The following is a 57671-nucleotide window of genomic DNA, read 5'->3' as shown; positions in this document are numbered from 1 at the left end:
ACGGGCTGACAGGTGCCACGCTCGTTGCCCGTGAGCTTGGCATCTGGCCCCGGTTGAATGCCGGTCAAAGCAGCGCTGCGGCCCAGCCGTGCCCGGTTGATGGCCTCTTGCGCGGCCCGGGCCGCGCAAAATTCGGCGTACTGGTCGGCGCCGATGTAGGAGGTGCCCGTCACCGGCTTGCAGGCACCGTACTCATCGCCGGTCACCTTGACCGAGCGCCCCACCTGGGTGCCCGACACCGCCTGGCCCCGGAAGGTGCGGGACACACCCACTTTGGCCGGCGGCTGGTAAGGTTCGCTGCGGCAGTAGGAGACGAATTCCTCGGCCGGTAGATAATCGGTACCAGTCACACGCTTGCACGCACCCGCCTCAACGCCGGTAAGGCTCGGTGCGCGACCCACTCGGGTGCCGCTCACCGTCGCGCCAGCTGCGGTGTGACTGGTTTCCACCTTTTTTGGAGCATCGCCCTCCTCGCGAGCCTGGGCCGCGGCATCGGCGTAGGCGGTGCCGGTAATGGCACGCCGGGCGCCTGCTTCCGTACCGGTCACCGGCACCCGGCGGTTGAAATCGGTACCCGTGATGCGCAGCCCCTTGCCAGTCTGCCCGGCTTCCACCTTCGCGGGATGGGGCTCGGGGGCCGTGCCACAGAACTCGCCCACTTGCTCGGCGGCAAGGTATTCGGTCCCCGTCACCCGCTTGCAGGTCCCGTACTCATCGCCCGTGACTTTGGGGCTGCGCCCCACCTCGGTACCGGTAATGCGCCGGCCGCGACTGGTGGTGGTGACTGCCACCTTGCTGGGATTGGGCTCCGGCAGAGCGCCGCAGAAGGCGGAAAACTGCTCGCTACCCACATACTCCGTCCCCGTCACCACCCGGCAGGTGCCCGCCTCGTTGCCCGTGACGCGCGGGCTGCGCTCCACTTGGTTGCCGGTCACCGGCGTGCCAGACAGGGTGGTACCGATCTCCACTTTTTGCGGCTCGGGTCGAATCCGCCCGCAGGGCCGGGCCGGCGGCGCGTCGCCCCGCCCGCGCAAAGATTGCTCGATGCGCCGCTGGCGCGCCGGCGAGGGTGGTTCGGGCACGATCACCTTGGGGCGTGTCTCACTTGCGTCTTCCACCCGTGCGCTGACGGGCTCGTCGTGCCGACAGCCGCAGTCAGCCTCGGACCTGCCCGCCTGCGACCGCTGGGCGCCCGTTGCCGCGCCAGCCCCATTGCCAGCGTTTCCCAGGGCGGCTTTCCCCTGGAGCGACAACGCGCGACGGCGGGCCAGGGCGGCTTCGCGGCCGCTGAGCCTTTCGCTTGCGATGGCGTCACTCATACTTTGCTTCCTTTATGCATACGGCGTTGATCATTAGCGTCTGGCATCCAGATCGCTATCCGTGTTGCGTTTGCCACGACTATAGGGAACAATGTCCATAAGCAAAAATGAATCTTTCTTATCGTTTCCATACAATGGAATGAATCATCTGCCATCCCCAGGAGGGCCTCGTTCATGAACGTCACCCTGCGCCAACTCAAGCTTCTGGAAGCCGTCGCGCGGCATTCGAGCTTCACCCGCGCCTCTGAAGAGTTGCACCTCACCCAGCCTGCGGTGTCCACTCAGATCAAGCAGCTGGAAGAGCAGGTGGGCATGCCCCTGTTCGAGCAGATGGGCAAAAAGATCTTTCTCACCGAAGCCGGGCGCGAGCTCTACGCCTTCGCGCGCAACATCGCCCAGCAGTTTCGCGACATGGAATCGGTGCTCGATGACATGAAGGGCGTCAAGCGCGGCACGCTGCGCCTGGCCGTGACCAGTACTGGCAAATACTTCGCGCCCTACCTGCTGGCCACCTTCATCCAGCGCCATCCCGGCACGCAGGTGCATCTGGAGGTCACCAACCGGGAAGCGCTGGTGCAACAGCTCGCCGACAACCTGCCGGACATGGCCATCATGGGCACGCCGCCGGAACACATCGAGCTTAGGTCCCGCGCCTTTATGCAAAACCCGCTGGTGATCATCGCTCGGCCCGACCACCCCCTGGCTGGCTCCAGCCGGGTGCCGCTGGCGCGGCTGATGGATGAGAACTTCATCCTGCGTGAACGTGGCTCGGGCACGCGTAACGCCGTGGAGCGTTTTTTTCGCGAGCGCAACCTGCGTCTGGCGACCTCCATGGAAATGAGCCGCAACGAAGCCATCAAGCATGCCGTGATGGCCGGTCTCGGCCTGGGCATTGTCTCCTTGCATACGCTGGAATTCGAGCTTTTGCTCAACCGCGTCGCCATCCTCAACGTGGAGGGTTTTCCCATCATGAAGGAGTGGTATCTGGTACACCGCGCCGGCAAGCGCATGTCTCCCATCGCCCAGGCATTTCACGATTTCGTCCTCGAAGAAGCCGAGCGCATCATTCGTCTACCCCAGCCCAAACCCGTCACGCGCTCGCGCAGGCGCATCACGCGCTCCTGAACTTGACCAGGCGGGTGACTTGGATGTCGGAGATGAACACGACACCCGTGTGGCGGTCGAAAAAGGGCGCGAAGCCCTCGAGGATGGGCTCCACCAGTTCCGCAGGCACGGCGACGATGATCATGATCAGCACTGCATCCTCGTTGAACATGAGATGGCCCTCGTGGAAGCCGTGCCGCCCCTTGCCAGAGAGATTGTTGACAATGGTGTAGCCGGTGACGCCGGCCCTATCCAGCAGGTCGGTGGCGAAGGCCTGGTGTTCCCCTTCCAGGATGATCTCCAGTTTCTTCAACGGACTCAGATTGAGTGAAGTCATGTCGTGGGCTCCGTCATGTCATTTATCAACCGGGGTGCGACCTGCCATGTGCCTTCGGAGAACACGTGAGTGTCCCCCGTTTCCGGATCCACCACGGCCAAACGCAACCAGCCCTTGTATAGCAGATTGCGTACGGCGGCCACGGCTTCCAGAGCGCGCCGCGCGTGGTTGAAAGGTGCCTCGATCAGCACCATAAGGCGCAGTGGCTCGTGGTAAGGGCGGCCTTCGCGCAGCACGGTCTGGATGGGCAGCCCGGTACGCAAATCCGAGAGATTGCCCGTCATCACCCCAAACCGGCCTGCCACGTTGTGATAGACCTTGCTGCCGCTCCCGAAGCGCGCGTTGTCCACGGTGGAAAAGTAATGCTCCATGTTGATCCACTGCCCCACCACGAGCGGACCGGCGAGGATGTTTTCCAAAAGTCGCCCTCGGGGATCCAAACGCCAGTCGTAGGAATGAAGAAAGGCCCGGCCCGCGAGGTCACATTCGCGCGTGAGGTCGCGCCGGCCGATGATGAAGGCCGCGTTGCCAGACAAACCCCACTCGGGACGCACCTGGGACCAGTCGGCGGCCTGACGATGGGCGAGCCGCCACGCCCGCTCCAGTTCCACCGAACCCGCCTCGGGCAGCAAGTCCATCAGCCGTTCCTGGGCACATAGGTGGGAGGCGGCCTGCAAGCCTTTCACCAGTCGATCCAGGTACACCAGGTGGGCCGGCGGCAGCAGTTCCAGGTCGTGCAGCGTAAGTTCGTCACGGGTCGTGTCGTGGAATGCCGGCACGAACCAGGCATCGTCTGCAATCGTGATGCCCGCCTCGCGCAGACGCTCACGCACCGCAGGCTTGTTGGCCATCTGGGCCAACACGCGCGCGTTCACCAGACCGTGATTGCCCCCGCATGCGCCGCAATCCAGGGCGCTTTCGTAGGGATTGTTGTCGGAGCTGCTGCCATGCCCGACGAGCAGCACGAAGCGGGAAAAACCTGCGGTAAGCCCCACAGACCGGAGTGCCTGGGCGACGAAGTGCGCCTGCTCATCCAGCGTGAAACCAATCCGCCCCAGGCGCTCCAACTGGATGCGGGCATAGCCCACGTTGATGCGATAGACCTGCCGTAAGCGTTCGATGAATTGCGCCTCCAGCGCCTGGTCGACGCCGAGCATCTGCGACAGCGCGGTGGGGCCACTTAGGCCCGCCAGGGCCGTTTCACGCAATTCACGCACGACATCATCGGTGATGTGCTCCCGCGCGATGCCCAGTTCCTTTTCCAGGGCACGTACGATGAGGCTGCGCTGCAAGGATCTGATGATGGAATCGGCCTGCTCGCGGGACAGCTTGTCCAGGAGCAGGCGGCTGTCTGGAGTCTCGGGAAAGAGGCGTTTGCGCCAGCGCCCGTAGGCGAGCGGCGCCAGGGTTTTGCCAAACAGGTCCAGCCCAAACAGCAGGCCGATCGCCTCCACCGTGACGAAAGGCGATAGCACCGAGGACTTGAGGTCGTGCATCACCTGCTCCAGCACCGACATGAGGGTCTCGTCTTCTGGCTGACGCACGAGGGGCACCTCCAGCACGAGATTCTTCGGCGTCACCACCACTGGACAGAGGTGGGTCTCCGAGCCCTTGGTAAGCCCGATGAAGGCCAAAGGCACACCAAAGAAACCAGCAATGCCAAAGGTCTGATAATCGCCTACCCGTTCCAGATGGCGCCGGATGCGCTCCGAACGCACGTCGATGCAGAACAACAGCTGGGCGAAGGGCCGCTTCTTGCGCGGCGGCGCCGCATCGCGCCGTATCGCGGCAAGTAGCTTAGCCTGGTGCCGGGCTTCATGGGCAGTAAGCCAGAAAAACCCTTCGTGCCGCTCGAAGTCTGCAAGGCGCAGGCACAGGCGCATCACTTCGCCGCCGTCCAACGCCCGCAGCGCGTCGAGCTGGCCAGCGCGCGCGGCAAGCCGCGTAAGCCGCGCCGCCCAATGCTGCGCCTCCTGCCGACGCTTGTCGGCGAGATACGTGGGCATGAGACGGGCAAGCTGGCGGGGGCGCGCGAGTGCTTGCTCCACTCGGTGGGCGTGGCGGGGCAGGACGCGGCCCAGATGAAACTCCCGACTCAACCACGCGCGCTCGGGTTCGCACGCCACGAATTCCATGAGAGCAGGCAGGGTCGCAGGGCGATGCGTCCTTGCTCCGTGCTCCTGTAACAAGGCCGCGGCCAGGGTCAAGCGCACGGCCAGATAGTCCACCAGGTCCGCGGGATGAATCTGCGCCCAGTAGTAATGCCGCGCGCCGGCACGCCAGCGGATGAAGCCAGCCCAGCCCGGTAGTCGCACCAATTCGCCGGTGAAGGCTTCACGCCAATCGTTTTCCGGCACGCCCAATTCGGTCATCACGTGGGCGATGATGCCCTCCGGCGTGTCATCCACCGCCAGCACGCGCTTTATGTGCAAGCCACGCAGGAACAGCCGTAGGTTATGACGGGCAACGTCGCGCCACGCCGCGAACAGGCCTTTTTGCCGGCCCGGCATGCGCCACACGGACTGGCCCTCGTCGAAAAAATCGAGGCAACTCTTGATCACCAGTTCGTCCAGAGTGGGGCCGATGTCGGCACCGAACAACTCATCCACCAGGCTATAAACCGGACGTGCCGGCGTCCAGCCGGCGCGCACCTGAGCGGCAAGTTCCTCTGGCGCGATCGTGCGCGGTGCAAGCGGCGCCTGCGCCAGTGCCGCGGCCAGATCCGCGCCATCGGCAAGCATAGGCGGTGGCCCCAGGGGTGCGGGTTCGCTCACGGTCAACGTCAGCAGCAGTTGCGCCAAATCGAGCCCTGGGAAGCGCTCTGCCCGCGCGGCGTACGCCGCCACTTCTCGCTCCAGCGCCGAGCGCTCCACCCGGCCTTCGGCCAGTGCCTGCTGATACTCGACGCGCGGCAGATAGCCACGGGCGCCAAACAGCTCAGTGCCCTCCCGCACGGCTTCAACGAAGGGCAGGTGCTCCAGCCCATGGAGGGGGTTATGGTGAATGAAGGTGCGCATGGGCCAGAAAAAGGGAATGGGCTCGCCCGCCACGTGCACCGTGGCGCGAATACGCAACCGCCGTCCTAGGGAGAGACTCATCCCAGCCGCCCCAGCCAGTAAAGCCCCGCCCCGGTGACCAGCGCGGCGAAGCCAAGCCCAAGGCCGAGGCTGGCCACGCCGACATCAGCGATCGGGTCCACCTCTTGCCCCCCACCGAGAAAGCCCGCTAGCAGACGCATCGCTGCCCAACTCCAGGCCAGCCATACCAGCAAGACCCCAAGCGCCAGCACCGGCGTGAGATGCATGAGTAACGCAAGCAAGGCGGAAAACCCCGGCGCAGGCGGCGTAGCCACTGCGGCGAGCAGAATCACCGCGAAGAGGAAGGCCAGGCGGGGCGCCGGGGTGAGCGTGGCCGCAAGCCCGGCGTAGGCCGCCCCCAGGCGACGCGCAATGGCGGCGCCCACCAGCGCCAACCCCGACGCGGGGAGCGCGAAAGCCGCAAGGAAAACCACCAGCGGCAACAACGCGCCGTGCAACGGTTCCAACCAGACCAAGGCGTAAGCCGAGGTGGCGAATAGTCCCGTCCACAGGGCGAGGTCGCGCACGGTGAGGAGCCGAAAGGCATAAATGGCGGCCGTCAAGAGGGCCCAAGGCGCGACAATTTCTGGGATGGGGGGCGCAAGCCACGAAAGGAGCGCCACACCCACGCCCGGCCAAAAGAGGAAGGCGACCGCGCGCAAAGCCGGAGGCAGTCGAGTCAGTACGACCACGGCGAGCCCACTCATGGGAAAGAGTGGCAGAAACAAGGCCACGGCCAGCAGCTCGACCATGTCAGCCCCAACGCCACCACAGGTTGAGTCGGCGCGAGCCGGCCAGAATCGCGCGGGCGAGCCAAGCATAGAGATCCGGCACGTAGAGCTCCCGCGATAGCAGGGAATAAAACGCCAAGCGTAGGCGTGACGCTTCCTTGCCCCGGGGCCGGTCGCTAGCCGCGGCATGGTAGGTGAACAACCATCCCAAGACCACCGCCAGGGTCAGCACCGCCACCAGCGCCTCGAAGGTGCCCACTGGAATGCTGGCCGCAGCAAACAAGGCCTCTGCCATGGCTCGGTTGGGATAGAGGAAGAGATCGAATCCATGGCCGATCACCGTATAGCCTGCCACGACGATGACCAGGGAAAGAATGATCATGCCCATCAGGCGCCACGGGTTATCGGCGCGCAGTCGGTAGGTGGCGAAAAGCAACTGCGCCCCGGTGACCCAGCCAAAGAACAGCAGAATGAGCGCCCCTTGCTGGCGCACGAGTTTGCCATCCACCAGCCAATGGGACGCAATGAGTAGCGTGAAGGGCACCACCAGCGTGATGCCCGCGGCCAGCAGCCACGGCAGGCGAAGCGCCTCAGGGCGCCGCTCCACCACGAAGGTGTAGAGCGTATCGGGCGGCACGCCATCGTGGCGGCGCGCGTTGCCGATAATGCTTCCCGCACCGAGAAACAGCGTGCCCTTGAACAAGCCATGGGCGATCAAGTGATAAATCGCCAGGGAGAAGGCGCCCACGCCGCACTCGACGAACATGAAGCCCATCTGCCCCATGGTGGAATAGCCCAGCGCCTTCTTCACATCGTTTTGCATCAGCATCAACACCGAGCCCAGGACAGCGGTGATGAGCCCCACTGCGAACACCACGTGCAACACCGCCCCCGCATGGACGAACACGGGCGCGAAGCGGTTCAGGAGAAACCCACCCGCATTGACGATGCCAGCATGCATCAGCGCCGACACGGGCGTCGGCCCTTCCATCGTGTAGGGAAGCCAGGTATGTAGTGGCACCTGCGCCGAGCGGGCAAAGGCCGAAAGCACCACCAGCAAGCCGGTCACCACGGAAAGCGACACGCCGGCCACCTGATGAGCGTGTGGCGCGGCCGCCATCCGTTGGAAAATTTCCGGCAGGGACACTGTCCCGTGAGCCTGGTAGAGCAGCACCGCCGCCAGCACCAGCGGCACATCTCCAAGCCGATAGGTGAGAAAGGACCACAAGGCATAACGCCCCGCAGCAGGACGTGTCAGATCCTGTGCCAGCAGGAAATAGAGAACCACGCCCACCAGCTGCCAGGCGATAAGCAGGGTGATGAGGTCTTGGGCCAGCACCATCAGCAAGATGACCGCGGTCATCAGGTCGAGCAGGGCGAAAAAGCGCGCGTAACCTGGCTCCTCGGCCATGTAGCGCACGGAATAGACATGCACCACCAGGCTGATGCTGGCCACCGTGAGTGCCATCAGGCGGGCCAGGGGGTCGAGCTGGAGCATCACGCCACCGGCGACCACCACCGGCGGCGCAGACCCGTGCAAAAACGCCGCCAGGGCCAGTGCCCAAGTCAGGCTAGCAAACGCCACACTGAGCTGCGCCACCCGCACCCGCGGTCTGGCCCGGCCAAACCAGACCAGCACGGCCGACAGCAGGGGCGCGGCCAGCAAGAGAAAGGCGAGATAGGGCACCGGCTCGCGATCCAGGAGGTCAAAGAAAGAGCCTGCCGCGGACTGGCCGCAGCATCGATGCCAATGTTAGGAACCGCGACCGGTCAATAACAGTCGGGAATTTTTATGGGAACGATAAACCGGCTGCGCGCAGCGTCGTCCTCGGCCCCTGGGCGTGGAAAGATCAAACGGAGGGGCCGGCTTGGCCATGGAGCCTGCCTCACCGCCACTTGAGCGGCTTCTGCCATGGGCCAACGCCGAGCGCGAAAAGTGCTTCGCGTCGGCTCATGCGAACGCTTCCCATCGCCCCGCGCTCACGCGTCGGGTCACGCGCCCCTCCGCGTCGATGGCGAATAAATGGAGCCACTGATTCTCCACCAGCTGCCGGACCAGGTCGTGGCGAGCGATGATATCGTCCATGGCGGCCTCCGGCGCCTCGATGAATACCGACAGGCGCACCGGCTCGTGCACCCAGCGACGGCCGTCATGCACAGACTGTAGCGGCAGACCCACGCGCAGGTCGCCACCATTGCCTTCCAGCACGCCGATGGCGCCCCCCACCACGTTGTGCAGCACTTTGTTGCCGCTGCCGAAGCGCCGGTTGTCCAGGACCGAGCCGTAATACTGCATGTTGATCCAGTTGGCCACCACCATGGGCGCAGTCATGATCAGCTCGAGAATCTTGAAGCCCTCGTCCTTGTGCCAGACATACTCGTGCAAAAAGGCGCGGCCGCCGAGATCCATGCCCGCGGTGCGCCACCGTGGCGCGGCGATGAATGCGGCATTGTTGGCAAGTGCCCATTCGGGCCGCACCTGGGACCAGTCGCGACTGCGGTCGCGCACGGCCGTCGCCACCCGCTGATCGGGTAAATGGCCGAGGCCCAGCATGCCGGCGCGCTCCATGCGGGCGAGGTCACCCGCCTGCATGAGCCATTGACGCAAGGCCAAAAGATCCGGGCCATGGCTTGCAGGTAAGCAGTCGGTGTCGAACAGGTGCACTTCGTCCGTGGTGGTGTCGTGCAGCGCAGGCACGAACCACGTATCCGCCGGTATGGTGATGCCGCGCGCCTTGAGTCCCTCGCGAACCGCCGGGTCGTTCAACAGGGCCGCCACCACCCGCGCGCTCACCTCGCCGGTCTGCCCGGCGCACGCCCCGCAGTCCAAGGCCGTGGCGTGGGGATTGTTCACTGTGGTGCTGCCATGGCCGGCCAAGAGGACCAGCCGGGCAAAGGTATCGGTGAGTGAGAGCGCCCGCAAAATGCGCTCCGCTTCCGCTACCCGCGCGGCGGGTGGAATGCCTGCAGGCAGTGCGCAAGCGTGCTCCTCACGCACCATCTCGATGGTGGGCGCGATGCGCGCAGCCTCCCGCGGCCTCAGGCCAGCGCGATGAGGGTCGGGAACGGGGCGCGTCCAGCCGAAGCTATCGGTCAACAGCTTTGCTGCGTATTTCAGGCCCACCGCCTCGACGAAGGAAAAGCAGGAGGCAGCAGAAAGCTTGAACCCTTTCCACGCCTTCTCTCGTCCCATGCGCCGGCGCCGACTCGCGATCAGAGGGGTTGAGGCGCCGTCTCTGGCGCGGTCATGGATGCAGTAGCGCGGTGTGAAAATCACCGGCACGTGGCTTCGGGCTTGGGCCGCGCCGAGGGGCAGATGGGCGACGAAGATGCCGAAGAAACCCGCGAAGCCAATGGTCTGCACCTCCGGCGCGACGGTCTCCAAGGCCCGACGGAAGACTTCCGAACGCACGTCGATACAAAAGGCCGCCTGGAGTTTAGGACGCGCGCAAGCCCCCGCGCCCGGTGCGCGCGCAAAGCCGCTCGCTAGCTCCCGTTGGACACCGATTTCCAGTGCGTTGAGTAGAATCCGGTCGATTTCAGCCGCCGCCTGCCGCTTGGCCGAAGGCGGCCGCATGCTTGCCGCCAGCATTTCCCGCCAGTGGGCCACCAAAGTGGGACTGTGCTTTTCCTGGTAGAGCAAGGCGTCCCACGCAAGCCGAATCGCCAGCAAATCGGTCATGCTGTCGTCCCGCTGGCCGGCCAGTTCTGCTTGCCAGCGCAGATAGCGGGTCCACGCGGCCCAGCCGCCGACGCTAAGCAACGCCGCGTGCAGGTAACGCTCCTTCGCCGCCTCTTGTATCTCGAGCTCGGCCAGCGCCCAATCGATGACGCTGCGCGGATCCTCGGGCAACTGGGCCACCCGCCTGCGAAACCCGTGTAAGCCCATCATCGCCGGGCTCAAATCGATGCGCGCCGCCTTGCGCCAGGACGCATAGAGGCTTGCCTTTCGCCACGGCATGGTCACCAGAGCCTGTCCCAGGTCGAAATAGGCTGCGCAATGCAGGCTGATGCGTTCGGTGACGAAAGCCGCCCAGATGCCGTTTTCCATACGGTCCAATATCTCGGCAACCGAGGCCATGCCCAGCTTGGGCCGGGGTGCTTCCCGCGCGAGAGCCTGCGTGACATCGTCCACAGTCGCTGCGCTACCGGCGCGGGCGATGGCCGCCGCGATGTCCTCGTGTGCGATCCGTCCATTGGCCAATTGCTCGCGAAAATAGGCACGCGGCATGTATAGGCCGCGACCCGTGAGGCGCGCCAAAAGGTCCGAAGCCTCCTGGAAGGTGAGATCCCGCAGGCCGAAGAAAGGATTCACCGCCACGAAATGGTTCAACGGCCAGAGGGGCGCGATGCGATCGCAGGCCGCATCGAGGAGGCGGTCGAGCTCGGCCGTGGACTGCTCGGTCAGGGGGGCATCGTTCGGGTTCATTTTCCAACTCCCTGGGCAATGGTGTTGGGGGCAGGCCACACCCGCTGCAGCAGGCGGGTGACGAATACGTCGATGTACAAACCGTTGTAGAGGTGCACCCAGAGCGCTTCGCGCATCCTGGAACCGGTCGCCGTCAGGCCATGCTGGAACAGCATGAGTAGCAGAAAGACGATGACCACCGGGACGATGAGCGCGCTTTGCACAGCGGTTACCGCGGGCACGAGGGGCAGCACGCTGCCGCCCACCATCCGCTCGAACAGGGCATGTAGTAGGAAATACGCCCCCGCGACCACGCCGCTCAAGGCCAGCGCATACCCCATGGACGGCACGCCAAGGGCAGTCATCGTCTGCAACTGGAGCTGGGCGACGGCGATGGCCACGATCGCACCCGCGGCCATGAGGGCGGGCTGCGCCTGCCAGCTCACTGCGAAGAGCGCGGCCATCGCCGCCGTGACGGTGGCCCCCATGACCAAGGCCAGCAGGAGCCAACCGGGTCGCCATTCATGCTGGGGCCAAGCCAACGCTGGCGCGCGAAAACCGTCCACGCCGCTTCCGGAAGCGAGAAAGGCATGGGCTTTGTAAAGGGAGTGGGCGACCAAATGCAACATCGCCAGGCTGTAGAGACCAAGGCCGCACTCCAGCAGCATGAAGCCCATCTGGGCCGTGGTGGACCAGGCAAGGGACACCTTGATGCTGGTTTGCGTCAGCATCACCAGCGAGGCCAGGCTGAGGGTGATGAGGCCAACGATGGCGAGCACCGCCAAGGCAGTGCCGGAATGGGACACGATTGGGCTCATGCGGATGACGAGAAACGCGCCGGCATTGACGATACCCGCGTGGAGCAAGGCGGACACGGGCGTGGGCGCTTCCATCACCTGGATCAGCCAGCCGTGCAAGGGGAATTGCGCCGACTTGAGCCCCGCGCTGAACACGATGAGCAGCGCAGCCGCTTCCAGCGTCGCGGGCAAGGGCCCCTGCCAGGCAGCCATGCGCGCGTAAAGCTCGCCAAACTCCAGCGTATGCAGAGTGGAACCAATCAAAACGATGGCGATGAGCAGGCTCACATCCCCGATGCGGCTGGCGATGAATTTCTTGTGCGCCGCCAACACCGCCGCCGGCCGTTCCCGGTAGAACATTAGGAGCTGGTGCAGACCAAGGCTGGTGGCAATCCAAGCCAGAGAAAACATGAGCAGATTGCCCGAGACGATCAGCGTCAGAATCGAAGCGAGGGTATAAGCCAGCCAACGGTGGAAGCGGGCCTGCTGGGCATCCCCGTCCAGATAATTGCGGGCGTAATGGGATACGATGGCGCCCACGAAGGACACCAAAAGCAGCATGATCACGGTGACTCCGTTCACTTGCACGCTGAGCGAAAAGCTGCCGATGTTAGCGGGCAGCCCAAGCGCCGCCAGCGTCCAAACCGAGGCTGGAGCGAGCGCGTGACCCAGCGCCACCATAACGGCGCAGCCAAAGGCCACCCAGGCCGCCGCAGCGCCAAGCTGGGCCGCGAGTCGGGCATCGCGCCACCGGGGCGAAAGCAGGCCAGCGAGAAAAATGAGCGACGGCGCCATTAGCACCAAGGCAGGAACGAGCGTGGTCATTGAGGTCCTCCTGACATCGCCTTGTTTCCCCGATCGGATCGGTTGGCGAGAGTCTAGAGGGGTGCCGGCAAAGACACTAATGAATTGTTTTCATTCTTATGATAGCCTTTCGGCTATATGTTGGACGAGGTCATTCGATAATGCATGTCACGCTGCGCCAGTTGCGCGCCTTCGAGACCGTGGCGCGGCTCAAGAGTTTTTCCCGCGCCGCCGAGGAACTGCACGTCACCCAGCCAACGGTCTCGAAGCAGATCCGCCTGCTGCAGGAAGCGGTGGGGCTTCCGCTTTTGGAACAGGTGGGCAAAAAGGTCTTTCTCACCGAGGCCGGCGAGAAACTTTACGCCACCTGCGCGAGCTGGCTAGAGGCCTGGAGCCGTTTCGAGCAGACTATCGCCGATATGAAAGGCGTGAAACAGGGGCGGCTACGCATCGCTGCCGTCACGACCACCAAGTACTTCATGCCGCGTCTATTGGGTCCCTTTTGCAAGCAATATCCCGGTATCGACGTGGCACTGGAAGTGATCAACCGAAACCGTCTCCTGGAGCGACTGGCGCGCAACCAGGACGATCTCTACATCATGGGCGTGCCACCAGAAGGGTTGGACATCGAATGCGAACCCTTCATGGAAAATCCGCTGGTCGTACTGGCGCCGGCCGATCATCCCCTGGCACGCCGCAAGCGCATCCCTTTCGCCGCCTTGGGCAGCGAGCCGTTCATCGTGCGGGAACGCGGCTCCGGCACCCGACTCACCCTGGAAAGAGTGTTCCAGGAACACAGCGTGCCCCTCACCATTCGCATGGAGCTCGGCAGCAACGAAGCCATCAAACAAGCGGTGGCCGGCGGGCTGGGCCTGGCCGTGCTGTCTCAGAGCACCTTGAGTCTTGAACCCGGCGAGAAAGACTTGCGCATTCTCGATGTAGTCGGCTTTCCCATCCGCCGCCACTGGTACGTGGTGCGCCTGCGGGATAAACCTCTGTCGGTTGTAGCGCAAACCTTTCTCGATTTCCTGCGCAGCCACGTGACCCTGCTGAGCCCACGCGCGCCCCAAGTCGGCCGCGCTGCCAGTCGGCGCCGCCATGGAGAATGGCGAAAGCAGGTAACGCTGCCATGACCACTCAACACGTTTCCCGATCGAAACGCTTTTGCACATGAATCGAGACACGACCGCGCAGCCCATCGCCCACGCCTACGCCGGGCATCATGCAGCCAGTTCGCGCCCACAGCTTCCATGTCGGCATTCCGCGGTTTTGTGGAACTTGAGGGCTGAGCCAGTCCTGCGGGCGGTTGTCCCGGACGCCGGCGTTCTCGTTTGGTTTTGGCGGGGTAGGTGTAAAGTAAAGGCCTGACCCCTTAAGCGCAAACGCGGGCGGTTGTCCCGGACGCCGGCGTTCTCGTTTGGTTTTGGCGGGGTAGGTGTAAAGTAAAGGCCTGACCCCTTAAGCGCAAACGAGTGTGGGTGAGAGACACGCTGGCACAAGAGTCTGGCGGATCGCAATGGAAAGTTCAGGGGGACGTGGGCAGCAGGCTATAAGGTAAAGGCCTGACCCCGGCAGCTGCCGAGAGGCTTCTGCCTTTGCCATCAGCCTGGAACCTGAAGGCGGTTCCCCCACCGGCGCACCCACCGGGCCGGTGGTCATGATGGAAGCCGTGCGCAGCGCGCGCTCCTAACAGGCCAGAGTCGGGGAAAGAAGCTCGGATGAAGCCACCGGGCGCGGCTGCTTGAGCTGGCGCGGCAACAGACGAGCCGCGGCGCCCAAAAAAACAAACGGCCCCGAAGGGCCGTTTGTCGTGACCATGAGCGGCCGCGTCAGTTGACCTTGGGATCCAGCTCGCCCTTGGCATAGCGGCTGGTCATGGCTTCCAGAGACAGCACCTTGATCTTGGAGGCATTGCCAGCGGTGCCGAAGGCTTCGTAACGGGCCTTGCAGATTTCTTTCATCGCCTTGGTAGCGGCGGTGAGGAATTTACGCGGGTCGAACTCTTTCTTGTTCTCGGCCAGGAATTTGCGCACGGCACCGGTAGAAGCCATGCGCAGGTCGGTATCGATGTTGACCTTGCGCACGCCGTTCTTGATGCCCTCGACGATTTCCTCCACCGGCACGCCGTAGGTTTCTCCCATGTCACCGCCGTATTCGTTGATGATCTTGAGCCATTCCTGGGGCACGGAGGAGGAGCCATGCATCACCAGGTGCACGTTGGGTATGCGCGCGTGAATTTCCTTGATGCGATCGATAGCGAGGATGTCGCCCGTGGGCGGGCGTGTGAACTTATAGGCGCCATGGGAGGTGCCGATGGCGATGGCCAGGGCATCCACACCGGTTTTTTTGACGAAGTCGGCCGCTTCGTTGGGATCGGTGAGGAGCTTGGAATGATCCAGCGTGCCCTCGGCGCCGATGCCATCTTCCTCACCGGCCTTACCCGTTTCCAGGGAGCCGAGGCAGCCCAGCTCGCCTTCCACGGACACGCCGCAGGCGTGGGCGATTTCCACCACCTTGCGTGTCACTTCCACGTTGTATTCGTAGCTGGATGGCGTTTTACCGTCTTCTAGCAGAGAGCCGTCCATCATCACGGACGAAAAGCCCAGCTGAATGGAACGCACGCACACGGCCGGCGAGGTGCCATGGTCCTGGTGCATGCAGACGGGGATGTGTGGCCATTCCTCGATGGCAGCGAGGATCAAGTGGCGCAGGAAGGGCGCGCCAGCATATTTGCGAGCGCCGGCAGAGGCTTGCACGATCACCGGGCTGTCGGTCTCGTGGGCGGCTTCCATGATGGCGCGCATCTGTTCCAGGTTGTTGACGTTGAACGCCGGCACGCCATAGCCGTGTTCGGCAGCGTGATCCAGCAGTTGGCGCAGGGTAATCAGTGCCATTGCTTTCTCCTTGAGGTTTTGACTAAACGTTTGGGGCAACCGAGGCGCTGGTGACGGATTCGCCGCTCACGCCTGCCGGTGGTCACCCACCCGCACGATGCGCATGGTGTTGGTTCCTCCGGATTTGCCGATGGCCTCGCCGAAGGTGATGATGATCAGGTCGCCGTCACGCACCGCGCCGCGGCGACGTAGTTCGTCTTCCGCCTCGACCAGCAGCTGTTCCCGATCTTTCGTCGTGGTCTTGAAGTTGACGGGATAGACGCCGCGAAACAAGGTCAGCTTTCTACGGGTTTCGACTTCGGGTGTCAAGGCGTAGATCGGCACCTCGGAATGCATGCGCGACATCCACAATGCGGTGGAGCCTGATTGGGTCAGGGCGCAGATGGCCTTTACCTTGATGTGGCTGGCGGTGAACATGGCGGACATGGCGATGGCCTCGTCCGCCCGGTCGAATTGCTTTTTGAGCTTGTATTGGCTCATGAAGGAGATATCCACCTCCTTCTCTGCCTCCGCGCAGATGCGGTCCATGGCGGCGATGGTTTCCACCGGATATTTCCCCGCTGCGGTCTCCGCCGAGAGCATCACCGCATCGGTGCCGTCCAGCACCGCATTGGCCACGTCTGATACCTCTGCCCGCGTGGGAATCGGGTTCTCGATCATGGATTCCATCATCTGCGTGGCGATGATGGCGAGCTTGTTTTTCTGGCGCGCCAGGCGAATCATCTTCTTCTGCAAGCCTGGCACCGCGGCATCGCCCACCTCCACGCCGAGGTCGCCGCGGGCCACCATGATGGCGTCGGCGGCGTCGATGATTTCATCGAGCGCGGCCACGGCTTCGGCCCGCTCGATCTTGGCGATGATCTGACCGCGGCCGCCGGCCTCGCGCAACAGGCTGCGCGCACGTTCGATGTCGGCGCCGCTGCGCGGGAAGGAAACCGCCAAATAATCGGTCTTGAAAGCCGCGGCGGTGCGGATGTCTTCCAGGTCCTTGTCGGTGAGTGCCGGCGCCGACAGGCCACCGCCCAAGCGATTGATGCCCTTGTTGTTGGACAGCACCCCGCCTTGCACCACGCTGCAGACGATTTCATCCCCGCGCACTTCTTCCACCCACATGGTGATCCGGCCATCATCCAGCAGGAGCGTGTCGCCGCGATGCACGTCACGGGGAAGCGCCTTATAGTCCAGGCCCACGCGCTGCTGGTTGCCCAGAGCGCAATTGGCGTCCAGGATGAAACGGTCGCCTCTTTCAAGGGTGATGGAACCGGTCTCGAACTTGCCGATGCGGATCTTGGGCCCTTGCAGGTCTGCCAGCACACCCACGGTTTTGCCACGGGCGCGCGCCAGGGAGCGGATCATGTCGGCGCGGCGTGTGTGGTCCTCCGCCGTGCCATGGGAGAAGTTGAGCCGCACCACGTCCAGCCCGGCGGCGATCATCTTGTCGAGGACCTTGGGGTCGTCCGAAGCGGGGCCGATGGTGGCGACGATCTTGGTTCTACGTTGCATGGAGTTCCCGTGTGGCAAGGAGAAGGGGGTGAGGCCGATCAAGGACCGGTGGCATCGCTGCACCTTACTCCGCGCGCTTTAGCCGCGAAGCCTCAGCCTTTTGCCCTTTCTTCCAGAATCGCCACGGCAGGGAGGGTCTTGCCTTCCAGGTATTCCAGGAACGCCCCGCCGGCGGTGGAAATGTAGGACACCTTGTCGTAAATGCCATATTTTTGGATGGCGGCGATGGTGTCGCCGCCGCCGGCGAGGGTGAAGGCTTTGGTCTCGGCGATGGCCATGGCGATCTTCTTGGTGCCTTCGCCAAACTGGTCGAACTCGAATACCCCCACCGGGCCGTTCCACACCACGGTGCCCGCCGCCATGATGATGTCGGCTAGCTCCTGGGCGCTCTTGGGGCCGATGTCGAAGATCATGTCGTCATCGGCCACGTCCTGCACGTCTTTCAGCACCGCCGGCTCGTTGGCGTCGAATTTCTTGCCCACCACGACGTCCACCGGGATAGGAATGCGCGCGCCCCGCGCCGACATTTTCTCCATGAGCGCCTTGGCGGTAGGCACCAGGTCATCCTCGCACAGGGACTTGCCCACGTTGTAGCCCGCCGCCTTGATGAAGGTATTGGCGATGCCACCGCCCACCACCAGCTGGTCCACTTTCTCCGACAGGGATTCCAGCACCGTGAGCTTGGTGGACACCTTGGAGCCGCCGACGATGGCCACCATGGGCCGCGCAGGGTTGGCCAAAGCCTTCTCCAGGGCCGCGAGCTCCTGCATCAAGAGTAGGCCCGCGCAGGCCACCGGCGCATATTTGGCGATGCCGTGGGTGGAGGCTTCCGCGCGGTGGGCGGTGCCGAAGGCATCCATCACGAACACGTCGCACAGAGCGGCGTATTTCTTGGCCAGTTCGTCGTCGTTCTTCTTCTCGCCCTTGTTGAAGCGCACGTTCTCCAGCACCACCAGCTCGCCTTCGGCGACATCGAAGCCGCCATCCACCCAGTTTCGGATCAGACGGACCGGCTTGCCCATCCGCTGGGAAATGTTGTCCGCCACCGGCTTGAGGGAGTTCTCCTCGGAAAACTCACCCTCCGTGGGGCGCCCCAGGTGCGAAGTCACCATCACCCGCGCGCCCTGCTTGAGACAATGCTCGATGGTGGCCATGGAAGCAGCGATGCGCGCATCACTGGTGACCTTGCCGTCCTTGACCGGCACGTTGAGGTCGGCCCGGATAAACACGCGCTTGCCTTTGAGATCGAGATCGGTGAGTTTGATGACGGACATGACTCTCTCCTGATTGCGATAAGGTGTAAGGGATGGATCGCATCCATGCCTTACGCCTCACGGCGCAGGAAAATCGACGCACCCGGCTGCCGGATGCAAGCCACAAGAAAAACCTTATGGCCTGCATCGACGCCCTCGCAACGGAATTACTTGGCGATGTGCTCCGCAAAACGCAGCATGTTGCAGGTGTAGCCGTACTCGTTGTCGTACCAAGCCACCACCTTGACGAAGGTGTCGTCCAAGGCGATGCCGGCTTCGGCATCGAAGATGGACGAATAGCTGCAACCGCGGAAATCGGTGGACACCACCTTCTCATCCGTGTAGCCCAAGGTCCGGGAAATGTCGCCTTCCTGGGACGCCTTCTTCATGGCCGCACAGATGTCTTCGTATTTGGCGGGCTTTTCCAGCTCCACGGTCAGGTCCACGACGGAGACGTCGGAGGTGGGCACGCGGAAGGCCATGCCGGTGAGCTTGCCGTTGAGCTCTGGCAGCACCTTGCCCACCGCCTTGGCGGCACCGGTGGAAGAAGGAATGATGTTCTCCAGGATGCCGCGCCCGCCGCGCCAGTCTTTTTTGGAGGGGCCGTCCACCGTCTTTTGGGTTGCGGTGGCAGCATGCACGGTGGACATGAGCCCCCGCTTGATGCCCCAGTTGTCGTGTAGCACCTTGGCCACGGGTGCCAGGCAGTTGGTGGTACAGGAGGCAGCGGACACGATGGCTTGCCCGGCGTAGCTGTTGTGGTTCACGCCGTACACAAACATGGGCGTCTTGTCCTTGGAGGGGGCAGACATGATGACCTTCTTGGCACCCGCCTTGAGATGGGCCTGGCAGGACTCTTCGTCCAAGAAAAAGCCGGTGCACTCGAGGACGAGGTCGGCACCGGCTTCGTTCCATTTCAGGTTGGCGGGATCCTTCTCGGCGGTGAGCCGGATCTTCTTGCCATTGACGACCAGATAATTGCCATCCACCTTGATATCACCATTGAAGCGACCGTGTACCGAGTCATAGCGCAGCATGTAGGCGAGATAATCCGGCTCCAGCAGGTCATTGATGGCGACGACCTCGAGGTTGGGAAACTCTTTCGCGATGGCGCGGAAGGCCATGCGACCGATGCGCCCGAAGCCGTTGATGCCGACTTTGATTGCCATGGTTTACTCTCCTTGAAAGTAAAGAACAAGAATCCTGCGATGACGAGGAAGACACGGGACACCGGGACCACCGGCCCCGTGTGTCCCTCGCCACGGGTTTAGAGAATGCTCTTGACGGTGTTGACCACGTTCTCGACGGTGAAACCGAACTCCTTGAACAGGTCGGCTGCGGGCGCCGATTCACCAAAGCGATTCATGCCGACGATGGCGCCGTCCGAACCCACATACTTGTACCAGCCGTCGGTCACGCCGGCCTCGATGGCCACACGCTTGACGCCCTTGGGTAGCACGCTGTCCTTGTAGGCCTGATCCTGACGATCGAAGGTGGTGGTGGAAGGCATGGACACCACGCGCGTGGCAATACCCTGCCCGTCCAGCACCGCCTTGGCATCGAGCGCGAGCTGCACCTCGGAGCCGGTTGCGATCAGCACGACCTTAGGCTGGGCCGCGTCGGCGAGCACGTAGCCGCCCCGCCGGATGGCCGCAATCTGCTCCGGCGTGCGCTTCTGGAACTTGAGGTTCTGGCGGGACAGGATGAGACTCGTAGGACCGTCCCTCTTCTCCACTGCGGCCACCCAAGCCTGCATGGTCTCCACGGTGTCGCAGGGCCGCCAGACTTCCATGTTGGGCATCAGGCGCAGGGTGGCGGTCTGCTCCACCGGCTGATGGGTGGGACCGTCCTCGCCCAGACCAATCGAATCGTGGGTGAACACGTGGATCACGCGCTGCTTCATCAGCGCAGCCATGCGCAGGGCGTTACGGGAATATTCGGAGAACATGAGGAAGGTGCCACCGAAAGGCAGCACCCCGCCATGCAGCGCCATGCCGTTCATGATGGCGGCCATACCGAACTCACGCACGCCGTAGCTGAAATAATTGCCAATCTTCTTGCCATGGGTGTGATGGCAGCCGGACCAGTTGGTGAGATTGGAGCCGGTGAGGTCGGCGGAGCCCCCCACAAACTCGGGCAGTATGGGCGCCAAAGCGTTGATGGCGATCTGGGAAGCCTTACGGGTGGCGACGTTCTCCCCCTTCTCGTTGATGGCGGCCAGCGCCTGCGCCACATGCTCCTTCCAGTTGGCCGGCAACTCGCCCTTCATGCGCCGCTCGAATTCCGCTGCTTCGGCGGGATAAGCCTTCTTGTACTCGGCAAACTTGTTATTCCAGAGGTTTTCCAGCCCCTGGCCCTTGGTGCGGCAATCCCAGCCTTCGTAGATATCCTGGGGAATCTCGAAAGGTGGATAAGTCCAGCCCAGGTTCTTGCGGGTGGCTTCCACCTCGTCTTCGCCCAGGGCGGCACCATGCACGTCGTGCGTGCCTTCCTTGTTGGGTGAGCCCTTGCCGATGATGGTCTTGCAGCAAATGAGGGTGGGCTTGTCTTTTGATTCCTTGGCGGCGCGCAGAGCGGCGTCCACCGCCATCGGGTCATGACCGTCCACGTTGCGGATCACGTTCCAGCCATAGGCCTCGAACCGGCCCGGCGTGTCGTCGGTGAACCAGCCGTCCACGTGGCCGTCGATGGAGATGCCGTTGTCGTCGTAGATCGCGATCAGCTTATTGAGCCCCCAGGTGCCGGCGAGGGAGCACGCCTCGTGGGAAATGCCCTCCATCATGCAACCATCGCCCAGGAAGACATAGGTGTAGTGGTCCACGATCTCGTGGCCAGGCTTGTTGAACTGCTGGGCCAGGATCTTTTCCGCGAGCGCCATCCCCACCGCGTTGGAAATGCCCTGCCCCAAAGGGCCGGTGGTGGTCTCGACGCCAGGCGTGTAACCGTATTCGGGATGGCCCGGCGTCTTGGAGTGAAGCTGGCGGAAGCGCTTGATTTCCTCCATGGGCAAGTCATAACCCGTCAAATGCAGCAGCGCGTACAGAAGCATGGAGCCATGCCCGTTGGAAAGCACGAAGCGGTCGCGGTCCGGCCACTTGGGATTGTTGGGGTTGTGGCGCAGGTGGTGGTTCCAGAGCACTTCGGCGATTTCGGCCATGCCCATGGGCGCGCCGGGATGACCGGATTTGGCCTTTTCCACGGCGTCGATGGCCAGGATGCGGATCGCGTTGGCCAGGTCTTTGCGAGTTGCCATGTCAGAACGTCCTTCTGTTTTTGGGAAACCTACTCCACCCGGCCAATTCGGCCGGGTCCATCCGTCGCATCGTGTCGTGCTGGGCGGGTGTTAGGGTTGGAATGAAACCGGGGCGCCAGCCATGCCCCGCTTGGTCGCGGAGTCTTGTTAAGCGAAAGCTGAAATTATCCCCCACCCGGCCGAAGCTTGGCAACCGGAGATTAAATCATAAAGTTCAATGGGTTAGATAACAAAAACCGGCACCGCGCGGCGGCGGGGCCCACCGTTTCGCGTGTCAGCGGGGCTGACGCACCCACGCCCGCCACGCCTCGAAGGTGGGGCCATGCCAGGCGGCGATGACGGAGCGCTTCCACGGGTTGGCGGACCAGAAATCGTCCACCTCGAGGGTGGCGATGCGACCGCCCGCTTCCTCCAGGATGAGTGCGCCTGCGGCGTAGTCCCACAGCTTCTGGCCGCCGTGGAGATAGACGTCGAAGCGGCCGGCGGCAACGAAACACCAGTCGAGCGCGCTGGAGCCAAAGTTGCGCTGAGAGCGGTAGGGCGGCCGCGCCGCGAGCTCGGCGGCGAGCTTACGATCCAGGCGCTTGAGGTCCACTCCGGCGAGGGCGGCACCCAGATTGGTCGGCGGCCGTTCCTTGATGGGCAAAGCCTCTCCGTTCAGGAAGGCGCCCCGGCCACGTTCGGCCCAGAACATTTCGTCTAGCTCGGGCGCGTAGATCACACCCAGCTCGGGTCGGCCCTCGCGCAGAAAGCCAATGGACACCGCGAAATAGGGTAGGCCGTTGACGAAGTTGGACGTGCCGTCGATGGGATCGATCACCCACAGGCCTTGCCGCCCCGCTTGCCAGAGCCGCTGTTGCTCCTCGCTGCCCATCTCCTCCCCCAACACCGGGCAGTCGGCAATGTCCCGCAAGGCGCGCCCCAGCGCAGCCTGGGCTTCGGTGTCGGCGATGGTGCACAGACTGCCATCCACCTTGTGCTCATGGGCCACGCGCAAATAGCGCGGCACGATTTCGTGCTGCGCGACCTGCTTAGTGGCGTGGATGATGGCGTCGAGCATGGAGTGTTACGCGCCCTCGTTCTTCCACTTGATGGAACAGCCCATGCTGGGAATCTGCTCTGCCGGTCCACGACCGGTGCGGGCGATCTCTACCATCGCCTCATAGAGTTCGCGGCGCGCGTCCTCCGGCGCGGTTTCCTTGCGCGAGGCATCGAGCCGGCCACGGTACTGCAATTCGAGATCGGCGTTGAAGCCAAAGAAATCCGGCGTGCACACGGCGCCATAGGCCCGGGCAACGGCCTGGGTCTCGTCATACAGGTAGGGGAAGGGGTAGCCGTATTCCGCCGCCACCTGTTTCATGGCCTCGAAGGAATCCTCGGGGTACTGGCTGGCATCGTTGGAATTGATGGCCACCACGCCAATGCCCTGCGCAGCCAGATCGCGCGCATCGCGAATGATGCGACTGCGCACCGCCTTGACGTAGGGGCAGTGATTGCAGATGAACATGACCAATAGCCCCTTCGGGCCGCGCACATCGGCCAGGGTGTAGCGTTTGCCATCGACGCCGAGCAGATCGAAATCGGGCGCCTTGCGACCGAATTCGCAAACGGGTGTGGTGAGACTGACCATGGAATCCTCCTCGTGAAACCGAATTTGTACCACGCAGTGTATAACGGCCCCTCAGGATTTCACCAGCCCGCACCGGGCGCCCCCTTCGACTGCCTACCTCCCCCTTTGATCACCCCCATCGGCTGCAACTCCTTGGCCCGCAACATTTCACGACCCTCATGCCCGTGCTAGCATGCAAACTAGAACCCGCTGCGCCACCCCCATGCCTGAATCGCCGATGCGACGCCTGCTTTTGCTCTTTCTCCTCGCGAGCCTCGCGCCCGCGCATGCGCAGCCGACGGCGCCCGCGGCGTTGGAATTGGGCGTCTTTCCCTATCTTTCCACCCGCGCCTTGCTCAACACCTATGAGCCACTCCAGCGGTTTCTGGAAAACCGTCTGGGCCGGCCAGTGCTGGTGGTCACCGCACCCGACATGCGCACCTTCGTGGAACGCACCCTCACCGGCGCCTATCCCCTGGTCGTGACCGCGCCCCATTTCGCCCGCCTGGCACAAGTGGACGCCGGCTACCGCCCCCTGTTGCGCCCCCAGCGCGACCTCGCGGCAGTGTTCATCGTGCCCCACGGTGGCCCCGTGCGCAGCCTGGCCGATCTGCGGGGCAAAATCCTAGCCACCCCTGATTCCTTGGCCATCGTCACCCAACAAGCGATAAACATGCTGCGTGAACAGGGATTAGAGCCTGGCCGGGACGTGATCCTCAGGCAAATGCCCTCCCATAATTCCTCCGCCCTGGCGGTACGCGAGGGCGCAGTGGATGCGGCGGTCCTATCCAACACCGCCTTCCTGCAACTGCCGCTGGAACAACGTGAGGGACTGGCTTTGCTAGCCAGGGGCCGCAGCCTACCCCACGTGATGATCCTGGCCCGGTCGGACCTGGGCGCCGCGGAAGCGGCGCGCTTTGCCCGCCTGATCCAGGAATTCGTGGAACAGACGGCCGAGGGTCGGCAGTTCATCGACAAACTGGGGTATCTGGGCCTACGCCCACCCACCGAAGCCGAGTTGAAAAGCCTCGATCCCTATTTACCGGAGCTGCGCGCCGCATTGCGCGCGCCGCGCTGAATCTCGTGCGCCTGCCGCGTTTTCACTGTCCTGGCCCGCTTGTCCCCGGCATGAGCCTGCCGCTGCCGCCGGAGGCAAGCCACCACGCGTTGCATGTGCTGCGCATGAAAGAAGACGACGCCCTCTTCGTATTTGATGGCGAGGGACGGGAATTCCGCGCCCGTATCCAAAGAATCGAGCGCAAAGTCGTGACGCTGGCCGTGGAAGACGCCACCAGCAGCGACCCGGAACCGCCTTTCGCGGTGATCCTCGGCCAGGGCATCGCCAGCGGCGAGCGCATGGACTATACGCTGCAGAAAGCGGTGGAACTGGGTGTGACCGAAATCTGGCCGATCGCGGCGCAGCGCAGTGTAGTGCGCCTGACGGGAGAGCGGGCGGATAAACGCTTGTCCCACTGGCGGCGGGTGGTGATCGCCGCCTGCGAGCAAAGCGGGCGCAGCCGGGTGCCGCCTGTGCACCCGCCGCTAAGGCTATCGGATTGGCTTGCGACAGTGCCTGCCGGCTTGCGGCTCATGCTCTCGCCAGAGGCGACGACCCGGCTTGGCAACCTCGCCGCACCACAGGGGCCGGTGATCCTCCTGGTAGGCCCGGAAGGCGGCTTGAGCGAGGCCGAGCGTACCTTGGCGCAAAGCCGGGGGTTTGAGCCGGTGCGCCTGGGGCCCCGCATCCTGCGCACCGAGACCGCCGCCTTAGCCGCCCTGGCGGCCATGCACGCGCTATGGGGCGATTTCTGAATGTCAGTCCGTTACACTTCGTCCGTTCAACCAGCCACACCGGCCATGAACAGCAAAACCGAATCAAAACGGCGCCATCCGACCCGTAACCAAGAGTTCGTCAACTGGTTCCGCTCGGCGGCACCCTACATCCACGCCTTCGGTGGGCGCACCTTCGTCATCGCCTTTGGTGGCGAGGTGGTGAGCGAGGGGGATTTCGTCCGACTCGCCCATGACATCAACCTGCTCAACGCCCTGGACGTGCGAGTGGTACTGGTGCACGGCGCGCGGCCCCAGATCGAGGCCGAACTCAAGGAGCGGGGCGTGGCCATGAAATACGCCGGCGGCTTGCGCATCACCGATGCCGAGGCGCTGGCCTGCGTCAAGGAGGCTGCCGGTTCGGTGCGGGTGGAAATCGAGGCGCTGTTGTCCATGGGGCTGCCCAACTCGCCCATGGCCGGCGCCGACATCCGCGTGGCCAGCGGCAACTTCGTCACCGCCCAGCCCATGGGCGTGCGCGAAGGCGTGGACCTACAACACACGGGCGAAGTGCGCAAGATCGACGCGGTGGCCATTAAGCGGCGGCTGGATCAGAACGAGATCGTGCTCCTCTCCCCCGTGGGGTATTCGCCCACCGGCGAGGTGTTCAATCTCACGCTGGAGGACGTGGCCACCGCCGCCGCCATCGCCTTGAAGGCGGAGAAGCTCATCTTTCTGATGGAAACGCCTGGCGTCACTGACCGCAAAGGCAAGCTGCTCAAGGAACTCACCACCCAGCAAGCCGAGCAGGTGCTGCGCGGCATGAAGGACGCCACCTCCGACGTCTCCCTCTACCTGCCCTGCGCCATCAAAGCCTGCCGCAACGGCGTGGGCCGCGCCCATCTCATCAGCCGACACGTGGATGGCGCGATCATCCAGGAGCTGTTCACCCGGGAAGGGGTGGGCACCATGATCACCCAGGAACCGGTCGAGCAATTCCGTCAAGCCACCATAGACGACGTGGGCGGCATCCTGGCCCTGATCGAGCCGCTGGAGACAGAGGGGATTCTGGTGCGCCGCTCGCGGGAGCTGCTGGAAATGGAGATCGACCGCTTCTACGTGCTGGACCACGACGGCATCATCATCGGTTGCGCCGCGCTCTATCCGTTCCCGGAGGAAAAGGCGGCCGAGCTCGCCTGCCTGGCGGTGCATCCGGATTACCGCGACGCCGGCCGCGGCACCTTGATCCTGGCCAAGATGGAAGACATCGCGCGGCGCAAAAAGCTCAAACGTCTGTTCGTGCTCACCACCCGCACCGCCCACTGGTTCGTGGAACACGGCTTCGCGGAGGCCGGCGTGGACGCGCTGCCACACCAGAAGCAGGCCCTCTACAACTACCAGCGCCGGTCCAAGGTATTCGTTAAGCGGCTCTAAGCTTCTCGTCGCGGTGTGCCTGCGCGGCTGGCGTTTGCCCCCGTCGGCACCCGTGCTAGCATTCCCGCCACGACAATAGACCGCCTGGGCGGCATGTCTGCTTCCAGGAAGGGAGAAGCATGGAGGACACACACCACAGCGGTGGGCGCCCGCTTGCCCCCATCTGGCCGCCACGCCAGAAAGGGTCGCAGCGATGATGCGCCGCCTGCTTTATTCCCTGCGTTTCCGTCTGGTGGCGGCGACGGTATTGGTTGAGCTCGTCATCGTCGGCCTGCTGCTCGCCAATGGCGCGCGCCTGCTGGAAGACAGCCTCACGGCCCAGGCCCGCGCCCACAACCAGGAACTGCAACTCTTGCTGCGGGCGGCTCTGGTGGCCCCCCTGGCGCAGCGGGATTACGCCACGCTGCGGGAAATTCTCAGCGAGCTACAAAGCCGGGAGGGGCTCGTCTATCTGGTGCTATACGACAACCTGGGGCAGATCGCCGCTTCCGTGGGTTGGGACCGCACAACGCCCTTGCCACCGCCGGATCAGGACAGCGCCTTGGGGCGAACGGAGGTCTTCCACGCCCACCTGCCCATTGCCGCGGCAGGCTCGGTGCGTGGTGAGCTGCGCTACGGCCTGTCCACCCGCTTCCTGAAAGACACCCAGCAAAAGCTCCTGCGAGAAGGCCTCACCATCGCCATCGCCGTGCTGCTGCTTTCTTTGCTTTTGCTGACCCTGCTGGGTTATTGGCTCACCCGCCGTCTCGCACGCCTCACCCGGGCGAGTCAGGACGTGGCCGCCGGCCATTTCGACATTCGCCTGCCGGTGCGGGGCAGCGACGAGGTGGCCACCCTGACCAGAAGCTTCAACCAGATGTCGGCGGCGGTGCAAAACCGCATCCAGGCCTTGCGCGAAGCACAGCAGCGCTTCCATGCCATCGCCGATTACACCTACGACTGGGAATCTTGGCTTGCCCCCGACGGCAAATTGGTGTGGGTGAACCCCTCGGTGCGCCGCATCACCGGCTACACGCCCGAGGAGGTGATAGCCATGCCCGACTATCCTCTGCCTCTGCTCGCCCCGGAGGACAGCGAGGCCGTCTATGCCCACTTCAAGCGCGCCATCGCCGGCACTTCCGGCGACAACTACGAGCTACGGATCCGGCGCAAGGATGGGCAAAGCGTCTGGTGCTCTGCCGCGTGGCAGCCCATTTACGGCGCGCAGGGCGAGTATCTGGGCATCCGCATGAGCATCCGCGACATCTCCGAGCTCAAGCAATCCCAGCTCGTGCTGCAAGAAGCGATCGAGGAGCTGAAGCAGTCGGAAGATATCCAGCGCCGTCTGCTGGAACAGGCGCACCAGGAACAGGCACGCCTAGCCTCGCTCTTGTCGGCGATGAACATCGGCATCCTGTTCGAGAGCGCGGAAAATCGTGTGATCTATGTCAATGCCGCTTTCCGCCGCATCTGGCTCATCCGCGACGGCGTCGAACTCACCGGCCGCCTGACCACCGATGTGCTGACCTACTCCGCCAACGTGCTAGCCCGACCCGACCATTTCTCCCGGCACGTGCTGGAAGTGACCAGCACCCATGAGGTGAGTGACACGTTCGAAATCACCATGGCCGACGGGCGCGTGGTGACCCAGGTCTCCTATCCCGTGCGCGATGCGGAAGGTCGCTTCATCGGCCGTCTATGGATCTATGAAGACGTGACACGCGAGCGGCAGACCGCGGAGCAGCTCATCTACCTGGCCGAGCGCGATTCCCTCACCGGGCTCTACAACCGGCACCGTTTCCAGGAAGAACTCACGCGCATGGTGGCCGACGCGGACCGACGCCAGTCCCACGGCGCGCTGCTCTTTTTCGACCTGGATGAGTTCAAGTACGTGAACGATACCTTCGGCCATCGCGCCGGCGATGCCATGTTGATCCGTGTGGCCGGCGAGGTGAGTTCGCTAATCCGACGCAATGAAATCTTCAGCCGCCTGGGGGGCGACGAATTCGCCGTGCTAATGCCAGACGCCAGCGAAAAGGAAGCCTCCATGCTGGGCGAGCGCATCGTGCGCGCCATCTCCCAAATTCCCTTCCGCTTTGAGGGACAAAACATTCGTCTCACCACCAGCCTGGGCATTGCCCTCTATCCCGACCATGCCGACAACGCGGAAGAACTGATCGCCCACGCCGACACCGCCATGTATCAGGCCAAGGAAGCCGGCAAGAACGCCTGGCGAGTGTACCGCGCCGATCTTGACGCCTCGCGCCAAATGCTTTCGCGCCTCACTTGGAACGAGCGCATCGTCAACGCCCTAGAGAAGGGTCTGCTGCGTCTGCACTTCCAGGGCATCTATGGCGCCCATGACCAGCGCCTTTCCCATCTGGAGGTCCTGGTGCGCATGGTGGACGAGGCCGATCCCGATCGCCTGATCATGCCTGGCCATTTCATTCCGGTAGCGGAAGCCAACGGCAAGATCCTCGACATCGACCGCTGGGTGATCACGGAGAGCGTGAAGCTCCTGGCCCAGGCGCCGGAACGCCCCTCGCTGGCGGTGAACATCTCGGGCCGCTCCTTCGACGACCCGCTATTGCCCCAGTTCATCGGCGAGACCCTGGCCCAGCATGGGGTGGAACCTCATCGCCTGATGGTGGAGCTCACAGAGACGGCGGCAGTGTCCGACTTGCACGATGCCCAACGCTTCATCGAAGCGCTGCACGTGACCGGCTGTCGCATCTGCCTGGACGACTTCGGCAGTGGCTTCTCCTCGTTTGCCTACCTCAAACACCTCAAGGCGGACATTTTGAAAATCGATGGCCTGTTCATCCGCAACCTGCCCAACGATTACGACAACCAGGTATTCGTCAAGGCCATCGTCGACGTGGCCCGTGGCATGCGCAAGACGGTGATCGCGGAATACGTGGAAGACGAGGATACCCTGGCCATGCTGCGCCGCTTCGGCGTGGACCTGGTGCAAGGCTATCACCTGGACATGCCCCGCGCCGACCACCCGGCGCTGGCTGGCGGGGCGGCCTGAGACGCAGGCGTTTTGCGCTATCATTGCCCCTTTGCAACCGGCGAGGAAATCCCCATGGCAAGAATGGTTCATTGCGTCAAGCTCGGTCGCGAGGCGGAAGGGCTGGACTTTCCGCCCTATCCCGGCGAGCTGGGTAAACGGATCTTCGAGAATGTCTCCAAGGAAGCCTGGCAGGGTTGGATCCGCCTGCAAACCATGCTGGTGAACGAGAACCGGCTCAATCTCGCCGATCCCCGCGCCCGCAAATACCTGATGGAGCAAATGGAAGCCTATTTCTTCGGCGGCGGCGCCGACATGCCCGCCGGCTATGTTCCGCCGCGGGGCAAGTAAAGGCGCTTTCCCGGCGCGGCGGCCCTGCGCTTCCGTCACAATTTGGTAGCATCTCCCCTATAGCATGAGGACCCTGCCGCGGCGAGCTGCCGCGGTGAGCGCTGGGGTCCTTTCATCATGCGATACCAAACCGAGCTGGCGAGCAGAGCGCCGCTGCCGGCCGCGACCGACGATGCCTCCCTGCGAATTTTGCGGGAGATCCTGGCGCACGAACGCTTGAGCGCCGTGTTCCAGCCCATCATCGACCTTGGCAGTGGGGCAATCCAAGGCTTCGAAGGCTTGATTCGCGGGCCGTCCAACACACCACTGCAATCCCCTCTCGCCCTGTTCGGCGTGGCCCAGCGTCACGGGCTCAACCTAGAGCTGGAGCGCGTCTGCCGCAAGGTGGTGATCGCCAGTTTCGCCGCCCAAGATCTACCGGGCCGCCTGTTTCTCAACGTCGATCCCGAATGCCTGCTTTCGCCCGGCTTCACCAGGGGCGAAACGCTGCGACTACTGGAGGCGGTGGACCTCAGCCCGGACCGCATCATCATCGAACTCACCGAGCACCGACCCACCCTGGACTATGGTGTGCTGCGCGCCGCAACCGATCACTATCGGGAAATGGGCTTTACCATCGCCATCGACGACCTGGGCGAGGGTTTCTCCGGATTGCGCCTGTGGTCCGAACTGCGTCCCGCCTTCGTCAAGGTGGATCGGCATTTCGTCGAAGGCGTGAACCGCGATCCAGTCAAGCTCAAGTTTTTGGAATCCATTCAGCGCATCGCCGAGCACGCCCAGTCCACCGTGATCGCCGAAGGCATCGAAACCGAAGCCGAGTTGCTCACGGTGCGGGAGCTCGGCATCGCCTTGGGTCAAGGCTATGTGATCGCGCGCCCCACCGCCACGCCTGCCGCCACCGTGCCGCCAGACGTGACCCGAATGCTGGTCAAACCAACCAGTTCGGCCGTGCGGCCCAACGGCCCGTTGCTGCGCGCCACGGTCGGCAGCCTGCTTCTCGAGGCGCCCGCAGTCTCCCCCGCCACGCCCAGTTGCGAGGTCCAGCGGCTGTTCACCATGCACCGGGATCTCCCGGCGCTACCCGTCGTCGAGAACGAGATTCCCATCGGCCTCATCAACCGCTACCGGTTCCTGGAACTGGCCTCCCAGAGGTTCTTCTTCGAACTGCACGGACGCAAGCCGTGCCGTAACCTGATGGATACCCAGCCTCTGGTCGTGGACCGGCAAATGAGCATCCAAGAATTATCCCATCTGGTCGTCACCAGCGACCGTCGCTACCTGGCGGACGGCTTCATCATCACCGAGCAGGGCCGCTATGCCGGCATCGGCACGGGGCACGATTTGGTTCATCGCATCACCGAGCTGCAAATCACCGCGGCGCGCTACGCCAATCCACTCACCCTGCTGCCGGGGAACGTGCCCATCAGCGAGCACACCAACCGGCTGTTGCAAAGCCAGATTCCCTTTACCATCGCCTACGCGGACCTCAACGCCTTCAAGGCCTTCAACGACCGCTACGGCTACCGGCAGGGGGACGAAGTCATCCAGGCCTTGGCGCGGCTGTTGGGCAAGCACAGCAATCCGGACAAAGACTTCATTGGCCACATCGGCGGCGACGATTTCATCGTGCTGTTCCAGAGCTCAGACTGGGAGCGCCGTTGCCACGCCGTGGTAGCCGAATTTGTTCAAGAGGTGGCACCCCTTTTGCGCGCAGAGGATCTGGCAAACGGGGGTTATGTGATGGAAGACCGCCAGGGTCGTCCCGTATTTCATCCGCTGGTCTCGGTGGCCATCGGGTGCGTGGAGGTCGTGCCCGGTGTGTTCCATACCGAGCATGAATTGGCCGACGTGGCAGCAGAAGCCAAGCGGGCGGCGAAACGCGCCCCGGACGGCGTATTCGTCAACCGAAGACGGTACACGCCACGCACGCCTCCGCCCGAGTGCGACTCAGAAACGTGACAGGCTTTGTGAGCGCCTTTCCCCACAAGCGGCGCCGCGCCACGGACAATCCCGCGCTTTGGGCTGAGTCCCCCATCATCATTCCGGGGGCAGGGGACAAATCTAGTCGTCACCCCCCATCGGCGCCGTCTGCGATGACGGCAAAGCCGTTATCCTCACTCAGGCACACCCCTCGCCCAGCCGGTTGACTGCTGCGGCTGATCGCCTTTCGCGCGTCTCGCTCGCCCGAATGCGCCTGTCACAAAAGTGACATAATCCACCGCACGCCGCCCATTAAAATCGGGCGCTTTCGGTGTTTTCCCATGCACGCTCCCCTAGGTCCGGAATTGTTCCTCAACCGCGAGCTGTCTCAGCTTGCCTTCAACCGCCGTGTACTGGCGTTGGCGGAAGACGATGCCACGCCCCTGCTCGAGCGGCTGCGCTTTCTTTGCATCGTCTCCAGCAATCTGGACGAGTTCTTCGAGATTCGAGTGGCCGGACTGAAGCAACAGATCGCCTGGGGCGGTGTGCCCGGCCCGGACGGTCTGCCCGCGCGTGAGGTGTACCGGCGCGTCGCCGTCGAAGCCCACGCCCTGATTGCTCGCCAGTACCAGCTCTTGAACGAGGCCATCCTGCCGGCCTTGGCCCAGGCGGGCATCCGCTTTCTGCGCCGCACCCACTGGAATGCCGCCCAGGCAGAATGGGTGCGCCACTATTTCATCGAGCAGGTCATGCCGGTGCTGACACCCATCGGCCTGGACCCGGCCCATCCGTTTCCTCGTGTCCTCAACAAGTCCCTCAATTTCGCCGTCGAACTGGAAGGACGCGATGCCTTCGGGCGCAGCTCCGGCACCGCCATCGTACAGGCGCCGCGGGTGCTGCCGCGCGTGATCCGCATGCCTACCGATATCGCCGGCTGCGATTACGGCTTCGTGTTCCTCTCTTCTATCCTGCACGCCCACGTGGGCGAGCTGTTCGCGGGCATGACGGTGAAGGGTTGCTATCAGTTTCGCGTCACGCGCAACAGCGATTTATTTGTGGACGAGGAAGAAATCACCAATCTACGGGAAGCGCTGCAGGGTGAACTGCCCCATCGCCAGTTCGGTGACGCAGTGCGTCTTGAAGTGGCGGACAACTGCCCGGAAGAAATGGCCCGCTTCCTGCTCTCCCAGTTCCGCCTCGAGTACGAGGATCTCTATCAAGTGCACGGACCGGTGAATCTGGTCCGGCTGATGCAAGTGCCCGATTGGGTGGACCGCCCCGATCTCAAGTACCCGCCCTTCGTGCCGGGGCTGCCGGCCGCACTGGCGCAGGCCCAGGACGAGGACCTGTTCGCGGTGATCCAACGCGGTGACCTGCTGCTGCACCATCCATACCAATCCTTCAATCCGGTGATCGAATTCATCCGGCAAGCGGCGCGCGATCCAGACGTGCTCTCCATCCGCCAAACCGTTTATCGCACCGGCACCGATTCCGAGATCATGGAGGCGCTGATCGACGCCGCGCGTCGAGGCAAAGAGGTGACGGTGGTCGTGGAGCTGCTCGCCCGTTTCGATGAGGAGGCCAACATCAATTGGGCGGAAAAATTGGAAGAAGCGGGTGCCCACGTGGTGTATGGCGTGGTGGGCTACAAGACCCACGCCAAGATGGCGCTGGTGGTGCGTCGGGAAGGAAGTACACTGCGCCGGTACTGCCATCTCGGTACCGGCAATTATCATCCGCGCACCACCAAGCTCTACACCGATCTGGGGTTGATCACCGCCCATGAGGGCATCTGCGCCGATGTGGCGCACATCTTCGTGCAGCTCACGGGACTGGGCCGCGCGGGCCATCTCACCCATCTCTGGCAGGCGCCTTTCACCCTAGCAGCCAATCTCCGTGCGGCCATCGCCCGCGAGGCGGAACATGCCCGCGCCGGCCGCCGGGCACGCATCGTGGCCAAGATGAACGCACTCACGGAACCTCAGGTGATCGAGGCCCTGTACGCGGCTTCCCAAGCAGGGGTGGAGATCGATCTCATAGTCCGCGGTGTGTGTGCCCTCCGGCCGCGCCTGCCGGGTGTGTCCGAACGCATCCGGGTGCGCTCGGTGGTGGGACGTTTCCTGGAGCACACGCGCATCTTTTGGTTCCACAACGGCGGTGCGAACGATGTCTATTTGGCGAGCGCCGACTGGATGCATCGCAACCTGTTCCGGCGCATCGAAGTGGCCTTCCCGGTGCTTGACCGGCGACTCAAACGGCGCGTGATCCAAGAAGGCCTGCTGCCCTATCTCAAGGACAATGTCCAGGCCTGGGACATGCGCCCCGACGGCGAATATCACCGGCGCGCCCCGCGGCGCGGAAAGATCTACTGCGCCCAAAGCGTGCTGCTGGCCAAGCTCGGGCGCAGTGCTTGGGAAGGCGCCGAGGCGGATGGCTGAGGAAACCGAACTCAAGTTGCGGGTCACGCCAGCCGATGCGCCCCGCCTGCAAGCCGCCCTCACGCGCCTGGCTCAGACGCCACCGGTGATGCGGCATCTGCTGAGCCTATACTTCGACACGCCCGGCCTCGATCTCCTACGCCAGGGCTGGGCCCTGCGCGTGCGGCGCGTGGGCAGGCATTGGCTGCAGACCCTCAAGGGTGGCGGTGGCGTGGTTGCGGGCCTGCACCAGCGGCAAGAATTCGAATGCCGCCTGCCGCGCCCGCAGCCTGACCCAACACCCGTCGTCGCCTTGCTGCCCGGCTTCGCGCCGGATGGGCTCACGTCCGTGTTCCGCGCCGACTTTCGCCGCCGCCTCTGGCAGTTTCGCTATCGCGGCGCCCAAGTGGAAGCCGCGTTCGATCGCGGTCGCATCGTCTGCGGTGACGAGGAGCTCGCCCTGCTGGAGCTGGAACTGGAGTTGCGCAGCGGCCCGGTGGTGGCGCTCTACGATCTCGCCCTCGAACTTGCCCAGGATTGCTCTCTTGCGCCCGAGCCACGCTCCAAGGCGGAGCGGGGCTATGCCCTGTTCCAGGGCCGCGTCCTGGAGCCGGCCAAGGCGCAGCCCGTGCGTCTTCGCAGCGAGACGAGCGTCGAAGACGCCTTCGTGCTGCTGGCCAACCAGTGTCTCGAGCAGATCGAGCGCAACCAGGCGGGCGTGCTGGAAACGGCGGATGCGGAATTCCTGCACCAGATGCGCGTCGGACTACGCCGCCTGCGGGCTCTGTTCAGTCTGTTCCGTCCCGTCCTGGGCAAGGCCACCCTCGAGCCCTGGCGCGAGCCGCTGGCCCGGCTCGCCGCGGTAGTGGGCGCGGCCCGGGATTGGGATGTGCTGGAAGAAGAGCTGTTGCCCCAATTTAGCCAGGCCCTTGCCGGCAACGTGACACTGGCGGAGCTTTCCAGGCGCATTCGCCGGCGGCGACGCTCGGCGTGGCAACAGGCGCGCAAGGCGGTCGCCTCGCCCCAATACGGGCAGTTGACGCTGGGCCTGGGCCGCTGGCTCGCCAACCGCGACTGGCGCGCTACAGACGATGCCGACCAACGGGCTCGGCTCGACACTTGGCTGCGTGCCCAGGCCGCGAGCTGGCTCAATGCGCGGCATAAAAAACTCCTCAAGCGGGGCCGTCACCTTGGCCGGCTGGACGATGGCGCGCGCCATGCCTTGCGCATCCAGGTCAAGAAAATGCGCTATGCGGCAGAATTCCTGGGTAGCCTGTTTCCCGAGGCAGCCGTGCGCCCCTATGTCAAACGGCTGGCGGCCCTACAAGCCACACTTGGTCGGCTCAACGACCTCATCACGGCTGTCGCCCACGTGGAAGCGCTATGTGGGCGTGCGCGAACCGGCCACTGCCGGGAGGACGCCGCCCTCTTTACTGACTGGGCCGGCACCACCCGGGCGCAAGCCCTCGCTGCGCTGCCCAGGGAATGGAAACGCCTGCGCCACTGCCCACCCTTCTGGAAGGGCTGACGGCGTGTTCGAATCGGCCAAGACCGGCCATCGCCTTGCCCACGGCTCCACGCCACGCCTGTAACCGGTTTATGCCAGGGCGCGCTTGCCTATACTGAACCATCACCAAGACTCGAAGGCACACGCAATGCGACTGGAGGTGTTGGGCGCGAGTGGCGGCATCGGCGGCGACTGCCGGACCACGGCCCTGCGCGTAGATGACGATCTGCTGCTGGACTGCGGCACTGGCGTGGGCGATCTGCCCCTGTCCGCGCTAGTGGCCATCGACCACGTGTTGCTGTCCCACGCCCATCTCGATCACGTGGCCCTGCTACCCATGCTGGCGGATGTCCGTGTGGGTCGGCGCACCGAGCCGCTTGCCGTGTATGCCCTGCCAGAAACCCTGGCAGCGGTGCGCGAGTGCCTGTTCAACGGCCGCCTCTGGCCCGACTATACCTCGCCCGCCATGCCCTACGTGCATCTGCGACCGGTGGCCTATGGCTGCCCCATCGAGCTCGATGGCCGACGCTTCACGCCCTTACCGGTGCGCCATGCGGTGCCCGCCGCCGCTTGGCGGCTCGACAGCGGCAGCGCAAGCCTCGTCTTCTCGGGCGACACCACCTACAGCGAGGCTTTCTGGAACGAACTCGCCGCCATTCCCAACCTGCGCCACCTGATCATCGAAACCACCTTCCTCAATGACAACGAAGACGGCTGCGAAGCCTCCGGTCACACCAACGCGCGCCGCCTGGCACGCGGTCTGGCGCGGCTTGCGCGCCCGGTCGTGGTTCACGTCACCCACATGGAACCGGGGCGCGAGGCGGATATCTGGGCCGAAGTGCTCACCGCCTGCGCCGGCTTCGCGCCACGGCGGCTGGAACGCGGACAGGTGATCACGTTCTGAGCGACCAAGGCCGTACCCTGCGTGGTATCACCTGCCGATCCCTCGAGCAATGTATGCGGGGCGGCGACCGTCCCTGCCAGAATACGGCCTGATGGCAGGTCTGATGGCATGATTTCCGCGCGCCCGATCTGGTGTCTGGATGCTCACCGCGACGAGGTGCGGCCTAAAGCCGCATCGTCGGCTGCGCTCTGTATAAATCACCGTCGGCGTCGAGTTTGGAACGGCATGGTCTGCCTCACTCCCAAGCCGTGACCCGGGCGCCATGAACACCGCCAACTATACGTCCGGCTTGCTAGATTTTCGCTTTAGCGTCATGGCAAGAGGTGATGCATCAGGCCTGCGTACGCGGACATTGTCCAAACCGTGCACGCAGTTGCTCGAGGGCGCGGCTGTAGCGCATCTTGGTGGCGGATAGGCCAAGCGCCATGACTTGGGCGATCTCGCTAAAATCCAAGCCCACGAGCAGGCGTAGCAGGATCAGCATGCGATCGTCGGGCGGTAATGCTTGCAGCAGTCGATCGGCATCGAGACGCGCCTCGGTTGCCGCATGCGCATCGCGTGGATCGGGCACGCCCTGCAAGGCATCGTCAGGCGCTGCGACCGCCGGCGCCACAGCGGCACGGCGCTGATGATCGATACACAAATTGGCGGTGAGTCGCCACAGCCAGGTTGTGAACGCCGCTTGGCCACGAAACCGGGGTAACTCAAAGAACACCTTGAGCATTACCTCCTGCGTCAAGTCTTCGGCATCGGCCGGATCTCGCGCAAAGCGCAGGGCGACCGCGCGAATGCGTCCGCCATGCCTACGCATCAGCGTTTCATAGGCGCCGGTGCGATACGGAAGCTCAGTGCGGGCCTGGTTAACGAGCTCGCTATCGCTTAAGCCCTCCATGGCGGCGGAACGCTTCGTCAACGCTGCCGGATAAATTCGTCCTCGCTCAAGCGCGAGTTAGCTACAGCAAGCTCGCGCCCGTCGTCCAGCACCAGTAGCGTCTTGATTGTGCCCACTTCGCGTACCGTGGCGGCCCTGCCGTTCCACTCGATGCGGTCGCCTTCCTTGAGCAGGTCGCGCAGATAAACACCGCTGACGATCTCACCCGACAACGCGCGCGTGCCCAATCCCAGCGACAACGCCACCGCCACACCCATGGCCGCCAGCAGCACGCCGATCACTTCCTGCAGCAGCACGATGCGGATGTCGAGCTGATCGACGGCCATCAGCACCACCAGCGCGGTCAGCACCCCCATCGTCAGGCGTGCCAGTGTCGGCGCGTACTCCACGCCGGCATTGTCCGCTGCGCGACGCACGAGCCCGGAGAGCCAGCTTGCCACCATCAGCCCCAGCACCAGCACGGCCACCGCAGCGACGAACTTGGGCAAAAACAACATCACCTGGGCCACGGCTTGCCCGGCCGCTGTAAGCCCAAGACTATCGGCAGCGGAAATGGCAAAAGCCAGCAACACGAAGGCGAAGACGAGACCGCCCACCACGGCGGACAGCGGCCGCTCCATACCCCATTGCCGTGTAAATTCAATGAGGCCCGAGCCTTCGGCCAGCCGGTCCACGCCTACGCGGGCAAGCACGCGGCGGACCACATTGCCGGCGATCTTGCCGAGCACATAACCTGCGAGCAGTAGGATCAGCGCACCGACTAGATTGGGTGCGAGCGCTGCCAAGCGCTGGTAGAGGACCAACAGCGGGTCCAGCATCCAGTTGAGGGTTTGGTTCATCGTGTCCATGGGTTTCTCCTTTCGTGGTTGAAGATCAGGGGTGTCGGCTAGGCGGCACGAGCCGGTGCAGGCGCACCGCCGCCGGTGCCAGCAGCCGCGCCAACGCGAGCCAGATGCGGCCGAGAATCAGCGCCAACACATTGCGCGCGGCCACGCACCGGCGGGCACGGCGCAGCAGGTGTTCCATATCGATGGACGACTCAGGTTCGGTGCGCGCCAGGTTATGGGCAAGCGCTGCTTCAAAAGGATCGGTAGGCGTTTCCATGCTGTGTGTTAGCGAGTCGTGGCAATAGCGCATTAGACGAATGCCGCGACGCAAAAGTCACAGGGGCGATGGATCGGGAATTGCAAGGCTCTTGCCGCGTTCGTCACTGACGCTTGTCAGACGTGGGGCGCTTTTCCTGGCCACGATTCCTTGGCGTTTCGCTTGGGTGGAAATGAGTAGATGGGCCGTGGCGCCGCCCCGGCGTGGTGAGTGGTTTTTCCTTGAGGGCGTCAGACGCGGCCCGTGTTTGGGCAGACATACGAACGTCCGCGACAGCATACGTGTGGCCACCGTCCCGCAACGGTGGGCACACAATACTTTGAAGCCATTCGTCTTGGCCGCCCTTGGGTCAACGCGCCGGAAAACGTCGTGCTGATGTCAGTCGCGATCGGCATCGCGTGCCGTGCGCCGCCGAGCCCACCGCCGCTCAACCAGGTGGACGGCCAGCACCAGCAGTACTAGCGCTAGCGCCGCCCAGTGTTCCACCCGTGCGAGATCGCCCAGATGCCGGACGAGGACATCGCCAAACAGCCAACCGGCGCCGGCAATTGCGGGCGCCCACAGCATCGCGGAAAGCCCGTTGAGAAGCAGGAAGCGGCCATGGGGAAGGCCACTCATGCCCATGGCCACCGGCAAAGCGATGCGCAACCCCCAGGCGAAGCGCATGAACAGGACGCTGCGCGCCGGATGGCGTTCGATCAGGCGGAGCGCCCGCCGTATTGCCGTCGTTTGCTTCGGCCAGCGCGCAAGGAATGTGCGCCCGTGACGGCGTCCCAGCCAGAACCAAAACTGGTCGCCCAGGACCGCGCCCAGCCAGGCCACCGCGACCACCTGTGCAAAATCGAGATAGCCGCGATGGGCCGCAAAGCCAGCGAGAACCAACACGGTCTCGCCTTCCAGCAGGCTGCCGAGCAGAACCGCCAGCAAGCCCCAGCGGCTGATGAGCAGGGCCACATCCATGCCAGCACTCTAACAGCAGGAAGCGCCTCGGAGTCAGGTGCCGCAGAAAGTGCGGAAGTGGGACATGAATTCCGCCGGGGCGGGTTCGGCGCAATGGGCGTAGGCGGGGTTTTCGTCGAAGGGGTGGCGAACGGCCTGGAGCAGGCGCTCGAAGGGTCCCAGATCTCCCTTCTCGGCAGCGGCCAGCGCCTCTTCCACCCGGTGATTGCGGGGAATGATCCAGGGATTCATTCGCCGCATGCGCGCTGCGCGCTCTCGAGCGGCCTGGATGGCGTTGCGACCCGCATCTTCGGCAGCGCAGCGGGCGTGCCAGTGTTCAAGCCACTGCTTAAGCGCCGGCTGGCCGGCAAACAGCGTCCGCAGCCGGCTATCGTCGCCTTGCGCAGCATCGGCCAGGTAACGAAACGCCAAAGTGTAGTCCACGCGCTGCGCCTCAAGCAGATCAAGCCAGCGCTCGCCAAGCAGACGGTCGCCCGGCGCATCGCTTGCCAGCCCGAGCTTGGCACGCAGACCGGCGCGCCAATGCTGCTCGTAGCGCGCCACGAAACTGTCGATCACCTCGTTCGCCCGCGCCACGGCCTGACCTTCGTCGTCACTGATGAGGGGCAGCAAGGTCTCGGCGAAACGGGCGAGATTCCAACGCGCGATGGACGGCTGCGCCTGGTACGCATACCGTCCCCCGTGGTCGATGGAGCTGAACACCGCCTGGGGATCGTAGGCCTCCATGAAGGCGCAAGGGCCGTAGTCGATGGTCTCGCCGGAGATCGCCATGTTGTCCGTGTTCATCACCCCGTGAATGAAGCCCACATGCATCCACTGGGCGATGAGCGCCGCTTGGCGCTCGGCAACGGCGGTAAGCAGCGCCAGGTAACGATCCTCGCGCGCGGCGAGTTCAGGATAGTGACGGCAGATGGCATAGTCCGCCAGCCGCCGCACGTGCTCCGGTGTGCCATGGGCCCAGAAATACTGGAACGTGCCCACGCGGATATGGCTGGCCGCCACGCGGGTGAGCACCGCCCCCGGTAAAATGCGTTCGCGATAGACCGGCTCGCCGGTGGCCACCACGGCGAGCGCACGGGTGGTGGGAATGCCCAGGGCATGCATCGCCTCACCCACCAGCGCCTCGCGCAGCATGGGACCGAGCGCGGCCTTGCCGTCGCCGCGGCGGGAAAACGGTGTGGGACCGGAACCTTTAAAGGCAATGTCGCGCCGGCGCCCATGACGGTCGATCACTTCGCCCAGAAGCAATGCGCGTCCATCGCCCAGTTGCGGTGAGAAATGACCAAACTGATGCCCGGCGTAGGCCTGCGCGATGGGCTGTGCGCCCGCCGGCAATTGATTGCCGGCGAACAGCGCTGCGAGTTCCTCGCGTGGTGCCGCTGCGAGATCGAGCCCGAGCTCCGCGGCCAGGGCATGGTTGAGGAAAACCAGCACCGGCTGCGGCACGCGCTCCGGCTGCCAGGACACACAAAAATCAGGCAGCTCGCGGGCGTAGCTGTTGTCGAAGGGGAAGGCGATCATGGCGCCAGTCACAGGATGAGTTTGGCCAGAGTAAGCTCGCCGGCCGCAAATTTCCACCCCATGAGCGGCAGGGATACGGGTGCCAACTGCGCGTTCCCTGGGCGCACGCCGCCCCTGGCGGCTATTCCCCGCGCACCCCGTCCGGCTCGAGGCCTCGGCCCGACATCCCGGCTGGGCAGCGTCCGCTTGAAACAGCAGAAACCCACCCCGATCTCGGTAGCGGAACACGCGAACATCCAACGACAAGGCATGCGGCGCCGGCCCTCTTGCCCCCGACAAAAAGGAAAATCCACCATGATCAAGATCAAGATGCATTTCGACGGCATTCCCGAACAGCAGGCCCACTGGCAAGCCATGTTGGCGCCCCTGCTCGACAAACACCTGGAGCCGCTGCTCGCAAGTCACGGCATGCACGAGGCGATACTGCATGCGACCCTGTCACGCCTGAAGCGGCGGGACCACCATTACACCGTGCGGTTCCACATGCACCTACCCGGTCGCAAGATCGTCGCCGCCAATGGCGAGGGCGAGGACGCCCACAGCGCCACCGCTGCCGCCGTCGAACGCCTATTGCGCGAAACGAAGAGGCATTTTGCACATCTACATCACCAGGACGAATACAAGCGCCGGGCTCGGCGGGAACGATTGCATGCCCTGAAGGAACAGATTGCCGCGCTCGCCCCAGAAGCGCTGTCCCAAGCCGAAACAGGCATCGCAGTCTTGCTACCCCGCTTGGAAGAAATCGCGCGCCGGGAGTTGGCGTATCTGCGAGCGGTGGGCGATTTGCCCGCCGACTATCCGACGCTGCGTGACGTGGTGGACGAAACCATCGCCAGCGTGAAAGCAGCCTGGCAGCCCGGCAAGGACCAGCAGGCGGTATTCCGGCAGCTACTCAAGCAGCTATTCAAGATCATCGATCGCGAGGTCGCGGCAAGCCGCCAGTTCGGTGAAACCGTGTCACTCGACGCTTTAGTGACGCCGGATGCAAAGGACCAGGCGGAAGCGATGGTGCAGGAAGAGTTCTACGAGTATTACCAGCCCGACGACACTGTCAACGTCGCCGACGTCATTGCCGCCGAAGAAGCCGAAGCCGCTCTGCCCGATGCGAGCGCGGAACGTGAGCAGGCATGGATCGTGGATGTCATCAAGGATCTGCCCATTGCCTGGCGGCGGGCACTTTTGCTAGGCGAGCTCGAATGTCTGCCCACTTCGGACATCGGGGAAATTCTCGATATCAGCGAGGAGAGCGTGGCGCGTCAGCTCGATCAGGCCATAAACTTCGTCCAAGCGCGGCTCGCCGATGCCGGCATGGTCGAGGTCCAGGCCTCGGCGCGCGAGGCCATCCGCCGGTTGCTGCGCCGCCCCAGTTGACGCGACCCACCAAGCACTTGACGGCCCATGCTCGGGCCAAAAGCCGCGAGAGCGGGAATCCGAAATATTCCTGGCCATTTTCCTGGGTGTCCGCTTGCACGGGGACGGTCCAAAGATGTCACCTACTTGCGTGACCCTCAATAATCGCTCCACAGTGGGGTGGGCGTTTTTCGTGCAGACTAGAGCAAGGCATTCCCGCTAGCATGACCACCATGACCCAGAACCCTCCGCCGTGGCATGCCCTCGACGGGGAAGCCGTCCTTGTCCGTCTCGACGCACGCCGTGAAGGACTGACCAGCGAAGAAGCCGCGCGACGTCGGGCTCGCTTCGGTGTCAATGCCTTGCCTGCGCCGCGACAGCGCGGGCCCCTCATGCGTTTCCTGCTCCAATTCCACGACCTGCTGATCTACGTGCTGCTTGCCTCGGCGGGGGTGACCGCGTTCATGGGGCACTGGGTGGACACCGGTGTGATCCTGGGTGTGGTGGTGATCAATGCGTTGATCGGCTTCATCCAGGAAGGCAAGGCAAAGGCCGCACTCGAGGCTATCCGCGGCCTGCTCTCGCCCCGTGCCCAGGTACTGCGCGACGGCCGGCGCCAGGAAGTGGACGCAGCCGAGCTGGTGCCGGGGGACATCATCTTCCTTGCTGCCGGTGACCGCGTGCCCGCGGATGTGCGGCTGTTGTCGGTCAAGGGGCTGCGGGTGGACGAGGCGCTTCTCACCGGTGAATCCATGCCGGTGGACAAGCAGGTGGCGGCCGTAGGGGCCGATGCGCCGCTCATTGATCGCAGCACCATGGCTTGGTCCGGCACCTTGGTGACCTCGGGGCAGGGCATGGGGGTGGTGGTGGCAACAGGCGCCTTAAGCGAAATCGGTCGCATCAGCGAACTGCTCGCCGACGTGGCCCCACTGGAAACACCCTTATTGCGCCGCATGGCGCAATTCGGGCGCTGGCTTACCGTACTCATCCTAACCATCGCCGGTGCCACCTTTGCCTACGGTACGCTGCTTAAGGGTTTCTCCGCTTCCGAAATGTTCCTCGTGGCCGTGGGGCTGGCGGTGGCGGCCATTCCCGAGGGCCTGCCTGCCATCATCACCATTACCTTGGCCGTCGGCGTGCAGGCCATGGCTAAGCGCAATGCCATCGTGCGCCGCCTGCCCGCCGTGGAGGCCCTGGGGGCGGTGACGGTAATCGTATCCGACAAGACCGGAACACTTACCCGCAACGAAATGACCGTGCAGGTTCTGCTCACCGCCGAACGCTCGCTCGAAGTGACGGGGGTAGGCTACGCGCCGGAAGGGTGCTTCCAAGCCGATGGCAAGGAGGTGTTGCCAGAGGCCGAGCCCCTGCTCATCGAAGTCGCGCGCCTGTCTGCCCTGTGCAATGACGCGAGCCTGCACCGGGAAGGCGACGAATGGCGGCTGTCGGGCGATCCTACCGAAGGGGCGCTGCTCACCCTGGCCATGAAGGTGGGACTCGATCCCGGCTTCGAAGCCGAAGCCTGGCCACGCACCGATGTGATTCCCTTCGAGTCCGAACACCGCTTCATGGCCACGCTGCATCATGACCACGCAGGCCACGGCGTGATCTACCTGAAAGGTGCGCCGGAACGCATTCTCGCTTTATGCCACTGGCAGTGGACGCCCACCGGCCCACGTCCCCTCGATGCGCAGCGCTGGCACAGTGCAATGGCACGCGTCGCGGCGCGCGGCATGCGGCTTCTGGCCCTGGCCATGAAGCCGGCTGCGCCGGGCCAGCGGGAACTCCGTTTCCAGGACGTGGAAGACGGTGGGTTCACCCTGCTCGCGGTTGCCGGTCTCACCGATCCTCCTCGGGAAGAAGCGCGCCGGGCCGTGGCCGCCTGCCTGGCTGCGGGCATTCGCGTCTCAATGATCACCGGCGATCACGCCCTCACTGCCCGCGCCATCGGCAATCAGTTGGGGCTGCGCCCCGATGGGGAAGTGCGTGTGCTGGCGGGAAGCGAAATCGATGCCCTGGACGATGCCGGCTTGCGCCAGACGGTGCGCGAGACGGAGGTATTCGCCCGCGCCAGCCCCGAACACAAGCTGCGCCTGGTGCAAGCCTTCCAGGCCAACGGCGAGGTGGTGGCCATGACCGGCGATGGCGTCAACGATGCGCCTGCGCTCAAACGAGCCGACGTGGGCGTGGCCATGGGCCGCAAGGGGACGGAGGCGGCCAAGGAAGCGGCCGAAATCGTGCTGGCCGACGACAACTTCGCCACCATCGCGTCGGCAGTCGAAGAAGGCCGCACCATCTACGACAACATTCGCAAGGCCATCGTCTTCATCCTACCCACCAATGGCGGGCAGGCAGGGGTGCTGGTGGCGGCGGTGCTCCTTGGGCTCGACGTGCTGCCCATCACGCCGGTGCAAATCCTGTGGGTGAACATGGTCACTTCGGTGACCCTGGCGCTCGCCCTGGCCTTCGAGCCGGCAGAGCCCGACATTATGCAGCGTCCGCCGCGAAACCCGCGTGAACCCGTGCTCTCGACCTTCATGCTGTGGCGGGTGGCGTTCGTGTCCGTGCTGCTGGTGGGCGCCAGCCTGGGATTGTTCCTCTGGGAGTTGGCCCGCGCCACCCCCGTGGAAGTGGCACGCACCGCGGCGGTGAACCTGCTCATGGTGGGCGAGGCGTTCTATCTCCTCAACTGCCGCCGTCTGTTGCGTCCCGTCCCCCCTTGGCAGGCCTTCACCGGCAACCGCTGGATAGCAGTTAGCGTCGGCGTGCTGCTGCTGCTCCAACTCGCTTTCACCTATGCGCCAGTGATGCAGCGCCTGTTCCACACCGCGCCCTTGGATGTCCCGGCCTGGAGCCGAATCCTGCTCTTTGGTCTCGCTGTGCTTGTGCTGGTGGAGCTGGAAAAGAAGGTGGTGCGCCTGGGAAGCCAACTCAAGGCTTTGATGAAAAAGCGGTAAAATTAGTTGCTTCGCGGCATCACGCCGTTTTTGTGCGCGCCATGCAGCTTTTCGCTTTCGGCATCAACCACCAGACGGCACCGCTGGCCATCCGCGAGCAGGTGGCGTTTCCCTCCGACCGGCTCGAGCCAGCCTTGCACGACCTGGCCTCGCGCCGGGCGGTGAAAGAGGCGGCCATCCTTTCCACCTGCAACCGCACGGAAATCTATTGCAACACCGAGGCGCCAGAACAGGCGATCGACTGGCTTTCCGAATTCCACCACCTGCCGCGCGCAAGCCTCGATCCCTATCTCTATACCCTCCCCCAGGAGCGCGCGGTGAAACACGCTTTCCGAGTGGCGAGCGGGCTCGATTCCATGGTGTTGGGGGAAGCCCAGATCCTGGGCCAGATGAAGCAGGCGGTTCGCACGGCGGAGGCTGCAGGCACCCTGGGCACTTTGCTGCACAAGCTGTTCCAGCGCACTTTCGCAGTGGCAAAGGAAGTGCGCTCCACCACTGAGATCGGCGCGAACTCCATCTCGATGGCAGCGGCCGCGGTCCGACTGGCGGAGCGCATCTTTCCCAGCATCGCCGAGCAAGCGGTGCTGTTCATCGGCGCCGGTGAGATGATCGAGCTGTGTCTGGATCACTTCGGGGCACGGCATCCGCGCCGGATCACCATTGCCAACCGCAGCGTGGAACGCGCCCAACTGCTCGCCCGGCGCTGCAACGGCGCCACCCTCACCCTCAATGAGTTGCCGGAGGCCCTACATCACTACGACATCGTGGTGAGTTCTACCGCGAGCCCCCTGCCCATCCTGGGCAAGGGCATGGTGGAACGGGCCATCAAACAGCGCCGCCACCGCCCCATGTTCTTGGTGGATCTAGCCGTGCCACGCGACATCGAGCCGGAGGTGGGCGAGCTGCCGGACGTGTTTCTCTACACCGTGGACGATCTCGCCCACATCGTGCAGGAGGGCGTAGGGAGCCGGCGCGCGGCGGCCGAGCAGGCGGAGGCCATCATCGAAAGCCGCGTGCAAAGCTTCATGGAGTGGGTCAAGAGTCGCGAACTGGTGCCCACCATCCGCGCCCTGCGCGATCACGGCGAGCGCTTCCGCCGCCAGGAAGTGGAGCGGGCGCTCAAGCACTTGGCGCGCGGCGACGATCCGGCGATGGTGCTGGAGCATCTATCCCGCGCCCTCACCAACAAGCTCCTGCACGGTCCCACCGATGCCTTGCATCACGTCCGCCCGGAAGAGCGGGAGGCGCTTGAAAACTGGCTGCGCCGCCTCTACCACTTGCATTCCGAATGAAACCCGCCCTGCTCGCCCGCCTGCGCCAGCTCTCCAGCCGGCTGGAGGAACTGAACCAACTGCTGAGCGCCGAGGACGTCACCTCGGACCTGGAGCAGTATCGCCGGCTCGCGCGGGAGCACGCCGAAATCGCGCCCGTGGTGGAGCTATTCCGCGCCTACGAGCGCACCCTGCAGGACCAGTCAACAGCGCGGGACATGCTCCATGATCCAGACATGAAGGCCTTCGCCGAAGCCGAGCTAGCAGAAGCCGAAGCGCGGCTCGCGGAACTGGAACTGGAACTCAGAAAAGCCCTCCTGCCCCGCGACCCCAACGACGAGCGCAACGTGTTCCTGGAAATCCGCGCGGGAACGGGTGGCGACGAGTCGGCGCTGTTCGCCGGCGACTTGTTTCGCATGTATGCCCGCTACGCGGAGCGCCAGGGCTGGAAGGTGGAGGTCCTCTCCCATAGCGATGGCGAGGTGGGCGGCTACAAGGAAATCATCGCTCGCGTGAGCGGCCCCGGCGCCTATTCCAGGCTCAAATTCGAATCCGGCGGCCATCGCGTGCAGCGCGTGCCGGAGACCGAAACCCAGGGGCGCATCCACACCTCCGCCTGTACCGTGGCCGTGCTGCCGGAGGCGGACGAAATCGGCGACGTGGATCTCAACCCCGCGGAGCTCAAGATCGATACCTTCCGCGCCTCCGGTGCCGGCGGACAGCACGTGAACAAGACCGACTCGGCGGTGCGCATCACCCACTTGCCTACCGGCATCGTCGTGGAGTGCCAAGACGATCGCTCCCAACACCGCAACAAGGCCCAAGCCCTGGCCATCCTCGCCGCGCGCATCAAGGACATGCGGCTAAGAGAGCAGCAGGCTCGGCAGGCCGCCACCCGCAAATCGCTCATCGGCAGCGGCGATCGCTCCGAGCGCATCCGCACCTATAACTTTCCCCAGGGACGGGTCACCGATCATCGCATCAATCTCACCCTCTATAAGCTGCCACAAATCCTGGAGGGCGACCTGGACGATCTCATCCAGGCCCTGCAGAGCCAGCACCAGGCCGACCAACTGGCCAGCCTGGGCGAAGCGGCCTGATGGCCCCCACCCTAGACGAGGTGCTGGCCGCGGCGCGCGCCGCGCTCGCCGAAAGCCTTGCCCTCGATGGACGCAGCGCCAGTCTCGAAGCGCAGCTTCTCCTCGCACACGCCCTGGGACGCCCGCGCGCCTGGCTCCTCGCCCATGGCCGGGACAAGCTGCACGCACAAGCCGACCGCTTCGAGACTCTGCTTGCACGCCGCCTCGCGGGCGAGCCCATGGCCTACATCCTGGGGCGGCGAGAATTCTACGGGCTCGATCTCTTGGTCACACCCGCGGTGCTGATCCCCCGACCGGAAACGGAACTACTAGTGGAGCTAGCGCTTGCTCACATCCCAGACTCCGCGCCCTGGCTAGTTCTCGATCTGGGCACAGGTAGCGGCGCGGTCGCACTGGCCATTGCTCGGCATCGACCCGCAACCCGGGTATGCGCCGTGGAACGGGCACCCGACGCCTTGGCGGTGGCCAGGGACAACGCCCGGCGGCTCGGGCTTAATCGGGTTCAGTTCCTGGAAGGGGCATGGTTCGCCGCCCTCGAGCCGGGCGCGCGCTTTCAACTCATCGTCGCCAATCCGCCCTACGTGGCCCAGGACGACCCCCACCTCGCCCAGGGGGATGTGCGCTTCGAGCCGCGGGATGCCCTGGTTGCGGGCGCGGACGGCCTCGAGGCCCTGCGCGATATCATCGCCGGCGCGCCGCAGCACCTCCTTCCCGGTGCTTGGCTGCTCCTGGAACATGGCTGGGATCAAGGGGCCGCCTGCCGGACGCTGCTCACCCAAGCCGGCTTCGAGGCCGTCGCCAGCCATCGGGATCTGGCCGGCCAGGAGCGAGTGAGCGGCGGACGCCTCCCCTGAGTGTCGAAAAACTTTACATCGCGGCGCAGCCGGGGCGCGAGAGCATGCTCGCCGAGCCCACAACGCCTTGTCGTGAAAAGATTTCCAGACCGGCACTAAAAATGGCGTAATTCTTGCTTGTCCGACTCCAGCATGGTCCGTCACGGTTCGATGCCGGAAACCGGGCCCAAGGAGCGATTCATGGCAGAACAGGAAAGAACCCCCCACGGACTCCCAGGCCACACGGCCACACCGGTCGACCCAAGCCGGCGACGCTTCACCGGTGCAGGGCTGGCGGGCTCCGGGATCATCCTCACTCTGGTGAGCCATCCCGTGCTGGGTCACAGCGGCGGCAATCAGTGCACCCGCTCGGCCATCCTCTCGGGCAACCTCTCCAACCAACAGGGCGACACCCAGTGCGGGTGCAGCCCGGGTTACTGGGGCCAACACCCGGAAATTTGGGGCAAGCTCACCGACGATCTTTACCTCCCCAGCATGGTGTTCAACACCGTGTTTGGTCGCAACGTGTTCAACAATAACGCGACGCTGGGGGAGGTGGCCCAACAGTCCCACAATCTCGACCTGGTTTCCATCCCCAACACCTGCAACATGCAGGGCTACTACGCCAAGGTGCGCAACGCCTCCTTCCATGCGGTGGCCGCGCTGCTCAATGCCGCCACCTTCGCCTGGCGCTACCTGCCCCTCTACGACACGCCCCAAAAGGTGATCAACGCCTATCAGGCCGCCTTCGATGCCGCCACCCGGGATTGCGGCGCAGCCCTGGACCAGCTCAAGAGTGAGTGGGACCAGTACAGCCGCCTCTACTGCGGCTATGACGCCCACGGCAACCATCGGTGAACCATGACCGACGTACGCTGGCGGGTGAACCCCACCCACCGGGTGCGCCTGACGCCGTGGGAAGATGGCTACACCGCGTTCCACGGCGCCAGTGGCGATACCCACCTGCTTGACCCGTTCACCGGCCAGGTCCTATCCTGCCTGCTGGATCACGCCATGGACCTGGACGAACTGGCGCGCGCGCTCGTCGACCGTCCCGTGGCAGAATTGGCGAGCGAAGAGCGAGAGGCATTGGAGAGGGCGCTCGCCGCCCTGGCGCGTGCGCATCTCGCCGAAGCCGAAAAGCTTTCTTGAACCTGCGCGAGCTTCCTCTGGAGGACATCCGCCATCGGCTCGCCGGCCCCGGCCTGTGCCTGCGCACCGGTCCTTTCACGGTGCGCATACGCAGCCGGATTTCGGCGGTGGTGGACAGCCTCACCCTGCTTTATGCCGACCATCCCGTGCTGGCGGACGAGGTCTTCTGTGATTTCCACGTCCGCTTGTTGCGGCCGCTGGGGCTGCGCCGCTGGTGGCGGCCGCAGGTCAAGTTTGCGTTCGACGATTTCGTGCCCTTCAAGCCCCTGCCCTACGATCACGCCTTCCCCATGCTGGAATGGGGACTCAACTGGAGCGTGGCCCAGCACGCCCATTGGTATCTCGTCGTGCACGCGGCGGTGATCGAGCAGAAAGGACGCGCCGCCATCCTGCCGGCGCCACCGGGATCGGGCAAGAGCACCCTCACCGCCGCCCTGGTGCAACGGGGCTGGCGCCTGCTATCTGACGAGCTTACCCTGATCGACCCGGAAACCGGCCTGGTGCACGCCCTGGCGCGACCCGTGAGCTTGAAGAACACGTCGCTGCCTCTCCTGCGCGCTTGGGCGCCAGAGGCCGTGTTCGGCCCGCCTGCCCATGACACCCTGAAGGGCACGGTTGCCCACATGAAGCCACCCCAAGAAAGCGTCGCGCGCATGGAAGAGCCGGCGCACCCCGCCTGGGTGATCTTCCCCCGCTATGTCCCAGACTCGGCGCCCCGGCTCACCCCCCACCCCCGGGCTCATGCCTTGCTGGAACTCGCCCACAACGCCTTCAACTACAGCGCGCTGGGAAGCTGCGGGTACGACACGCTGGCGCGCCTAATCGCAACGGTTGAGTGTTTCGATTTCACCTACAGCCGACTGGAAGATGCTCTGAACATCTTCACCCGTCTCGCCGATGGCCCCTGACCTGCTATTGCGCCTATTGACCACCCCTGCCATGGCGCCTGCCCTCTCGGCTGCCCAGTGGGATCTCGCCCTGCGCCAAGCGCGCCGCGCAGGTCTCATGGCACGGCTTGCCCTGGTCGTGCAGGAAGCCGGCGTGCCCGTGCCGGCGCAGGCGCAACGCCATCTGGCAGGGGCGCTCACGGTGTGCAAGCGCTTGCAAGAGGCCTTGGCCTGGGAGCTCGCGCGCATCCGCGCCGCCCTCGCCGACACGGGTGCCCCCGCGGTGCTGCTCAAAGGCGCGGCCTACGCCGCCGCCGGCCTACCTGTCGCCGCCGGCCGACTCTTTGGGGACGTGGATCTCCTGGTGCCACGGGAACATCTGGCGGTCGTGGAAGCAGCCCTCCTGGAACACGGTTGGGCGCCCATGAAACTCGATCCCTACGACCAACGCTATTACCGGCAATGGATGCACGAGATCCCGCCCCTGGAGCACACCCGGCGCCAAACGGTGATCGACGTGCACCACAACATCCTGCCCCGCACCGCGCGCCACCGCCCTGACCCCTCGCTCATCCTGGACTTGGTGCGCCCAGCCCTCCAGGCCCCGGGCTTTTTCGTGCCCGCCCCAGTCGATTTGGTGATCCATTGCGCCACCCACCTGTTTTACGAGGGGGAAACGGATCGGGCGCTGCGCGACCTGCTAGACTTTGATGGGCTGCTGCGCCACTTCGGCCCCGAGCCCGGCTTCTGGGACACACTCGTGCCCCGCGCCCAGGCCCTGGACCTGGCCCGACCGCTCTACTACGGCCTACGCTACGCCCGGCGCGTGTTGGGCACCCCGATTCCCGGGGAAGTCGCCCAAGCCGCGGCCACGGCCGCGCCCGCCTGGCCCGTCACGCTCGCCATGGACTGGCTCGCCCAAGAGGGCTTCCGCCCGAAACATCCCAGTTGTCGTGGCCCCTTCACGGGGCTTGCGCATTTCATCCTCTACCTGCGCGGCCACTGGCTGCGCATGCCCTTACGGCTGTTGCTGCCCCATCTGCTACGCAAGGCGCTGCCGCGCCGGGCACCCCGCCCGGTTGACAGGGCGGCAATACTTTAGTAACTTGCTCGGGAATTATCCATTCGCTGGAGGTGAAGATGAGCATCCAAGACGTGATCCGTGAACAGATCGATAGCCACCCCGTGGTGCTGTACATGAAGGGCACGCCCCAGTTTCCCCAGTGCGGTTTTTCTGCCAATGCGGTGAACTTGCTGCGTGCCTGCGGCGTGAAGGATTTCTTTTCCGTGAACGTGCTGGCGGACCCAGCCATTCGCCAGGGCATCAAGGATTTCTCCAACTGGCCTACCATTCCCCAGCTCTACGTGCGGGGGCAATTCATAGGCGGCTCCGACATCATGACGGAGATGTACCAGAAGGGCGAGCTACAAAAGCTTCTGCAAGAACTGGCCGCCGCGTAGGCCGGCTCATCCCAACAGCACCAGCCCCCACACCATGGGCACGTTGACTAGCGCGAGGAACACCGCCGCGCTGCCCATGTCCTTGGCCCGCTTGGCGAGGGGATGATCCTCGGTGGACACTCGGTCCACCACCGCCTCCACGGCGGAATTGATTAGCTCGACGACCAGCACCAGAAGCACCGAGCCGATCATCAGGGCGTGGCCCGTGCCGCTCGCCGGCAAAAACAGGCTCGTGGGGATGAGCAGCGCCGCCAGCACGAGCTCCTGACGGAAGGCATGCTCGTGGCGCAGTGCCGCCCGCAAGCCGGCGAGAGAATAGAACAAGGCCCGTCCGATGCGTGCCAGCCCGCTTTTACTCTTGTGGGGCGATTCCATCAGGCGGCCGGCTTGTACACCAGATCCAGCTCCCGCGCCGCGCGCACGTCATCGAGACGCCGCACCGGCGTGGTGTAGGGCGCGCCCTTCACCCGTTCCGGATCGAGGTGGGCCTCTTCGACGATTTCCTTGAGTGCGGCCACGAAGGCATCCAGCGTCTCTTTGGATTCCGTTTCCGTGGGTTCGATCAGCAGGCACTCCGGCACCAGCAGGGGAAAGTAGGTGGTGGGCGCGTAAAAACCCTTGTCGAGCAGCCGCTTGGCCACGTCCATGGCAGTCACCCCGGTTTGTTCCTTGAGAGCTTTCAGGGTGATGATGAATTCGTGGCTGGCGCGGCGCATGGGGTAGGCGAGTTCGAAGCCGGCCTTCTTCAGTTCGGCCATCAGATAGTTGGCGTTCAGGGTGGCATATTCGGCGACGCGATGCATGCCCTCGCGCCCCAGCATGCGCGCATAGACCCAAGCCCGCAGCAGCACGCCGGCGTTGCCCATGTGCGCTGACAGGCGGCCGATGCTCTGGGGACGATCGCGTTCGGTGAGCCAGCGATACACGCCCCGCTCCTCGTGCACGATGGGCACGGGCAGGAAGGGCAGCAACCGCTCCGACACGCCCACCGGCCCGGCGCCGGGCCCACCGCCGCCATGGGGCGTGGAGAAGGTCTTGTGCAGATTCATGTGGATCACGTCGAAACCCATGTCGCCCGGGCGCACGCGACCCAGGATGGCGTTGAGGTTCGCGCCATCGTAGTAGAGCAGCCCCCCCGCCTCATGGACGATGCGCGCAATCTCGACGATGTTGCGCTCGAACACGCCCAAAGTGGAAGGATTGGTGAGCATCAGGCCCGCGGTATGCGGCCCCACTGCGGCACGCAGGGCGTCAAGATGCACGTCGCCGTTGCGATCGGTGGGAATCTCCTTCACTGTGTAACCACACATCACCGCCGTGGCCGGGTTGGTGCCGTGGGCCGCATCGGGCACCAGCATCTCCCGCCGGGCGGTGTCGCCGCGGGAAAGATGATAGGCACGGATCATGGCCACGCCCGCGAATTCCCCCTGAGCCCCCGCCATGGGGGCAAGACTCACACCGGCCATGCCGGTGACATCCTTGAGGATCTCCTGCAATTCGAACAAACAGGCGAGAAATCCCTGCCCGGTGGCCGCCGCCGCCTGGGGATGGCGCGCAAGGAACTGGGGCAGCATGGCCAGGCCATTGCACGCCCGTGGGTTGTATTTCATGGTACAGGAACCCAGGGGATAGAAATGGGTGTCGATGGAGAAATTCTTTTGCGACAGGCGCGTGTAGTGGCGCACCACGTCCAGTTCCGAGCATTCCGGCAGTAGCGGCGCATCCTGGCGCAGAAACTCGACCGGCAGGTCCAGCGCCGGCAGGGTGGCAGGCATCTGGGCCGTCGCACGGCGGCCCGGGCGGGAGCGTTCGAATATCAGCATGGGAAAGACTCTTTTCCGGCGCCCGCGGCAGCTAGATTGCGCCTCGTTTAGCGCATGGCCTGGGGGGCGGCGACGAACGATTCATTTCAGCGCGGCGAGGGCCGCATCGTAATCCGGCTCCTGGGTGATTTCCGGCACCAGTTGCGAATAGAGCACGGTGTCGTTTTCGTCGGCCACGATCACCGCGCGCGCCATGAGGCCGGCCAGAGGATAGTCCGTGATCATCACCCCGTAGTCCTTGGCGAAATCCCGGCCACGCATGGAAGACAGGGTGATCACGTTGGCAATCCCCTCGGCGCCGCAAAAGCGCGCCTGGGCGAAAGGCAGGTCGGCGGAAATCACCAGCACCACGGTATTGGGTAACCCCGCGGCCTTCTCGTTGAACACACGCGTGCTCTGCGCACACACCGGCGTGTCCAGGCTGGGCACGATGGACAAGACCTTGCGCTTGCCAGCGAACTTGGCCAGGGAGACGTCATTGAGATCCTTGTCCACCAGCATGAAGCTATGCAGCTTCTCGCCGGGCTGCGGGAAATGGCCACTCACGTGCAAGGGCGTGCCTTCCAGGGTGACGGTGCTCATGTTGCCTCCTTTCTTGGCTCAAGGTATCAGAGCTTGGGTTGGATGGGACAGGGTGGCGCACTTTGCTGTCGGCCCAGGATGCGCGCCAGGTGTTCCGCGTAGCGCGCGATGTCCGCTTCCGTGCGGGTTTCGGTGGCGCACACCAGGAGTGCGTGACCCAGTTCCGGGTAGTGGGGCGTGAGATCGAAACCACCGACGATGCCCTGGGCTTCCAACCCGTAGAGCACGCCCGCCACTGGGGTGGCCAGTTGCAGCACCACTTCGTGGAAGAAGGGGCGGCCAAACAGCCGGCGCACGCCTGGAATGGCAGTGAGCGCCTCGATGAGCCGTTGCGTGTTGGCATGACAGGTGGCGGCCACGCGTTTGAGTCCTTCCGGGCCCAGCAGGGCAAGATAAATCGTCGCCGCGGTCACCAGCAGGCCCTGGTTGGTGCAGATGTTGGACGTGGCTTTCGCGCGCCGAATGTGCTGCTCGCGCGCCTGCAGCGTGAGGGTGAAGCCAGGTTGGCCGTCCAGGTCCACCGTGCGGCCGATGATGCGGCCCGGCATCTGCCGCACCAGGGCCTGACGGCAGCACATGAAGCCGAAATAGGGCCCGCCCGAGGATAACGGCGCACCCAGCGGCTGGCCATCACCGACGGCGATGTCGGCCCCCTTCTGTCCCCACTGGCCCGGCGGCTTGAGCAGGGCAAGGGCGGTGGGATTGACGAGGGCGATAGCCAAGGCGCCACGGGCATGGGCCGCGTCGGTGAGCTCATCCACGGCCTCCAGACAGCCGAAGAAATTGGGCTGGGGAATCACTACCGCCGCCAACTCGCCCTCGGGTAGGCAGCCCGGATCGGTGATGCCTTGGCTGGGATCGAATTCCACCTCCAAAAGCTCGATGTCCTGGGGCGTGACTAGGGTCTGCACCACCCGCCGGTAGAACGGGTGCACGGTGCGCGGTAAGGCCACGCGGCGTGCACTCTTGTGTGCGCGCACGGCCATCAGCACCGCTTCCGCCAGCGCGGAGGCCCCGTCGTACAGGCTGGCATTGGAAACATCCAGCGCGGTGAGCGAGGCCATCATGGTCTGGTATTCGTACAGCACCTGCAGCGTGCCCTGGCTCGCCTCGGCCTGATAGGGCGTGTAGGCGGAATAGAATTCGCCGCGGGTGACGATCTGCCACACGGCGGCGGGGATGTGGTGCTCGTAGGCGCCCGCGCCGATGAAGTTGAGGTAAAAGCCGTCGCGTTCCGCGCGCGCCTGGGCCAGTCGCGCCACTTCCATTTCGGTGAGCCCCTCGGGCACACGTTCAAGGCGTTTGCTGGCTAGCCCCGGCGGGATTTCGTCGAACAGCTCGTCAATGGAGGCGACGCCGATGCTGGCCAGCATCGCACGCACATCGTCTTCGGTGTGGGGAATGAAAGGCATGCGAAGTTCCCGATTCGATCGTCCGCCGTGATGGACGCGGCCGTGCGCAGCGAGCCGCGCCCGCTGCGCGGCCGCGAATGCCATCAGTGCGACTCGCTCTCCACCAGCGCCGCATAGGCCGCGGCATCGAGCAGGCCATCGAGCTGCGCGGGCTCACTGGGCCGGATGCGGAACATCCACGCGCCGTACGGGTCCTGGTTAAGCTTTTCCGGGCTGGCAGCGACATCTTCGTTCACCGCCACCACCTCGCCAGACACGGGGGCATACACGTCGGAGGCGGCCTTGACCGATTCCACCACCGCGCATTCCTCGCCGGCGGCGAGCTTGCGTCCCACGGCGGGATTTTCCACAAAGACCATGTCACCCAGCAAATCCTGGGCATGATGCGTGATGCCCACGCTGACGGTGCCGTCCACCTCTCGGCGCACCCATTCGTGGGTCTTGGTGTATTTCAAGTCGGAGGGAATGCTCATCAAGGTTCCTTCAGTCGATCAGACTCTTGCCATTGCGCACGAAGGGATATTTCACCACCTTTGCCGCCAACAACTTGTCTCGAACCGCCACCTGCACCTGGTCGTCCACTTCCACCTGCACCGGCAGGCGCGCCAGGGCGATGGAACGGTTAAGGGTGGGCGCGAAGCTGCCGCTGGTGGTCTCGCCCTCGCCGTGGGCGGTGATCACGCGCTGGTGCGCCCGTAACACGCCTCGGTCCAGAAGCACCACGCCGTAGAGGTTGCGCGTGACGTGGCTTTCCTCCAAGGCATGCTTGCCAACGAAGTCGCGCGGGCTCTTGAGATCCACGGTCCACGCCAGACCGGATTCCAGGGGTGTAGTGGTCTCGTCCATGTCCTGGCCGTAGAGATTCATGCCCGCCTCCAGGCGCAGGGTATCCCGCGCCCCCAAGCCGACTGGCGCGACGCCAAGCTGATTTAGCAGCCACCAGAAATCCTCGATCTCGCCCGCCGGTAGAATGATTTCGAAACCATCCTCACCGGTATAGCCGGTGCGGCCCACGAACCAGCCATCCAACGCCACCGCCTGGAAGGGTTTGAGCGACTCGGTGGCCGCGCGCAACTCGGGGCGCGCCAGCCATACGCGCGCCCGCGCATTGGGGCCCTGCACGGCCAGGATGGCGAGGTCGCGCCGGGGCACCACCGTCACGCTCGTGGCATGCGCATCCCGCTGGGCTTGGATCCAGGCGAGATCCTTGTCCGCGGTGCCAGCATTGACCACCATGCGGAACCAGTCCTCGGACAGGTAATAGACGATGAGATCGTCCAGCACGCCCCCCTGCTCGTTGAGCATGCAGGAATACATGGCCTTGCCCGGGAGCTGCAGGCGGTCCACGTTGTTGGCGAGGAGATAACGCAGAAAATCGCGGCTGCCCACGCCATGGAAGTCGATGGCCAGCATGTGGGAGACGTCGAACATACCCACGTCACGGCGCACCTTGTGGTGTTCCTCGACCTGAGAACCATAATGCAGGGGCATCTCCCAGCCGGAGAAATCCACCATCTTGGCGCCGAGGGCGCGGTGTGCGGCGTTGAGTGCGGTCGTTTTCAGCATGAGTTTTCGTCCGGCTACCGCGGGCACGGAAGCCGCCGGCCTGATGGATTCACGCGCGGTGACGGGACGGGGCAAGTGCGATTACGCCCGGCAGACCGAACGTCCCGGTCAACTTCACCCCTCTGTCCCGGTACCTGAGAGATTGCGGCGAATGCCGCGTGCCCCTTCGGTGGACGGCTCGAACCGACCGTCGCTCTCCAGAGTTGCCTGAACACCTGGTCCGTTTGCCTGAGCGGTTATGGGTGCTTGCGCCTTCGGCGGCACGACTGGCGTGCGCTCTCCCAAGTGTTCAAATGGCAGAGTGGCACTATACCGTAGCCCCCGACGCTGCTCAAGCTCATGTATGAGTCCACCACCTTTGGCACTCGGGTTGGTGTTGGAGGAGGAAGGATAGAGGGGTTTGTTGGCCGAGTCGA

General features: G+C 64.3%; 46 protein-coding genes and 2 riboswitches (1 of these 48 running past the window's edge). Of the genes, 21 read left to right on the top strand and 25 right to left on the bottom strand.

Annotated features, from left to right (window positions below):
• On the bottom strand, positions 1-1319 hold the 5' portion of the coding sequence (locus tag V6E02_RS11090; protein WP_347308868.1) for an alpha-carboxysome scaffolding protein CsoS2. It extends 532 nt beyond the left edge of the window; only the first 1319 of its 1851 coding nucleotides appear in the window; its start codon is at positions 1317-1319; the stop codon falls past the left edge of the window.
• Between the two features lie 174 nt (positions 1320-1493).
• Here V6E02_RS11090 and V6E02_RS11085 point away from each other — a divergent pair, with 174 nt between their 5' ends.
• Positions 1494-2444, top strand: a complete 951-nt coding sequence (locus tag V6E02_RS11085; RefSeq protein ID WP_347308867.1) for a LysR family transcriptional regulator — start codon at positions 1494-1496, stop codon at positions 2442-2444.
• Here V6E02_RS11085 and V6E02_RS11080 read toward each other — a convergent pair.
• From V6E02_RS11080 to V6E02_RS11055, 6 genes are all read right to left on the bottom strand, one after another.
• Positions 2431-2760 (bottom strand): P-II family nitrogen regulator, encoded by a 330-nt coding sequence (locus V6E02_RS11080; protein WP_347308866.1) that lies wholly within the window; start codon positions 2758-2760, stop codon positions 2431-2433. The genes V6E02_RS11085 and V6E02_RS11080 overlap by 14 nt on opposite strands.
• Positions 2757-5858, bottom strand: a complete 3102-nt coding sequence (locus V6E02_RS11075) for a DUF2309 domain-containing protein (RefSeq protein WP_347308865.1) — start codon at positions 5856-5858, stop codon at positions 2757-2759. Before V6E02_RS11075 ends, V6E02_RS11080 begins: the two co-directional genes overlap by 4 nt.
• Positions 5855-6589: a hypothetical protein gene (locus tag V6E02_RS11070; RefSeq protein WP_347308864.1), complete on the bottom strand. Its 735-nt coding sequence runs from the start codon at positions 6587-6589 to the stop codon at positions 5855-5857. The genes V6E02_RS11075 and V6E02_RS11070 overlap by 4 nt, the downstream gene beginning before the upstream one ends.
• A 1-nt stretch (position 6590) precedes the next feature.
• Complete coding sequence (locus V6E02_RS11065) at positions 6591-8255, bottom strand: NADH-quinone oxidoreductase subunit 5 family protein (protein ID WP_347308863.1); 1665 nt, start codon at positions 8253-8255, stop codon at positions 6591-6593.
• Positions 8256-8519: 264 nt separating this feature from the next.
• Entirely contained in the window at positions 8520-10997 is a 2478-nt protein-coding gene (locus V6E02_RS11060; protein WP_347308862.1) for a YbcC family protein, read from the bottom strand.
• The gene (locus V6E02_RS11055) at positions 10994-12598 is read right to left on the bottom strand and encodes an NADH-quinone oxidoreductase subunit L (protein ID WP_347308861.1); all 1605 of its coding nucleotides are present in this window, start codon (positions 12596-12598) and stop codon (positions 10994-10996) included. Before V6E02_RS11055 ends, V6E02_RS11060 begins: the two co-directional genes overlap by 4 nt.
• Positions 12599-12738: 140 nt before the next feature.
• Between V6E02_RS11055 and V6E02_RS11050 the strand changes: the two genes are divergently transcribed.
• Positions 12739-13710, top strand: coding sequence for a LysR family transcriptional regulator (locus V6E02_RS11050; RefSeq protein WP_347308860.1), 972 nt, complete (start codon positions 12739-12741; stop codon positions 13708-13710).
• Between the two features lie 696 nt (positions 13711-14406).
• Here V6E02_RS11050 and fba read toward each other — a convergent pair.
• The 7 genes from fba to V6E02_RS11015 all read right to left on the bottom strand — a co-directional run bounded on the left by fba (position 14407) and on the right by V6E02_RS11015 (position 23110).
• Positions 14407-15471, bottom strand: a complete 1065-nt coding sequence (gene fba, locus V6E02_RS11045; RefSeq protein ID WP_347308859.1) for a class II fructose-bisphosphate aldolase — start codon at positions 15469-15471, stop codon at positions 14407-14409.
• Between the two features lie 66 nt (positions 15472-15537).
• The gene (pyk, locus tag V6E02_RS11040; protein WP_347308858.1) at positions 15538-16974 is read right to left on the bottom strand and encodes a pyruvate kinase; all 1437 of its coding nucleotides are present in this window, start codon (positions 16972-16974) and stop codon (positions 15538-15540) included.
• A 92-nt stretch (positions 16975-17066) separates the two neighbouring features.
• Positions 17067-18248 carry a phosphoglycerate kinase gene (locus V6E02_RS11035; protein WP_347308857.1) on the bottom strand — a complete coding sequence of 394 codons (1182 nt, stop codon included), beginning with the start codon at positions 18246-18248 and terminating at the stop codon, positions 17067-17069.
• Positions 18249-18394: 146 nt separating this feature from the next.
• Complete coding sequence (gene gap / locus V6E02_RS11030) at positions 18395-19396, bottom strand: type I glyceraldehyde-3-phosphate dehydrogenase (RefSeq protein ID WP_347308856.1); 1002 nt, start codon at positions 19394-19396, stop codon at positions 18395-18397.
• Between the two features lie 98 nt (positions 19397-19494).
• Positions 19495-21480: a transketolase gene (gene tkt, locus V6E02_RS11025; RefSeq protein WP_347308855.1), complete on the bottom strand. Its 1986-nt coding sequence runs from the start codon at positions 21478-21480 to the stop codon at positions 19495-19497.
• A 274-nt stretch (positions 21481-21754) separates the two neighbouring features.
• A complete protein-coding gene (locus tag V6E02_RS11020) occupies positions 21755-22540 on the bottom strand; it encodes an inositol monophosphatase family protein (RefSeq protein WP_347308854.1) in 786 nt (261 codons plus the stop codon).
• A gap of 6 nt (positions 22541-22546) precedes the next feature.
• The gene (locus V6E02_RS11015; protein ID WP_347308853.1) at positions 22547-23110 is read right to left on the bottom strand and encodes a thioredoxin family protein; all 564 of its coding nucleotides are present in this window, start codon (positions 23108-23110) and stop codon (positions 22547-22549) included.
• Between the two features lie 217 nt (positions 23111-23327).
• Here V6E02_RS11015 and V6E02_RS11010 point away from each other — a divergent pair, with 217 nt between their 5' ends.
• From V6E02_RS11010 to V6E02_RS10970, 9 genes are all read left to right on the top strand, one after another.
• Positions 23328-24167, top strand: coding sequence for a phosphate/phosphite/phosphonate ABC transporter substrate-binding protein (locus tag V6E02_RS11010; protein ID WP_347308852.1), 840 nt, complete (start codon positions 23328-23330; stop codon positions 24165-24167).
• A 5-nt stretch (positions 24168-24172) separates the two neighbouring features.
• Positions 24173-24901 (top strand): 16S rRNA (uracil(1498)-N(3))-methyltransferase, encoded by a 729-nt coding sequence (locus tag V6E02_RS11005; RefSeq protein WP_347308851.1) that lies wholly within the window; start codon positions 24173-24175, stop codon positions 24899-24901.
• A 45-nt stretch (positions 24902-24946) separates the two neighbouring features.
• Positions 24947-26293, top strand: a complete 1347-nt coding sequence (gene argA / locus V6E02_RS11000; RefSeq protein ID WP_347308850.1) for an amino-acid N-acetyltransferase — start codon at positions 24947-24949, stop codon at positions 26291-26293.
• A 193-nt stretch (positions 26294-26486) separates the two neighbouring features.
• Positions 26487-29306 (top strand): EAL domain-containing protein, encoded by a 2820-nt coding sequence (locus V6E02_RS10995; protein WP_347308849.1) that lies wholly within the window; start codon positions 26487-26489, stop codon positions 29304-29306.
• Positions 29307-29360: 54 nt separating this feature from the next.
• On the top strand, positions 29361-29636 hold the full coding sequence (locus tag V6E02_RS10990; RefSeq protein WP_347308848.1) for an oxidative damage protection protein: 276 nt from the start codon (positions 29361-29363) through the stop codon (positions 29634-29636).
• A 117-nt stretch (positions 29637-29753) separates the two neighbouring features.
• A complete protein-coding gene (locus V6E02_RS10985) occupies positions 29754-31595 on the top strand; it encodes a GGDEF domain-containing protein (protein WP_347308847.1) in 1842 nt (613 codons plus the stop codon).
• Between the two features lie 302 nt (positions 31596-31897).
• Positions 31898-33994 carry a polyphosphate kinase 1 gene (ppk1, locus tag V6E02_RS10980; protein WP_347308846.1) on the top strand — a complete coding sequence of 699 codons (2097 nt, stop codon included), beginning with the start codon at positions 31898-31900 and terminating at the stop codon, positions 33992-33994.
• Positions 33987-35501, top strand: a complete 1515-nt coding sequence (locus tag V6E02_RS10975) for a CYTH and CHAD domain-containing protein (RefSeq protein WP_347308845.1) — start codon at positions 33987-33989, stop codon at positions 35499-35501. The genes ppk1 and V6E02_RS10975 overlap by 8 nt, the downstream gene beginning before the upstream one ends.
• A gap of 127 nt (positions 35502-35628) precedes the next feature.
• A complete protein-coding gene (locus tag V6E02_RS10970; protein WP_347308844.1) occupies positions 35629-36384 on the top strand; it encodes a 3',5'-cyclic-nucleotide phosphodiesterase in 756 nt (251 codons plus the stop codon).
• Positions 36385-36715: 331 nt separating this feature from the next.
• On the opposite strand, the gene V6E02_RS10965 is transcribed toward V6E02_RS10970, so the two are convergent.
• From V6E02_RS10965 to V6E02_RS10945, 5 genes are all read right to left on the bottom strand, one after another.
• Entirely contained in the window at positions 36716-37276 is a 561-nt protein-coding gene (locus tag V6E02_RS10965) for a sigma-70 family RNA polymerase sigma factor (protein WP_347308897.1), read from the bottom strand.
• Between the two features lie 17 nt (positions 37277-37293).
• Complete coding sequence (locus tag V6E02_RS10960) at positions 37294-38124, bottom strand: mechanosensitive ion channel family protein (protein ID WP_347308843.1); 831 nt, start codon at positions 38122-38124, stop codon at positions 37294-37296.
• A gap of 25 nt (positions 38125-38149) precedes the next feature.
• Positions 38150-38380, bottom strand: a complete 231-nt coding sequence (locus V6E02_RS10955) for a hypothetical protein (RefSeq protein ID WP_347308842.1) — start codon at positions 38378-38380, stop codon at positions 38150-38152.
• Between the two features lie 378 nt (positions 38381-38758).
• Positions 38759-39340 (bottom strand): DedA family protein, encoded by a 582-nt coding sequence (locus V6E02_RS10950; protein ID WP_347308841.1) that lies wholly within the window; start codon positions 39338-39340, stop codon positions 38759-38761.
• 33 nt (positions 39341-39373) lie between these two features.
• Positions 39374-40861 carry a protein adenylyltransferase SelO gene (locus V6E02_RS10945; protein ID WP_347308840.1) on the bottom strand — a complete coding sequence of 496 codons (1488 nt, stop codon included), beginning with the start codon at positions 40859-40861 and terminating at the stop codon, positions 39374-39376.
• A gap of 294 nt (positions 40862-41155) precedes the next feature.
• Here V6E02_RS10945 and V6E02_RS10940 point away from each other — a divergent pair, with 294 nt between their 5' ends.
• From V6E02_RS10940 to grxD, 10 genes are all read left to right on the top strand, one after another.
• Complete coding sequence (locus V6E02_RS10940) at positions 41156-42232, top strand: hypothetical protein (protein WP_347308839.1); 1077 nt, start codon at positions 41156-41158, stop codon at positions 42230-42232.
• 212 nt (positions 42233-42444) lie between these two features.
• Positions 42445-45168: a cation-transporting P-type ATPase gene (locus tag V6E02_RS10935; RefSeq protein ID WP_347308838.1), complete on the top strand. Its 2724-nt coding sequence runs from the start codon at positions 42445-42447 to the stop codon at positions 45166-45168.
• 41 nt (positions 45169-45209) lie between these two features.
• Positions 45210-46460 (top strand): glutamyl-tRNA reductase, encoded by a 1251-nt coding sequence (gene hemA / locus V6E02_RS10930; RefSeq protein ID WP_347308837.1) that lies wholly within the window; start codon positions 45210-45212, stop codon positions 46458-46460.
• On the top strand, positions 46457-47539 hold the full coding sequence (prfA, locus tag V6E02_RS10925; protein ID WP_347308836.1) for a peptide chain release factor 1: 1083 nt from the start codon (positions 46457-46459) through the stop codon (positions 47537-47539). Before hemA ends, prfA begins: the two co-directional genes overlap by 4 nt.
• Positions 47539-48393 carry a peptide chain release factor N(5)-glutamine methyltransferase gene (gene prmC / locus V6E02_RS10920; RefSeq protein ID WP_347308835.1) on the top strand — a complete coding sequence of 285 codons (855 nt, stop codon included), beginning with the start codon at positions 47539-47541 and terminating at the stop codon, positions 48391-48393. The genes prfA and prmC overlap by 1 nt, the downstream gene beginning before the upstream one ends.
• Positions 48394-48573: 180 nt before the next feature.
• Complete coding sequence (locus V6E02_RS10915; RefSeq protein ID WP_347308834.1) at positions 48574-49230, top strand: hypothetical protein; 657 nt, start codon at positions 48574-48576, stop codon at positions 49228-49230.
• Positions 49231-49233: 3 nt separating this feature from the next.
• A complete protein-coding gene (locus V6E02_RS10910; RefSeq protein WP_347308833.1) occupies positions 49234-49524 on the top strand; it encodes an HPr-rel-A system PqqD family peptide chaperone in 291 nt (96 codons plus the stop codon).
• A complete protein-coding gene (locus tag V6E02_RS10905; protein WP_347308832.1) occupies positions 49521-50432 on the top strand; it encodes an HprK-related kinase A in 912 nt (303 codons plus the stop codon). Before V6E02_RS10910 ends, V6E02_RS10905 begins: the two co-directional genes overlap by 4 nt.
• Positions 50422-51513 (top strand): nucleotidyltransferase domain-containing protein, encoded by a 1092-nt coding sequence (locus V6E02_RS10900; protein WP_347308831.1) that lies wholly within the window; start codon positions 50422-50424, stop codon positions 51511-51513. The genes V6E02_RS10905 and V6E02_RS10900 overlap by 11 nt, the downstream gene beginning before the upstream one ends.
• A 38-nt stretch (positions 51514-51551) precedes the next feature.
• Positions 51552-51872, top strand: a complete 321-nt coding sequence (gene grxD / locus V6E02_RS10895) for a Grx4 family monothiol glutaredoxin (protein ID WP_347308830.1) — start codon at positions 51552-51554, stop codon at positions 51870-51872.
• Between the two features lie 6 nt (positions 51873-51878).
• Here the strand turns inward: grxD and V6E02_RS10890 are convergent, their stop codons facing one another.
• From V6E02_RS10890 to gcvT, 6 genes are all read right to left on the bottom strand, one after another.
• Entirely contained in the window at positions 51879-52247 is a 369-nt protein-coding gene (locus tag V6E02_RS10890; RefSeq protein WP_347308829.1) for a diacylglycerol kinase, read from the bottom strand.
• On the bottom strand, positions 52247-53695 hold the full coding sequence (gene gcvPB, locus V6E02_RS10885; protein WP_347308828.1) for an aminomethyl-transferring glycine dehydrogenase subunit GcvPB: 1449 nt from the start codon (positions 53693-53695) through the stop codon (positions 52247-52249). Before gcvPB ends, V6E02_RS10890 begins: the two co-directional genes overlap by 1 nt.
• An 81-nt stretch (positions 53696-53776) precedes the next feature.
• The gene (gene tpx / locus V6E02_RS10880; protein WP_347308827.1) at positions 53777-54277 is read right to left on the bottom strand and encodes a thiol peroxidase; all 501 of its coding nucleotides are present in this window, start codon (positions 54275-54277) and stop codon (positions 53777-53779) included.
• Positions 54278-54303: 26 nt separating this feature from the next.
• The gene (gene gcvPA, locus V6E02_RS10875; RefSeq protein ID WP_347308826.1) at positions 54304-55773 is read right to left on the bottom strand and encodes an aminomethyl-transferring glycine dehydrogenase subunit GcvPA; all 1470 of its coding nucleotides are present in this window, start codon (positions 55771-55773) and stop codon (positions 54304-54306) included.
• Positions 55773-56165 carry a glycine cleavage system protein GcvH gene (gene gcvH, locus V6E02_RS10870; RefSeq protein ID WP_347308825.1) on the bottom strand — a complete coding sequence of 131 codons (393 nt, stop codon included), beginning with the start codon at positions 56163-56165 and terminating at the stop codon, positions 55773-55775. The genes gcvPA and gcvH overlap by 1 nt, the downstream gene beginning before the upstream one ends.
• Before the next feature lie 7 nt (positions 56166-56172).
• Positions 56173-57255, bottom strand: coding sequence for a glycine cleavage system aminomethyltransferase GcvT (gene gcvT, locus V6E02_RS10865; RefSeq protein ID WP_347308824.1), 1083 nt, complete (start codon positions 57253-57255; stop codon positions 56173-56175).
• 112 nt (positions 57256-57367) lie between these two features.
• A riboswitch (glycine riboswitch) is annotated at positions 57368-57461 on the bottom strand.
• Positions 57462-57549: riboswitch (glycine riboswitch) on the bottom strand.
• Positions 57550-57671 lie beyond the last annotated feature (122 nt).

It is taken from the genome of Thiobacter sp. AK1, from assembly GCF_039822265.1.
GTDB lineage: Bacteria > Pseudomonadota > Gammaproteobacteria > Burkholderiales > Thiobacteraceae > Thiobacter > Thiobacter aerophilum.
Note: the sequence above shows the minus strand (reverse complement) of the source record. Positions and strands in the feature narration are given on the sequence as shown.

What these genes read in the sequence shown, in the direction of transcription:
- V6E02_RS10965 (WP_347308897.1), bottom strand. Translation starts at nt 37,276, where the DNA reads ATGGAGGGCTTAAGCGATAGCGAGCTCGTTAACCAGGCCCGCACTGAG.
- V6E02_RS10950 (WP_347308841.1), bottom strand. Translation starts at nt 39,340, where the DNA reads ATGGATGTGGCCCTGCTCATCAGCCGCTGGGGCTTGCTGGCGGTTCTG.
- V6E02_RS10915 (WP_347308834.1), top strand. Translation starts at nt 48,574, where the DNA reads ATGGCAGAACAGGAAAGAACCCCCCACGGACTCCCAGGCCACACGGCC.
- gap (WP_347308856.1), bottom strand. Translation starts at nt 19,396, where the DNA reads ATGGCAATCAAAGTCGGCATCAACGGCTTCGGGCGCATCGGTCGCATG.
- argA (WP_347308850.1), top strand. Translation starts at nt 24,947, where the DNA reads ATGAACAGCAAAACCGAATCAAAACGGCGCCATCCGACCCGTAACCAA.
- V6E02_RS10960 (WP_347308843.1), bottom strand. Translation starts at nt 38,124, where the DNA reads ATGGACACGATGAACCAAACCCTCAACTGGATGCTGGACCCGCTGTTG.
- V6E02_RS11060 (WP_347308862.1), bottom strand. Translation starts at nt 10,997, where the DNA reads ATGAACCCGAACGATGCCCCCCTGACCGAGCAGTCCACGGCCGAGCTC.
- tkt (WP_347308855.1), bottom strand. Translation starts at nt 21,480, where the DNA reads ATGGCAACTCGCAAAGACCTGGCCAACGCGATCCGCATCCTGGCCATC.
- V6E02_RS10990 (WP_347308848.1), top strand. Translation starts at nt 29,361, where the DNA reads ATGGCAAGAATGGTTCATTGCGTCAAGCTCGGTCGCGAGGCGGAAGGG.
- V6E02_RS10955 (WP_347308842.1), bottom strand. Translation starts at nt 38,380, where the DNA reads ATGGAAACGCCTACCGATCCTTTTGAAGCAGCGCTTGCCCATAACCTG.
- V6E02_RS11015 (WP_347308853.1), bottom strand. Translation starts at nt 23,110, where the DNA reads ATGGTCAGTCTCACCACACCCGTTTGCGAATTCGGTCGCAAGGCGCCC.
- fba (WP_347308859.1), bottom strand. Translation starts at nt 15,471, where the DNA reads ATGGCACTGATTACCCTGCGCCAACTGCTGGATCACGCTGCCGAACAC.
- prmC (WP_347308835.1), top strand. Translation starts at nt 47,539, where the DNA reads ATGGCCCCCACCCTAGACGAGGTGCTGGCCGCGGCGCGCGCCGCGCTC.
- grxD (WP_347308830.1), top strand. Translation starts at nt 51,552, where the DNA reads ATGAGCATCCAAGACGTGATCCGTGAACAGATCGATAGCCACCCCGTG.
- ppk1 (WP_347308846.1), top strand. Translation starts at nt 31,898, where the DNA reads ATGCACGCTCCCCTAGGTCCGGAATTGTTCCTCAACCGCGAGCTGTCT.
- V6E02_RS11010 (WP_347308852.1), top strand. Translation starts at nt 23,328, where the DNA reads ATGCGACGCCTGCTTTTGCTCTTTCTCCTCGCGAGCCTCGCGCCCGCG.
- prfA (WP_347308836.1), top strand. Translation starts at nt 46,457, where the DNA reads ATGAAACCCGCCCTGCTCGCCCGCCTGCGCCAGCTCTCCAGCCGGCTG.
- gcvT (WP_347308824.1), bottom strand. Translation starts at nt 57,255, where the DNA reads ATGCTGAAAACGACCGCACTCAACGCCGCACACCGCGCCCTCGGCGCC.
- V6E02_RS11055 (WP_347308861.1), bottom strand. Translation starts at nt 12,598, where the DNA reads ATGACCACGCTCGTTCCTGCCTTGGTGCTAATGGCGCCGTCGCTCATT.
- V6E02_RS10975 (WP_347308845.1), top strand. Translation starts at nt 33,987, where the DNA reads ATGGCTGAGGAAACCGAACTCAAGTTGCGGGTCACGCCAGCCGATGCG.
- V6E02_RS10985 (WP_347308847.1), top strand. Translation starts at nt 29,754, where the DNA reads ATGCGATACCAAACCGAGCTGGCGAGCAGAGCGCCGCTGCCGGCCGCG.
- tpx (WP_347308827.1), bottom strand. Translation starts at nt 54,277, where the DNA reads ATGAGCACCGTCACCCTGGAAGGCACGCCCTTGCACGTGAGTGGCCAT.
- pyk (WP_347308858.1), bottom strand. Translation starts at nt 16,974, where the DNA reads ATGCAACGTAGAACCAAGATCGTCGCCACCATCGGCCCCGCTTCGGAC.
- V6E02_RS11085 (WP_347308867.1), top strand. Translation starts at nt 1,494, where the DNA reads ATGAACGTCACCCTGCGCCAACTCAAGCTTCTGGAAGCCGTCGCGCGG.
- V6E02_RS10900 (WP_347308831.1), top strand. Translation starts at nt 50,422, where the DNA reads ATGGCCCCTGACCTGCTATTGCGCCTATTGACCACCCCTGCCATGGCG.
- V6E02_RS11075 (WP_347308865.1), bottom strand. Translation starts at nt 5,858, where the DNA reads ATGAGTCTCTCCCTAGGACGGCGGTTGCGTATTCGCGCCACGGTGCAC.
- V6E02_RS10945 (WP_347308840.1), bottom strand. Translation starts at nt 40,861, where the DNA reads ATGATCGCCTTCCCCTTCGACAACAGCTACGCCCGCGAGCTGCCTGAT.
- V6E02_RS10970 (WP_347308844.1), top strand. Translation starts at nt 35,629, where the DNA reads ATGCGACTGGAGGTGTTGGGCGCGAGTGGCGGCATCGGCGGCGACTGC.
- V6E02_RS10940 (WP_347308839.1), top strand. Translation starts at nt 41,156, where the DNA reads ATGATCAAGATCAAGATGCATTTCGACGGCATTCCCGAACAGCAGGCC.
- V6E02_RS11035 (WP_347308857.1), bottom strand. Translation starts at nt 18,248, where the DNA reads ATGTCCGTCATCAAACTCACCGATCTCGATCTCAAAGGCAAGCGCGTG.
- V6E02_RS10995 (WP_347308849.1), top strand. Translation starts at nt 26,487, where the DNA reads ATGATGCGCCGCCTGCTTTATTCCCTGCGTTTCCGTCTGGTGGCGGCG.
- gcvPA (WP_347308826.1), bottom strand. Translation starts at nt 55,773, where the DNA reads ATGGCATTCGCGGCCGCGCAGCGGGCGCGGCTCGCTGCGCACGGCCGC.
- V6E02_RS10910 (WP_347308833.1), top strand. Translation starts at nt 49,234, where the DNA reads ATGACCGACGTACGCTGGCGGGTGAACCCCACCCACCGGGTGCGCCTG.
- V6E02_RS10890 (WP_347308829.1), bottom strand. Translation starts at nt 52,247, where the DNA reads ATGGAATCGCCCCACAAGAGTAAAAGCGGGCTGGCACGCATCGGACGG.
- hemA (WP_347308837.1), top strand. Translation starts at nt 45,210, where the DNA reads ATGCAGCTTTTCGCTTTCGGCATCAACCACCAGACGGCACCGCTGGCC.
- V6E02_RS11020 (WP_347308854.1), bottom strand. Translation starts at nt 22,540, where the DNA reads ATGCTCGACGCCATCATCCACGCCACTAAGCAGGTCGCGCAGCACGAA.
- V6E02_RS11080 (WP_347308866.1), bottom strand. Translation starts at nt 2,760, where the DNA reads ATGACTTCACTCAATCTGAGTCCGTTGAAGAAACTGGAGATCATCCTG.
- V6E02_RS11070 (WP_347308864.1), bottom strand. Translation starts at nt 6,589, where the DNA reads ATGGTCGAGCTGCTGGCCGTGGCCTTGTTTCTGCCACTCTTTCCCATG.
- gcvPB (WP_347308828.1), bottom strand. Translation starts at nt 53,695, where the DNA reads ATGCTGATATTCGAACGCTCCCGCCCGGGCCGCCGTGCGACGGCCCAG.
- V6E02_RS11050 (WP_347308860.1), top strand. Translation starts at nt 12,739, where the DNA reads ATGCATGTCACGCTGCGCCAGTTGCGCGCCTTCGAGACCGTGGCGCGG.
- V6E02_RS10935 (WP_347308838.1), top strand. Translation starts at nt 42,445, where the DNA reads ATGACCCAGAACCCTCCGCCGTGGCATGCCCTCGACGGGGAAGCCGTC.